Below are 54,264 nucleotides of genomic sequence, written 5' to 3' on the forward strand. Positions count from 1 at the left end.
CGGATCGTCGTGATGGCCGGCGACGGCGTCAACGACGCGCCGGCCCTGGCGACCGCCGACGTGGGCATCGCCATGGGCACCGGCACCGACGTGGCCATCGAGAGCGCCGGCGTGACCCTGCTGCGCGGCGACCTCACCGGCATCGTCGAGGCGCACCGCCTGTCCCGGGCCACCATGCGCAACATCCGCCAGAACCTCTTCTTCGCCTTCGTCTACAACGCCGCGGGGGTGCCGATCGCCGCCGGCATCCTCTATCCCGTCACCGGCCTGCTGCTGTCGCCGATCATCGCGGCGGCGGCCATGTCGCTCTCCTCGGTCAGCGTGATCGCCAATGCCCTGCGACTGCGCATGGTGGCCCTGAAGGCGGGCTGACGCTGCGCTATCGAGCCATCGACGGCCCCCGCCTGCTGCATGGCAACATCGAGACTTGATATACTCCCCCACCGAGGACGGCGGGACACCCCGCCGATCCTCCCTACCCTCGTTGGGGAGTAGCCGGTTCACGGTCAGCGTGAGCATGCCTGTCAACACAGTCGGCCAGATGCCGTGGCAGGTGTACCTCCGGGTTGGCGAGACCATCGATGGTGCGGTGCCCCAGGCCGGGCGCGCCGTGCCGTCGTGGTGTTCGCCCGGCCAGGATGTGATACAGGATGACGCTGCTCTCCACGACCTTGCTGGCCTTCTCCATGTCGACCGATGCCTTCGCCGCCGCCATCGGCAAGGGCGCCGTGCTGCGCCAGCCCCGCTTTCGCGAGGCGCTGCGCACGGGGCTGATCTTCGGCGTGATCGAGGGCGTGACGCCGCTGATCGGCTGGGTGCTGGGCTACGGGGCCTCGCGGCATATCGAGGCCTGGGACCACTGGGTGGTCTTCGCCCTGCTGCTGCTGCTGGGCGGGCGCATGATCCTCGCCGGCCTCTCCGCCCCCGAGCCGGAAGCGCAGGCGAATGAGCAGCCGCGCCGTCATGGCGGCTGGCTGCTGGTCGCCACCGCGGTGACCACCAGCATCGATGCGCTGACCGTGGGGATCGGCCTGGCCTTCATGGAGGTCAACATCCTGGTCACCGCCCTGGCCATCGGCCTGGCCACCACCCTGATGGCCACCCTGGGGGTGATGCTGGGGCGCCGCCTCGGGGCGCTGATCGGCAAGCGGGCGGAGCTGCTCGGCGGCGTCGTGCTGATCGGCATCGGCACCGCCATCCTGCAGGATCACATGGGCCTCTGGTAGGCCCGGCCAGTCGGCGCATCCCGCCGGTCCTCGCAAACGAAACGCCCCGGCTTGGTGCCGGGGCGTTGGCGTCTCTGGGCCGTCCTTCGCTCAGGGCGCGATGCGCGCGCTGGCGTCGGTGAAGCCCATCAGCGAGATGTCCAGGTCCATGCGGTTGCCGCGCGGGCCGACCAGGCTCAGCGTCGCGCTGCTGCCGCCGCGCAGGTCGCTGAGCAGCGACGGCGGCACCGGCAGGTCGGCGCGGCAGCCCTGCTGCAGGCAGACCTGATAGGGGAACTGGGCCGGCTCGCCGCCGCCCACGCTCAGCTGCAGGCCCGCGGCGAGGCGCACGCCCAGCGGCAGCAGGAAGGTCATCGCCGGGCGACCCTCGAGCTCCGGCGGGTAGCCCAGGATCACCCGCATCAGCGGATCGTTGCTGTTCGGGTTGGTGACCAGCTGGCTCATGGTGCAGGGGCCCTGGTTGCCCTCGGGCGGGCAGAGCACCTGCCAGTCGCGGAACTGCTCGGTCTGGACATTGGCCCCGGCGGCGCCCGGCGTCGCCTGTTGGGCGAAGGCGCTGGGCGCGACGGCCAGCAGCGACAGCAGCAGGGTCGTGCACAGGCGTCGGGTCAGACGGTTCGACATCGGTGTTTCCTCCTTGGCCTTCGGGGCCATCAATGCTCGGTGGGGCGCGGCGTTCGGGTCTTGCCCGCTGCGGAGAAGAACTCCATCGCGGCGAGAATCCCGAAGCGAGAGCACAACCATGCCTGTTCGGCCTGGCGAGGTCGAGCCCGGACGCCGCCCGGACTCGATGTGCGGGCGCGATGCGCGAGCCTGGCTCGCGCATCGCGCCCCGGTGAAGGAAGTGGCCCTTCCCCGGCACGGCCGGGGAAGGCCAGGGTCAGCCTCGCGGCTCGGAGAGCAGTCCCTTGATGATGGCGTAGCAGGCCGCGAGCAGGACCAGCGTGAACGGCAGGCCGGTGGTGATCACCGCCGTCTGCAGCGCGGCCAGGCCGCCACCCAGCAGCAGGGCGATGGCGATCACGCCCTCGATGATGGCCCAGAACATGCGCTGCGGCTTGGGCGCATCGACCTTGCCGCCGGCGGTGATGGAGTCGATCACCAGCGAGCCGGAATCCGAGGAGGTGATGAAGAACACCATCACCAGGATGATCCCCACGAACGACGTGATCGAGGTCAGCGGCAGCTGGCCCAGCATCGTGAACAGCTGCAGCTCGAGCGCCGCATCCTTGACGCCCTGGAAGTTGTCGGTGATCACCTGATCGATGGCGGTGCCGCCGAAGGCGGTCATCCACAGCACCGAGACCAGCGACGGCACCAGCAGCACGGCGATCAGGAATTCACGCACGCTGCGGCCGCGGCTGACGCGGGCGATGAACATGCCGACGAACGGGGACCAGGAGATCCACCAGGCCCAGTAGAAGGCGGTCCAGCCCTGGCTGAAGTTGGCATCCTCACGCCCGAAGGGCATCGACAGCGCCGGCAGGTGGACCAGGTAGGCGCTCAGGTTCTCGAAGAAGCCGGTGGCGATGGCCAGTGTCGGGCCGACGGCAATCACGAACGCCAGCAGCAGGAAGGCCAGCACCATGTTGAGCTGGGAGAGGCGCTGCACGCCCTTGTCGACACCGGCCATGACGGACAGCAGCGCCACTGCGCTGATGCCGATGATCAGCAGCACCATGGTGACGTTGTTGTTGGGAATGTCGAACAGGAAGCCCAGGCCGGCAGACGCCTGTGAGGCCCCCAGGCCGAGCGAGGTCGCCAGGCCGAACAGGGTCGCGAACACCGCCAGGATGTCGATCACATGGCCCGGCCAGCCCCAGATCCGCTCACCCAGGATCGGGTAGAAGATCGAGCGCATGGTCAGCGGCAGGCCCTTGTTGAAGGAGAACAGCGCCAGGGCCAGTGCCACCACCGCATAGATGCCCCAGGGGTGCAGGCCCCAGTGGAAGATGGTGGCCGCCATGGCCAGCGAGATCGCCCCGTCGGTGTCACCGGCGGCGGCGGCCAGCGGTGCCCAGTCGGTCCGCGCGCCGTTCTCCATGCTGGTGCCGCCCAGAGCGGTACCGAAGTGGGTCAAGGGCTCCGAGACGCCATAGAACATCAGGCCGATGCCCATGCCGGCGGCGAACAGCATCGCGAACCAGCCCGTGTAGCTGAAGTCCGGCGTGGCGTGCGCCCCGCCGATCCGGATCTTGCCCAGGGGCGTGAAGATCAGCCCCACGGCGAGGATCACGAAGACGTTGGCGGCGAGCAGGAAGAACCAGGACATGTTGCCGGTCAGGAAGGCGAAGACCGCATCGAAGATCGGCTCGACCTGGTCCTGCAGGGCCAGGGTGATGAAGACGAAGAACAGGATCGTCAGGGCGGATATCGAGAACACCTTGCCGTGCAGATCGACGTCGAGGCCGAATCGGCGAGTGGTCACGTTGTCCTGGCCGATCACGTAGTCGGTATCGATCATGTTCGCCGGGCCTTCCGGCTTGGGCACGCCGTCAGAGACGGGGGCAGCCTTGCCCTTGGGCGCATTGGGGGAGTCATTTTCCACGGGGAAATCTCCGATGGGTGAACGAAAGGGGCGCGCGCACGTATTCGCGGTCACGCCGACGTGGCGAGTGTCGGGCTGCTATCGCCCGGCGAGAGCGGCCGCGAGGCCGATGGAAGGCTGTACAAGTGCCGTGTGTGCCACGTCCACGGGGACCATGATTGTCTTGAACATGTTCGGGACTCCTTGCGGGCTGTCTCTAGAACTATGTTAGCTAAGGTTTCTCTACGTCACGATCTGTGAGTCCGAATAGCCGATTTAGTCTGAGGATTCGCCAGGAAAAATGCCACTTTGAGGCCTCAACGCTCGGCGCCGGCGGCCGGTGCCACGATGACGGCTAAGCGCGACACGGGATCGCGCGGGCCGCGATCCCCCTTCACGAAGCGGGGGCGGCCCGTTACGCTGCTCTACATGTTTCTCAGCCCTATACGTTTCAGTCCCATACCCGTCAGCCCCACACCCGTCATGTCATCTTGAGGAGGCCCCGTGGCCATTTCCTGCTATGCCGACCTGCTGGACGAGGCGCGCGCTCAGCCCGAGCCCCAGCGCCTGCTGTTCGTCTTCACCCGCGCCGAACTGCCCGACCACCCCAGCGAGGAGCAGCGGCGCCGCTTCGAGGAGGGCGAGGGCGGCGTGCTGCCCCCGGTGGTCTGCGTCGACAAGGCCCCCGAGGAGCTGACCGACATGGCGGCGCTGGTCGCGGAGTCCCGCGAGACCGGCGCCGAGTGGGACATCGTCTTCGTGGCGGCCCTGGCCGGCCAGAACGCCGAGGCAGAGGCCGAGCAGCACCTCAACCGCATGGTGGAGTCGCTGAAGATGGGCAATGTCGCGTCCTTCCTGGCCTTCGACCGCCAGGGCGAGGCGGTGAGCCTCGGCTGACCCCCCCCCCCTTACCATGGGTCATAGGGTTGAATTATCAGATCCATGGCACCATTCAATTTACGCTATCAAAAGATACGGGCTACCATGCGCCTCGTATCGCCGCCAATCACTCAACGAAAGTCGAAAGGAGCATCACCGAATGTCCCTGCTGAACACCGAAGTCAAGCCGTTCAACGCCACCGCCTACCACAACGGCGAATTCGTCGACGTGTCCGACGAGAGCCTCAAGGGTCAGTGGAGCGTCTTCTTCTTCTACCCGGCCGACTTCACCTTCGTCTGCCCGACCGAGCTGGGTGACCTGGCCGACAACTACGAAGAGTTCAAGAAGCTGGGCGTCGAGATCTACAGCGTCTCCACCGACACCCACTTCACCCACAAGGCGTGGCACGACAGCTCCGAGACCATCAACAAGCTGACCTACCCGATGATCGCCGACCCGACTCACGCCATCTCGCGCAACTTCGAGGTGCTGATCGAGGACGCGGGCATCGCCGAGCGCGGCACCTTCGTGGTCGACCCGGACGGCAAGATCCAGATCATCGAGCTGAACGCCGGCAACATCGGCCGTAACGCCGAAGAGCTGCTGCGCAAGGTCAAGGCCGCCCAGTACGTGCGCGCCAACCCGAACGAAGTCTGCCCGGCCAAGTGGGAAGAAGGCGAAGCGACCCTCTCTCCCTCTCTGGACCTGGTTGGCAAGATCTAAGCGATCTGCCCCTGCCGGCGAGGCCCCTCACGGCCTCGCCTGTCCCCACCCGGGCATCCCCTGCCCGGGTCCCGATTCAGAAGCTTGAGTAAACCGAGGCGCCCCGCGCGGGCAGCCACGGCACCCTCATGCCTCCGCCCCGACACCCGAACATGAAGGAATGCCGCTGTCATGTTGGACGACAATCTGAAAAGCCAGCTCAACGCCTATCTGCAGAAGGTCACTCAGCCGTTCGAGATCGTCGCGTCCCTCGATGATGGCGACAAGTCCCGAGAACTGCACGGCCTGCTGACCGACATCGTCGGGCTGACCGACAAGATCACCCTCAAGCTCGACGGCCAGGATGCCCGCACGCCGTCCTTCGCCCTGAACCGTCCCGGCGAGGAGAGCGGCGTGGTCTTCGCCGGCATTCCCATGGGTCACGAGTTCACCTCGCTGGTGCTGGCGCTGCTGCAGATCGGCGGCCATCCGCCCAAGGCCTCCGAGGAGGTGATCGAGCAGATCAAGGGTCTCGACGGCGAGATGCGCTTCGAGACCTACTTCTCGCTCTCCTGCCAGAACTGCCCGGATGTGGTCCAGGCGCTGAACCTGATGGCGATCCTCAACCCGAACGTCCATCACGTGGCCATCGACGGCGCGCTGTTCCAGGACGAGGTGAAGGCGCGCGAGATCATGTCGGTGCCGAGCGTCTACCTCAACGGCGAGCCCTTCGACCAGGGGCGCATGAGCCTGGAGCAGATTCTCGCCAAGGTGGACACCGGCGCCGCCAAGCGCGAGGCCGCCAAGCTCAACGACAAGGACACCTTCGACACCCTGATGATCGGCGGCGGTCCTGCCGGTGCCGCGGCGGCGGTCTATGCCGCGCGCAAGGGCATCCGTACCGGCGTGGCCGCGGAGCGCTTCGGCGGCCAGGTGCTCGATACGATGGGCATCGAGAACCTCATCTCCGTGCCCCGCACCGAGGGCCCCAAGCTGGCCGCGGCGCTGGAGGAGCACGTCAAGGAGTATGAGGTCGACATCATGAACCTGCAGCGGGCTGTCCAGCTGGTGCCTGGCCAGCCGGGCGAGGAGCACGAGGTGGCGTTCGAGTCCGGTGCCCGCCTCCGCGCCAAGACCCTGGTGCTCGCCACCGGCGCCCGCTGGCGCGAGATGGGCGTGCCCGGCGAGGCCGAGTACCGCAACAAGGGCGTGGCCTACTGCCCTCACTGCGACGGCCCGCTGTTCAAGGGCAAGCGCGTGGCGGTGATCGGCGGCGGTAATTCCGGCGTCGAGGCGGCCATCGACCTGGCCGGCATCGTCGGCCACGTCACCCTGATCGAGTTCATGGACGAGATGCGCGCCGACGCGGTGCTGCAGAAGAAGCTCCGGAGCCTGCCCAACGTCGAGATCATCCTCGGTGCCCGCACCACCGAGGTGAATGGCGACGGCAAGCGTGTCGACGGCCTGACCTATGAGGAGCGCGCCACCGGCGAGCTGCGCCGGGTCGAGCTGGAGGGCATCTTCGTGCAGATCGGCCTGGTGCCCAACACCGAGTGGCTCAAGGAGTCGCCCATCGAGCTCTCCGAGCGCGGCGAGATCGTCGTCGATGCCCGCGGCATGACCTCGATCCCCGGCATCTTCGCCGCCGGCGACGTGACCACCGTGCCCTACAAGCAGATCGTCATCGCCATGGGCGAGGGCTCCAAGGCCGCCCTCGGCGCCTTCGATCACCTGATCCGCAGCTGATCGCGGCCGGGTGCCAGTCGCCCGGGCACGTCACGCCGCCCCTGCCGGCCCTGCCGGCGGGGGCGTTGTCGTTGTTCAGTCCAGAAATCGACCCAGTGGCCGGCGCTCAGCCGTGCAGCCAGAGAAAGGGCAGCAGCGAGACGGCGAGCACGCCGGCGACCAGCAGGGCCAGCAGCAGCGTGCGGATCGGCCGGCGCTTGAGGCGCCGCCACAGGGTCGGCGCCTCGCCTTGGGCGGCGAGGCGGGCGTGCTCGTCGCGCATCCGCTCGCCGAGTGTCTGCTGGTAGGCGTCGATCAGCGACCGGGCCTGCTCGCGCTGGGCCTCGTCGCGCAGCCAGATGGCCGCCACGCCGAGCCCCCAGAAGCCGGCCCGCGTCTCGTAGGTCGCGATGGCGTGCTCGTCGAGCAGCCGACGCACCTCCTCGGCCTCCTCGTCGGGCACGTTGCCCAGGTGAAACAGCAGTTTGGCCATCGTGCCCTCCGTCAGTCGTTGCGTTCGTCGCCGCCCGGGGCGGGCGCCTGTGCGCAGAGGCGGCGCATGCGCGCGATCGCCTCGCCGGCACCCGTCAGGTCGAAGGCCATGTACCAGGGATCGTCCTCGCCGCGCATGATGCGCAGGCGCAGCAGCTCGCCGTCTGCCATCTCGTCGAGCAGCAGGTCCAGTTCGGGCAGCGCGATGCGCACGTAGAAGCCGCGGTCGCCGCGCTCGGTGACGAAGGCGGCACGGCCGCTGTGGATGGGCGCATGATCGACGCGCAGGTCGGCGGGCACACGGTTCACCGTGGCGCTCTCGGGCTGGTAGGCGTCGAGCTCCACGCGAAGCTCCAGCCAGGGCAGGTCGCAGGCCCCGGCGCTGGCGTTGACGCTGAAGATTGAATCGCCGTAGCTCTGCTGGTCGATGGCGCGGAAGTGGCGCGCCTCGCCGAGCGACAGGGCCAGGGAGTGCCAGCCGCCATGGGCCCGGGTGTCACTGGTGTTGTAGTTCGTGGCCGCGGCGGGGCCGGCCAGCAGCAGGCATAGCGTAAAGAATAGCGCCAGCAGCAGGGGCGGGGTGAGACGGGAACGGCGCGGCATGACGGGGCTTCCTCGGACCGGGAGGTGCCCGAGGCTAGCATGGCGCGGCGGGGCTGTCTTGCGCTCCGCCGGTGGTAGCAGGGCAAGTGCAGTTGGATATCACGAGGAGCGCCGGGGGCAGGTCAAAGAGGAGGTCTTTTGCCAAGGAGGGCAAAAGTAGCGCCCAGGGACGGGTCCACAGCGCCTCCTCGCAGACCTGTCGACGGATCAGCTTCGAGCGACAATGCTAACGGCGATAGCCCTACCGGTGACAGGGCCGCCTCGCTCAGTGGGCGCTGTGCGCGTCCCTGTTGGCCATGGTGCCGCCTAGCTCGCCGCGCCCCAGGCGCCCCAGCAGGTCGAGATCGATCTCATCGAAGGCCACCAGCCTGCCGCCATGCTCGTCGCGGAAGGCCTCGGCATCGCCGCGTTCGGCGAAGGAGGCCAGGGTGTGGCCCATGGCGCCGCGGCGGTCGTGGCCGACCACGTACCAGGCGTCGCTGGCCGACACGAAGGCCTCGTCGGCGGGCTGCTCCCAGGTCGTCTTGCCGATGTCGTGGACATAGGCGTGGGAGAGGCGGGTCTCGTTCTCGGGCTGCTTGAGGAAGGTGAAGAGCTCCAGGGTGGAGCAGAACTTGCTCGGCGCCTCCTGCCCCTTCAGGAAGGCCTCGCCCTTGGGGCCGGGAAAGGTCTGGATCAGCATGCCGCAGACGTGACAGCTGTCGCCGTCCTCGAGGGGCACCGGGGCGGCGAGGGTCTCGGGACCGGACTCGCTGCACCCGGTGAGCAGCACGAGGAGCAGCGTCAGCAGGATAGATAAACGGGGCATGGGAAGACTCCGGAGCGCAGGGGTGGCCTCAGGCCGAACGGTGGCGGAAACGCAGCAGGGCCAGGCCCAGCGGGACCAGTATCCAGGCCATCAGGATCGGCACCAGCACGGCGGGCTGGAAGGCGCCGCCCTCGGCGATGGCGGTCAGGCCGATGTAGCTGCGGGCCGCCTCGAAGCCGGCCAGATTGATCAGTCGGAAGCACTCGGTGGGATTGAGCAGCAGCAGCCAGGGCAGCCAGTCGCCGCCCTGCTCGACGCTGACCAGCAGGGCCAGCAGCCCCAGGTCGAAGACCAGCACGAAGAGAAACCACACCACCAGGGCGAGGCCGGCGGCCCGGGCCTTCTCGGTGACACAGACGCTGATCAGGTAGGCGAAGGCGATGAAGACCCAGCCCAGCAGCACGCTGCTGGCGATCAGCAGGCCCATGCCGGTGACCAGTTCGGGGAGCGGCACGCCATCGGCGGCCAGCGCGATCACCGCCCCGGCGATACCGAAGCCCAGCGTCGTCGCGGCCCCGAGGATCAGGCCGTGGCCGAGGAACTTGCCGAGCAGCAGCGAGGTGCGACTGATGGGGTAGGTGAGCAGCAGCAGCAGGGTGCCGGCCTCCTGCTCGCCCACCACGGCATCGTAGGCCAGCAGCAGGGCGATCAGCGGAATCAGAAACACCGCCAGGGTGGCCAGGCTGACCAGGGTCGTGGCCAGGGAGGTGAAGCCCAGCCCACCGCTGGCCGCGGCCCCGAACCAGGCAATGCCCACGGCCAGCAGGGCCAGCACCAGGGCGATGGCCAGCACCCAGCGGTTGCGCAGGCCGTCGCGGAACTCCTTGCCGGCGATGGTCAGGATGGCGGTCATCGGGCGTCTCCCGAGGCGGGCCCCCGCGGGGCAGGCGGCGCCGCGGAGAAGTGGGTGTAGAGGTGCTCCAGGGTCGGTGGCAGCAGCTCGATGTCCTGCACGCCGGGCAGGGCGGTCAGGCGGCGCAGCACGGCGAGCTTGGCGTCGGTGGGCACCGAGAGCGTCACTTCGTGCCCGTTGACGGGCCTGGCCTCGATACGTGGATCCTCCCAGCCCTGCCGCCAGTCGTCGTCGCGCATGGCCCCCCAGGCGCGGATGGTCAGCGGCAGCGACGCCTGCCGGCGCAGGGCCTCCATGTCGCCCAGCGCCAGGCGTCGTCCCCCGCCCAGGATCAGGGCGCGATCGATGTAGGGCTCCACCCCGGGGAGCATGTGGGAGGAGAGCAGCACCGTGCAGCCCCGCTCTCGCAGCTCGCGCACCGTGTCGTAGAAGTCGCGGGTGGCGGCGGGGTCGAGCCCGGTGGTGGGTTCGTCCAGCAGCAGCAGGCGCGGCTCGCCGAGCAGCGCCTGGGCCAGCCCCAGGCGCTGGCGCATGCCCTTGGAGTAGGTCTTCACGCGCCGGTGGGCGGCGGGGCCCAGGCCGACCCGCTCGAGCAGTGCCTCGACCTGGCGGCGATCGACGCGCTTGAGGCGGGCGAAGTAGTCGAGCACCTCGCGGCCGCTGAGCTGCTCGTAGAAGCTGACGTTCTCGGGCAGGTAGCCCAGCCGTCGGCGCAGGGTCTCGGCATGGGGGCCGTCGGGGGCGCCACCGAGCACCGAGACGCGCCCGGCACTGGGCGAGAGCAGCCCGAGGATCAGGTGCATGATGGTGGTCTTGCCGGCGCCGTTGTGGCCGAGCAGGGCCAGCACCTCGCCCTCGTTGACCGAGAGGTCGAGGGCGTCGAGGCGGACCAGGTCGCCGTGGCGCTTGGTCACGCCCTGAAAATCGATCACCGCGGTCATGCGTCGGCGTCTCCGAGGTTGTGGTGATTCGAGCCGGGGGCAGCCGTGTCGGGTTCCGTCATCAGGGGGGCGCTGTCCTTGACCCCCTGGGGGCGGAACACCGGGAACTGGCGCTGTATCCAGCGCAGCGCGAGCACCGCGGGGCTGTCCATCAGCAGGCGGGCGACCGGGTAGCGCCACAGCAGACGGTCCATGGCATCGTTGGGCTCGAAGGGGGTGTCGCCGATGCCGTCGCCGGCGAGATCCCAGCCCAGGTAGTTGCTCCAGTAGTTGCCCTGGCCCGCCTCGGACCACTCCTGGGTGCGGGTGGCCACGTACATTACCTGCTGATGGTTGTCGACGAAGGCGTTGCCCACCACCGTGTTGTCCTCGGAGCCGGCGGTGAGATGGATGCCGATGTCGCTGTCGGCGAAGCGGTTGCCCTCGAAGCGATTGTACTGGGCGTTGTAGACGAACAGCGCCTTGCCCTCGCCGCCACTGACCAGCCCCTGGCCCTGGGCATCCCGGCGCTGCTGGATGCCGGTGACGCGGTTGTCGCGCAGCGTGGAGTGGGTGATGTTGTTCATCAGGATGCCGTAGTGGCGGTCGTTATCCGAGCGGTTGCCGATCACCGTCAGCCGCTTGGACTGCATCAGGGCGAAGCCGGTGCGGGTGTCCCGGGTGACATTGTCCACCAGACGATTGTCGTGGGCGTACATGTAGTGCACGCCGTAGCGCAGGTCTTCCATGTGATTGCCGCGCAGCAGGCTGTCGCGGCTGGTATCGATGTAGATGCCGTCGCGGGTGCGGCGGATGTCGTTGCCCTCCACCCGGACATCCACGACGTTGAACAGGTGGATACCGTTGCCGCGATCCTGGGAGCGCAACGTGGCGTCGCCGCGAATGACGTTGTCGAGGACCTGCACGTCTCTCACGCCGTCCAGCCAGATGCCGAAGGCGGGGCCCGTGAGGCGCGAGTCGCGTATCACGCTGCCGGCGGCGCGCTCCTCGACGAAGATGCCGGCATCCATTTCGGTCAGGTTGGCACCCCAGTTCTCGATGGTCAGGCCCTCGAGCACGATGCTCGGGGCGGCGAGCACCATGGCGTGACCCTCGCCGCCGCCGTCGATCACCGCCCCCGGCTCGCCCGAGAGGGTCAGCGTACGGTCGATGGTCACGGGGCCGGGGTAGCGGCCTTCGGGCAGCATCAGGCGGTCGCCGCCGCTGGCCTGGTCGACCAGCGGCTGCAGCGGCTCGCCGGGGCGGGCCGTCCAGTCGGCGGCCAGCAGGTCGCCCGGCAGCCACGCGAGCAGCCAGGCGACAAGAAACAGTCGGGGGACGACGCGAGTCTGTCGTCGGGTCATGCGTCTCTCCGGGAAAGGGGGCCGGGCGTGCCCGGCCCCTTGTCACGAGGCCTGGCGATCAGGCCTTCTCGACCAGCATGCGGCCGGTCATCTCCATGTGCATGGCATGGCAGAACCAGGAGCAGTAGTACCAGTACACCCCGGGCTTGTCGGCGGTAAAGGTGACGCTGGAGGTCTGCTGCGGGCCAATCTCCATGGAGGCGCCGTGGTTGACCATCACGAAGCCGTGGGTCAGATCCTCCACCTGGTCGAGGTTGGTGACCACCACGGTCACCTCGTCGCCCTGCTTGACCTTGAACTCGGTCAGGCCGAACTGCGGGGCTACCGAGGTCATGTAGACCCGCACCTGGTTGCCGTCGCGGATCACCTTGTTGTCGCTCTCGAGGGTGACCCCGTCCGCCTCGGCCATGGCACGCGTCTCGGCGAAGAACGGATCGTCGCGCGTCCAGGTCCGGCTCGGGTTGAGCTGATCGGCGCGCAGCAGGATGCAGTCGTGGGGCTCGGCGAAGGTGGGGCCATCGTGGACCAGCTTCATCTCCTCGCCGGAGATGTCGATCAGCTGATCGTTCTCCGGGTGCAGCGGACCCACCGGCAGGAAGCGGTCCTTGGAGAACTTGGAGAGCACCACCAGCCACTTGCCGTCGGCGTCCTTGGACTCGGTGAGGCTGGCATGGTTGTGGCCCGGCTGATAGTGGACGTCGAGCTTCTGGCGCAGGTAGTTCACGTCCTCGCCGTTATAGGCGCGGATGGCGTCCTCGATGTTCCACTTGGCCACCTGGCTGTCGATGAACAGCGTGGTATAGGCGTTGCCGCGACCGTCGTAGGTGGTGTGCAACGGTCCCAGGCCCAGCTCCGGTTCGCCGACCACGGCGTCGCGGGGCTCGATGGTGTCGTCGAACAGCTCGGGCAGCTTGTCGATGGCGATGATCGAGCAGGTCGGCGAGAGCTTGCCGTTGGCGATGAAGTACTTGCCGTCCGGCGAGGTATTCAGGCCGTGGGGGTTCTTGGGCACCGGAATGTAGCGGGTCAGCTTCGAGCCCTTGCGGCCGTCGAGGACCGGCACCTCGCTGTCGCCGAGGGTCTCGAACTCGCCGGCGGCCACGGCGGCCTCGATGGCCTCGACGTCGAACACCACCACCCAGTCGCGCTCGGCGCGCATGGTATCGGCCAGCGTCATGCCCTTCTCGGAGTTGTAGCAGGTCGAGGCCACGAAGCGGCCGGTGTAGTCGGCATCGGTGTTATCGAGGTTGCCATCGACGATCACCTGCCACGCCACGTCCATGCTCTCGGCATCGATGGCGTTGAACATGGTGAAGTAATTCTCCGGGCTCTCCAGGTCGCGGCCGTCGTTGATCTGCGGGATCGGCAGCTCGGCATTGGCGAAGACGTACTTGGTGTGCGGCACCTTCTGCAGGCGCAGGCCGTGGATCGCCTGCACGTTGGGAATGCTGGTGATCTTGTCCGTCTTCATGATGTCGAGACGGATGCGCGCCACCCGGGTGTTGGCCTTGTCGTTGATGAACAGGTACTTGCCGTCGTAGCTGCCATCGGTCATGGAGATGTGCGGATGATGGCAGTCGCCGTTGAGGAAGCGTGACGAGTCGCCGAGGATGCGCTTCGACTCGTTGGTGATGCCCCAGCCGGTGGCGCTGTCGACGTTGAAGACCGGAATGCGCATCAGCTCGCGCATGGAGGGGATGCCCAGTACCCGCACCTCCCCCTGGTGGCCGCCGCTCCAGAAGCCGTAGTACTCGTCGAGTTCGCCGGGGGCGATCTCGATGCCGTTCTCGGCGGCGTGCGCCTCGCGGCTGCTCATCAGCGCGCTGGCACCGAAGCCGCCGGCGAGGCCGGCGCCGGCGACGCCGGTCACCGCGCTATTACGCAGGAAGTGGCGGCGGCCGAGGCTTTCGATCTCTTTTTTCTTGTCTACCATGGTTCACTCCTCCTGAAGAGTCGGGATTCGCTGCAGCTTGCGGTCTCCGGCGGTGCCGGGGTCATGGGTCTCCACGCCGCCCTTGCCCGCGGCCAGGCGCGCCGCCTTCTCATAGCGCTTGCGGCGCTTGATCACCGGCGGGCAGCGCTGGTCGTCGTGGTAGGTGATCTGGCAATCGAGACAGTAGTGACACTCGTTGGCATTGATGTGGCCGTCGGGGTGGATGGCGGCCACTTCGCATTCGTTGGCGCAGATCTGGCAGGGGCTGCCGCAGTCATTGCGGTGCCGCTTCAACCAGTCGAACAGTCGCAGGCGGGCGGGGATGGCCAGGCCGGCTCCCAGCGGGCAGACGTAGCGGCAGTAGAACTTGTGGTTGAAGGCCGAGATCGCCACCAGCGCCAGGGCGTAGAGCAGAAAGCCCCATTCGCGCTGGAAGCGCAGGGTGATGGCGGTCTTGAAGGGCTCCACTTCGGCGTAGCGCTCGGCGGTACCGAGCGAGTGCAACGAGACCGCGAACAGACCCAGCAGGAGGATGTACTTCACCGCCCAGAGGCGCTCGTGGAGCCCGAAGGGCACCTCGATCTGCTTCACGCCCAGCTTGCGGGCGGCCTTGTTGACCAGGTCCTGCAGTGCCCCGAAGGGGCACAGCCAGCCGCAGAAGACGCCGCGGCCCCACAGCAGCAGGCTGACCGCCACGAAGGACCAGAGGATGAACATCATCGGGTCGATCAGGAAGGAGCCCCAGCTGAAGCCGCTGATCAGCGAATTGGTGAACGTCAGGATGTTGACCACCGAGAGCTGGGCCAGGGAGTACCAGCCGATGAACACCAGGGTGTAGACCAGGAAGCCCAGGCGCAGCGGGCGCAGGATCCGCGGATGGCGCGCCAGCACGTCCTGGAACAGCATGACGATCGTCAGCACGATGAGGCCGGCTCCCAGCACGCCGATCTGGAACGCTTTGTCGCGCCACACCTGGACCCAGATCGGCTCCTCCACCGGGGGCTCGGGGCGGTCGATGTAGGCCTCGGGGACGCTATAGTCGGCGCTGAAGCGGCGGAACTCGGTGTCCAGGGGGCCGGAGGCACGGCGCACCAGCAGCTCCAGCTGCCAGGGCCGGCCGGGATCGAAGGCGACGTCCTCACGGACGATGAAGATGTCGCGCTCGTCGAGGCGCGGTGCCCCCGCGATGTCCAGCCTGCCCAGGCGGATATGGTCGCGGTCGTGAAAGCTGACCCTGGTGTTGCCCTGAGAGAGCTCGATGCGATCGAAGATGCCGCCGCGCACGTAGCCCGAGCCCTTGAAGGAGTAGTCGCCGCGGCCCATGACCGCGATGGCGTGCTCGCCCTCCTCCAGCTCGGCCATCAGCTGGTCGTACTCGGTGTCGCCCAACAGATTGCGGCCGGCCGTGGGCGGGTTCAGGTAGGTGGTGAAGAGTTCGATGAAGGTCCGATCGGCCGGCTGCGGGGTGTGCAGGTAGTCCTCGGCGGGGCTGCCGGCGAAGGCGGAGTCGACCTCGCCATGGGTCAGGTGCAGGCGGCGGATGGTGCCGTCGCCGGTGAGCGTCGCCCAGTCGGCGGGCTCGAAGACGTCTTCCCGGACCGTTGCCGCCGGGGCGGCGGAGGGGTCGGCGATCAACCCCTGTTCCGCGGCGACCTGCCGTGCAGCTCGGGTGATGGTGTCGCTGACGACGATGACGGTGACCGTGGCGCCGGAGATGGCGTCCAGTTCCTCACCGATCTTGAGACGGTCGTTGACGTGGGCGGGCACGTGGGCGTCGGCGAAGCCCTCGAGCTTCGACTCGGGGATGCCCACCAGCATGATGGGTTCCTCGTGGCCGAGGATGTCGGCCTGGACGATACGCCCCTCGAGGTCGATGCCCAACAGCAGGTTGACCGGCTTGCCCGAGTAGGCCGGGATCGGCGCCACGTCGACGCTCTCGAAGGCATAGCCGATGAGCTCGTCGCCGGCGTACACCTCGCTCACCGGCCACTGGGACTCGGCGGCTGCGAGCCGATCACTCTCCGGGAACCCCTCGCGAACCTGCGCCAGCTCGAGGGCGTGCAGCGATGAGGAGAGCAGCAACAGGCCAAGAGTAGCTAACAGCCCGAGCCAACGGGCTGCGATTCTGCGGCGTATCGACATGGCGGCTCCCCGAGGAAAGAGCTTGGGAAGGGCGGGCATGCCGCCCTTCGGGCAGTGGGCCGGCCCGAGGCCGGCCGGGGCTTCAGGGCGTGAGGCTGGCGTAGTAGGCGGCAATATCGGCGATATCCTCGTCGGACAGCGCCTGGGCCTGGGGGGTCATCATCGCGGACATGCCGCCGCCGCGCTCGCCGGCCCGATAGGCCTTGAGGGCGCTCACCAGGTAGTCGGCGTTCTGACCGGCGAGGTTCGGATAGATGGGGGCGGTGGCCTTGCCGTCGGTGCCGTGACAGGCGGCGCAGGCGGCGACCTTGCCCTCTCCGGCGGCGGCATCACCGGCCGCCTGAGCGTCCAGGGCGAGGAAGGCGCTGCCCAGCAGGGCCACAGCGATTAACGACTTCATAATGTACCTCCAAAATGCATCTTTAGCTGTTTGAAAAAGGCCTGTCCCGGGCAGACGCCGCGCCAGGCGAGTCATTTCATGATGCCAGCTGCCATCGAGATCCGGCTTGACGTGCATCATGTTCAGCCTAGACACCCGGCAGCGACTCGGCCCGTCAATTCAGATTCCCGCCCACCAACGGTAGCCGCGATCCTCCCAGTAGCCGCCCCGGCCTCGGCCGAGGTGCGCGAAGCTCGACACCAGCTCCAGGCGCATCACGTACTTGGCCATCTTGTAGCCCAGCTGGCGCTCGGCGCGCAGGCGCAGGGGCGCGCCGTTGGCGATGGGCAGGTCGCGGCCGTTGAGGTCATAGGCCAGCAGGGTCTGCGGATGGTAGGCCTCGCGCAGGTCGAGGCTCTCGTAGTAGGGCTCGCCCCCGCGGTAGCGATCCGCAGAGTGGAAGACCACGAAGCGCGCCTCGTCACGTACCCCTACTCGGGCCAGCACCTCGCCGAGCACCGCGCCGGTCCACTGGCCGATGCAGCTCCAGCCCTCAACGCAGTCATGGCGGGTGATCTGGGTGCGGGCGGGCATCGCCCGCAGGTCGTCGAGGGAGAAGGCCTGGGGCCGCTCGACCAGGCCGTCGACCTCGAGGCGCCAGTCGCGGAAGTCGTTGGCGGCCAGTCGCTGGTAGTCGGCTTCCCGGGGCATTGTCGTGCCGTTGGCGCGAAAGGTCGGGGCGATGTCGTCGGGGGCGTATTCCCGCGCCAGGGCCTCCCGGGAGGCCAACAGGCGATGGGCTTGCTGGGTCACGCCTTCGCTGGCGGCGAACAGGCGCTGCATGGCGTCGCTGCGGGAAAGTTGGTCACAGCCCGCCAGCATCAGCGTGCCGCCGGTCAGCAGGCCGCGGGTCAGGAAGCGGCGGCGGCCGGGATCAGTGGGATGCGTCATCGCGGGTCTCCTTTTTCGTCGGCAGAGCATGGTCCGGAGGCAGGGCATAGCGCCCGGTGATCATCGAGCGCAGGTTGTTGCCGAGGCCGGAGACCAGCACCAGCAGGATATGCACCACGAAGAAGGCCAGCAGCGCGGCGGCGGCCAGGAAGTGCAGGGTACGGGCACTCTGCCGGCCGCCGAAGAGATCCAGCAGCCAGGGCCAGGCGGCATCCATGGTCGGCGACATGGTCAGCCCGGTGAGCACCACCAGCGGCGCGACGACGAACAGCACCACCAGGTAGGCCAGCTTCTGCAGCAGGTTGTAGTGACGCGCCTCCTCGCCGCGCGGGAAGCGCAGCCTCAGGTGATCGGTCACGGTGGTACCGACCTGGCGCCACTCCCTGCGTCGCGGCAGCAGGCGACGCCGAAGCTGGCCGCTGGCCACCAGGTACAGCAGGTAGGCGGCGAGCAGGGGGGCGAAGACCCAGCCGGCGAGGAAGTGCCACTGGCGCCCCATGGCCAGCCAGCGGGGGCCGGGCAGCGTGGCCCAGGCGGGGAAGGCGCGACGCTCGCGATCGGTGCTTGGCCCCGAGACGCCCAGCACGCCGGTGGTGTCGACGCGCAGGTCGCCGATACGGGTGATGCCGCGCAGCGAGCCGTCCTCATCGCGCTCGGCGCCGATCGACAGCGCCGGGGCCTCGAAGGTGGAGTCCTTGCCCCAGTACAGGGCCGGATGGGCATTGAAGATCTGCAGGCCGCTCATCAGCAGGATCGCCAGGCAGACGACGTTGATCCAGTGCCAGAGGCGGGTGAAGGCCGAGTGACGCTTGATCACCGTCGGCCGGGGAGCTTTGCGGGTGTCGTCGAGGAGTCGCACGGGAATGGCCCTCCATCAGTGAGGCGGGAAGCATGACCGGCCGCCAGTCGATCCGGCCGGTCAGGGGGCGGTGAGCCTCACTTCTCGCCGTCGTCTTCCATCATCGAGTCTTCTTCCTCCATCATCGAGTCCTCTTCCTCCATCATCATGCCGTCGTCGCTTTCCGATGACATGGCGTCGCCGGCCATGGCGTCATCTTCGCCCATGGCATCCTGCTCCATGCCTCCACTCTCCGACATGGCCTCGCCATGGGAGTCCGCCAGGGCAGCGGTCGGCAGCAGCAGAGCGCCGAGCAGGATGGCGAACAGGGCAGTCCTGGAATGGGTTGGCTTGAACATTTCACACCTCCGGGGGTGGTCTGGCCGTCGGCGGGATGCCGTGACGGCACCTGTCACGCTAGTCAGTCCCCCTGGGCGATTCATCACGAAATCATCACGGGCCGAAGATTGGCGTGAGGGTTGCGTGATGCAGCCCCCGGCCGGTCGCTCTACAGTAGAGACCGAGCCTGACTTCGGAGTCCGTCTGCATGCCCTACCGGATCCTCTGCGTCGAGGACAATCCCGAGATCGGCAAGCTGCTCAGCGAGCGCCTCGCCGAAGCCGGCCATCGCTGTGACTGGGTCACCGACGGTGAGACGGCCCTGGCGGCCCTGGAGGATGCGACGTCGGGCAGCGCCTATGACCTGGTGATGCTGGACCTGATGCTGCCGGGCATCGACGGCCTGGAGGTGTGCCGCCGGCTGCGGCGTCGCGACAGTCATACGCCGGTGCTGATGGTGACCGCCAAGGCCGCCATTCGCGACGTGGTGCTGGGGCTCGAGCTCGGGGCCGACGACTATGTCACCAAGCCCTTCCACATGCCGATCCTGATGGCTCGGGTCCAGGCCCTGCTGCGGCGCGGGTCGCGCCAGGCAGAGGGGGACGACGGCATCGTCGATACTCCACCGCTGGTCTGCGGGGCCCTGGTCATCGATGCCGCCCAGCACCGGGTCACTCTCGACGGCCATCCGGTGCAGCTCACCGGCAAGGAGTTCGCTCTGCTCTCGCTGTTTGCGCGTCATCCCGGCCATGGCTTTACCCGCGCTGAGCTGCTCGACCGGGTCTGGGGTGAGGAATTCGATGGCTATGACCATACCGTGAACACCCATATCAACCGACTGCGCAAGAAGATCGAAGCGGATCCTGCCCGGCCGTGCTTCATCCAGACCGTCTGGGGCGTGGGCTATCGCTTCGTCGACCCGACGACGGAGGACGAGGAGGCATGAAGAACCTGCTGCGGCGCCTCGGGCACAGCCTTTATGCGCGTATCGCTGTGGTCTACCTGACCAGCCTGCTGCTGCTGTCGGTGGCTGCCGCCTGGATCGCCATCAGCCAGTTCGACCAACTAGGGCGCGAACTCCAGCAGCGCCAGGCGCTCGATCTGGCCGACAACCTCGCCCGCGTCATGCGTCCGGGGCTCGACGCCGGGGCCGACAGTGACGCCGCCCGGCAGATCGCCCGGCACATCGCCTCGATCAACCCCTCCCTGTCGCTGTACGTGCTCGATACCGAGGGAGAGGTGATCGCCGACTTCACCGAGTCGGCCTGTGGTTCCGGGTATCGGGTGGAGCGCGAATCGCTGGAGGCCCTGCTCGGCGAGGCCCCCATGCTGCCGGTGCTGGCCGCCACGCCCTGCGGCGAGCGGCCCGGTATCTTCTCCGTGGCCCGGATCACTCATGGCGAGGCCCGGCGACCCGGCTACCTGTATGTCGATCTCAACAGCGCCAGCCATGCCTCGATGATGGCCATGCTGCGCACCAGCTCGATCACCCGCACCCTGGTTGCGGCCGGCCTTCTGGCACTGCTGATCTCCGGCGTCTTCGGCCTGGTCTGGTTCGCCCTGCTGACCCGGCGCTTCTCTCAGCTGACCACGGCGGTGCAACGCTTCGCCGAGGGCGACTATGGCGAGCGGGTCGCGGTGCCCCGCGACGACGAGATCGGCCATCTGGCGGGGGCCTTCAACGACATGGCGGGCACCATCGAGGCCCAGCTCGAGGCCCTGCGCGAAACGGACCGGCAGCGCCGCGAGCTGGTTGCCAACCTGTCCCATGACTTTCGCACGCCGCTGACCTCGCTGCGCGGCTATGCCGAGCTGCTGCTGGCGCGTGACGAGGTATCCCCCGGGGAGCGGCGACGGGCGCTAGGTGCGATTCTCGACAATGCCGATCGACTGACGCGCCTGGCCCAGCAGCTGTCCACTCAGGCTCGGCTCGATGCCTATGACAGGCCGCTGCAGTGCGAGCCGTTCTCGCTGGCGGAGCTCGCCCATGACATCGTCGGCGAGTTCCAGCAACAGGCCCGCCAGCTTGGGGTTTCGCTCGAGGTGATCGGGGACCCGCTGCAGCCCTGGGTCGAGGCGGATCTCGGCCTGATCGATCGTGCCCTCTCGAACCTCGTCGAGAACGCCCTGCATGCGACCCCCGAGGGGGGCAGTGTCAGGCTGGAGCTCGGCGAGGAAAGAGAGGGGATCAGGCTGTCGGTCGTCGACAGCGGGATCGGCATCGCCCCCGAGGAGCTGTCGCTGGTGACGCAGCGGTTCTATCGCACCCGGGGCAGCCAGGCGCGGGGGGAAGGCTCGGGGCTCGGCCTGTCCATCGTGCGCGAGATCTGCGAGCGCCACGGCACCACCTTGTCCATCGACAGCCACGAGGGGGTGGGCACCCGGGTCAGCCTGCTGCTGCCCTATGTCGTGGAGCCAGGGGCCTGAGCGGACGGCGGGGTCGGGTCCTCGATCTGCAGTAGCTGGATCAGCCCGCTGCGCTGGGGACCGAGCAGGTCGGCCAGGGTGTAGCGATCGAGCACGGCGAGAAAGGCGGCGAGGGCCTCGGCCAGGATCGGCTTGAGCCGGCAGGCGGGGGTGATCACGCACTCATTGCTGTCACCGAAGCACTCGACGAGCTCGAGGTCGCGCTCGGTGGCGCGTACCAGTTCGCCCAGCGGAATGCTCTCGGGGCTGCGCTTGAGCACCAGGCCGCCGTTCTTGCCGCGAATGGCGGTGAGGTAGCCCTGGCGGTTGAGGTCCTGCACCACCTTCATCAGGTGGTTGCGGGAGATCTCGAAGCGTTCGGCGATCTCGTTGATGGTCGAACGCTCCTCGCCCTTCACGGCCAGGAAGAGCAGTACTCGCAGCGAATAGTCGGTGAAACGGGTCAGGTGCATGGAAATCCCGGCGCGTCGGGCGCCTTGCTGGGCTGGATGGGCGGAAAAGCGCGCCATTCTATCACTATGCCAATCTGAGCTGCTGCGCGGCGGCATTCGGTCACGGGGGCTTCCGCTCGGGCAGGATTGGCAAGGCCACTTTTAAGATGTACTTTACATGCATGTTCAAGCTCCCTGTCAATGCGCCAGGTCAATTTTCGGGCGTGCGCCGGCCCGAGCGGCGTACCGCCTGGTCGCTGTTCTTTCCGCTCGCCGCCCTGCAGGCGGCGCTGTCGCTGCCGCTGTCGCTGGCGGCGATGGTCACCGGGTCGGAATGGCTGTCCGGGCTGGCGACGCCGGCCGCCCATGGACGGGAGCTGCTGTTTGGCTTCGCCCTGGCGGTGATCGCCGGCTACCTGCTGGGACCGCTGCCCTCACGGCGACTGACCCTCCTGGCGGGGCTGTGGCTGCTTGGACGCCTCGGGTGGCTGGCCCTGCCCATGGCCTGGCCGGCGCTGCTGGCCGATGCGGCCTTCGCCCTGCTGCTGGCCGTGGGGGTGGTGCCGCGCTTCATGGCCGCGAAGAAGTGGCGAAACCGCCTGCTCTCCCCGCTGCTGGGGCTGCTCTGCCTGCTGGCCGTGGCCAGTCTCGCGGTGCGCGGGCTCGCCCCGGGGCTGCTCTCGCCGCTGCTCCATCAGGGCGTGCTATGGCTGCTGTTGCTGATGGTCTTCATGGGGGGACGGGTGATCGCACCGGTGGTCAATGGCCACCTGATGGTTCGCGACCGGGCGGCGGGGAGCGGCGTGCAGCCGCGGTTGGAAGCCGCCCTCCTGGGCCTGCTGGTGGCCGTCGGCGTCACGTTCACTCAGCGCGCGCTGTGGCCGCTGGCCGGCGTATTGCTCGCCCTGGCGGGCCTGATGATCCTGGTGCGCCTGTGGCGCTGGGCGCCCTGGCGGCTGCGGGACCGCCCCGACCTGCTCGCCTTGCTGCTGGGCTACGCCTGGCTGGGAGTGGGGGCATGGCTCATGGCGGCCGATCTGCTGGCCGGAACCGCGCCGGCGGCTCGACTGCATGCCGTGACGGTCGGGGCGCTCGGCACCCTGGCCAGCGCGATCATGCTGCGCCAGGCCATCCTGAGGGCCAAGGGGCATCCGGCTGGTGAGCCTTGGCTGGCGGTCCTGGCGGGTCTGTTTGCCCTGGCGGCCGGGCTGCGGCTCGCCATGCCCCTGGCGGGGAGCGGCTGGCACCTGCTGCTATGGGGCTCGGCCGGCTGCTGGAGCCTGGCCTGGCTGCTGGTGGCCTGGCGACTGCGGTACTGGTCACGCCGGGCGGCGATGCGCACCGCGGCGCGAGCCGCGACGCCGACGGCGGCAACTTGATCTGGGTCAGCTACCCCTTCGAGGGTACCGACGCGCGCGGTCGCGGCTGGCATAATTCGCCCAACGGTGACGGCTGCGGCCGCCGCCCTTCGGTTCAAGAGGCTCGATTCGCTCATGCAAGATACCCTGCCGTTCATCCGTCCGCTGGTCGAGAAGTACGATCGCCCCGGCCCGCGCTACACCTCCTATCCCACGGCGCCGCAGTTCCAGGCGGCCTTCGCCGAGGATGACTACCGGGCCGCCGCCGAGCGCAGCAACGCGGCACAGTCGCCCAAGCCGCTGTCGGCCTACGTGCACATCCCCTTCTGCGAGAGCCTCTGCTACTACTGCGCCTGCAACAAGATCATCACCCACAATCGCGAGCGGGCGGCGGAGTACCTGGCCTGGCTCAAGCGGGAGATCGAGCTGCAGGGGGCGCTGTTCGACGAGACGCGGCGCATGACCCAGCTGCACCTGGGCGGCGGCACCCCGACCTACCTCGACAACGACCAGCTCGGCGAGCTGATGGCAGCGCTGGACGCGGCCTTCCACTTCGCCGCCCCCGAGGAACGGGAGTTTTCCCTCGAGGTCGACCCGCGCACCGTGACCCCCGCGCAGATCCATGAGCTTCACGCCCTGGGCTTCAATCGCCTGAGCTTTGGCGTGCAGGACTTCGATACCCGGGTGCAGGAGGCGGTCAACCGTATCCAGAGCGAGGAGCAGGTGCTGGAGCTGGTGGCGGCGGCCCGGGAGGCGGGCTTCAAGTCGGTGAGCGTCGATCTGATCTACGGCCTGCCGCTGCAGACCGTGGCGAGCTTCGACGCCACCCTGGACAAGATCATCGCCCTGCGCCCGGATCGCATCGCCACTTACAGCTATGCCCACCTGCCGGAGCTGTTCAAGGCGCAGCGGCTGATTCGCCCCGAGGACATGCCGCCCCCGGAGCGCAAGATCGAGCTGCTGGAGCTGATCATCCGCCGCCTCACCGCGGCGGGCTATGTCTACATCGGCATGGATCACTTCGCCCTGCCCGAGGACGAGCTCTCCCTGGCCCGCGAGAACGGCACCCTTCAGCGCAACTTCCAGGGCTACTCGACCCACGCCGACTGCGACCTGATCGGCCTGGGCAACACCGCCATCGGCAAGGTCGGCGACAGCTACAGCCAGAACGTCAAGGAGACCGCCCAGTACCAGGCGCGCCTCGAGGCGGGTCGGCTGCCGGTGATGCGCGGCTACCGCCTCAACGCCGACGACGTGCTGCGCCGGGACGTGATCAACGCCCTGATGTGCCATGGCCGCATCGACTTCGCCGAGATCGAGGCGGCCCACGACATCGTCTTCCGCGACACCTTCGCCGAGGCCCTCGAGGAACTCGAGGAGATGGTCGATGACGGCCTGCTGGCCATCTCCGACGCCGCCATCGAGGTGCTGCCCGCCGGGCGGCTGATGATGCGCAACGCCGCCATGGCTTTCGACGCCTACCTGAGCCACAGCACTGGGCGCTACTCGCGCACCGTTTGATTCCGGCGGTCCATCACGCTTTCAGTGATTTAGCTCGCCCAACGCAGCGCGGCGCCCCTCGGGGCGCCGCGCTGCGTTTCGGCCTTTCGATCTCGCGCCCAGGGCTCAGCAGACGCCCTGCTCGATCATGGCATCGGCGACCTTGCGGAAGCCGGCGATGTTGGCGCCCAGCACCAGGTTGGTGGGGTCGTCGAACTCGGCGGCGGTCTCGGCGCACTGGCGATGGATGTTGGCCATGATCTCCTTGAGCTTGGCGTCGACCTTCTCCAGCGGCCACTGCTCCATGCTGCTGTTCTGCGCCATCTCGAGCTGGCTCGTCGCCACGCCGCCAGCGTTGGCCGCCTTGCCAGGGCCGTAGGCGATCTTCGCCGCCAGGAAGCGATCCACGGCCGCGGCGGTGGAGGGCATGTTGGCGCCCTCGCTGATGCAGGTCACGCCGTTGCCCAGCAGCGTCTCGGCGTCGGCCTCGGTCAGCTCGTTCTGGGTGGCGCAGGGGAAGGCCACGTCGCCCTGGAGCCGCCACACCGCATGGCCATCGGCCGGGTAGTCGTCCACGGAGATGTAGCGGGCCTGGGGGTGCTGTGCCAGGTAGGCCTCCAGCGAGGTGCGCTGGACCTCCTTGAGCTCGCACAGCAGCGCCAGGTCGATGCCGCGCGGGTCATGGAGGGTGCCACGGGAGTCGGAGCAGCTGACGGGAATCGCGCCGAGCTCAAGGAGCTTCTCGATGGTGTAGATGGCCACGTTGCCGGCGCCGGAGACCAGGCAGGTCTTGCCGGCGAGGGTCTCGCCGCGCGCCTCGAGCATGTTCTCGGCGAAGTAGACGGCGCCGTAGCCGGTGGCCTCCTTGCGCCCGATGGAGCCGCCCCAGTTAAGGCTCTTGCCGGTCAGCACGCCCTCGTAGCGGCCGGTCAGGCGCTTGTACTGGCCGTAGAGGAAGCCGATCTCGCGCGCCCCCACGCCGATGTCGCCGGCCGGCACGTCGGTGGTCGGGCCGATGTGGCGGTAGAGCTCGCTCATGAAGGCCTGGCAGAAGCGCATGATCTCGCCGTCCGAGCGCCCCTTGGGATCGAAGTCCGAGCCGCCCTTGCCGCCGCCGATGGGCAGGCCGGTGAGGGCGTTCTTGAAGATCTGCTCGAAGCCCAGGAACTTGATGGTCCCCGAGGTCACGCTGGGGTGGAAGCGCAGCCCGCCCTTGTAGGGGCCGAGGGCCGAATTGAACTGGATGCGGTAGCCCTTGTTGACCTGCACCCGGCCGGCGTCGTCGGTCCAGCAGATGCGGAACATGATCTGCCGCTCGGGCTCGACGATGCGCTCGATGATGTTGTGATCGAGGTAGTGGGGGCTGCGCTCGAAGAGCGGGCGCAGGCACTCGAGCACCTCCTCGGCGGCCTGGTAGAACTCGGTCTGTGCCGGGCTGCTCTTGCGCAGGGCCTCGAGGGTGTCGTGAACGTAGGGCATGGGGCGATTCCTGTGCGCTGGAAAAAGGTTCCACGCACTATAAGGCAATGCACCATTATGCAGCAAGCGCATGGGTCATGCGGGGATTGGGCATGGTATTGACGCGAAATACCTTCAAAATCGCAAAAAACTGTGCACCAAGATAAAGCATTAGGGTTTTTTAATTAATGATGAGTCAACGCAGGTGCCCGATTTGGGGCGCGTGAGTCATCGAGGAGCCGGGTAGACGCCGGGGGTGGCGAGAGAGAGGCGAGGGAGGCGCCGGCGCCGGGCGAGGCAAGCGTCGGGAGGGACTCGGAGGGCGAGGGCAGGTGACGCAGCGCGCGGGGGTGACCCCCTTCTTGGAACCGGCCCGCCGCCCCGTCGCGGCCCATTCGAGGCGCGCCGTGAAGGGGCTGGGGCGCCCGAAACGGCCGCGAGGCGTCATCGCCTGCGTTGAGGCAATTCCTGCACATCTTGTGCTTGAGTCTTTGCGGTGGTCTATATATGGTACGCAGCCCTCGGGGAGCGCGGTGCTGGCGACGGCTTGACGCACGTCAGTGCAGGCGGTTTAGATGCCCCCTAGGATGAGCGCTCCGGCGGCCCAGTCGCCTCGACGTCATCAGGAGAATTCTCATGTCTCTGCCCCATCCGCCGTTGTCGCTTTTGCGCCCGCCCGCCCCGAGCCGCCTGATCCGCGCCCTGGACCCCCGGGTGCCGCTGGGCGTCAAGCGCCGGCTGGTGGAGCCGCTGCTCAACCGCACCTTCGCCGAGCCGCTCGCGGAGGGCGAGTTCGATGCCCTGGAGGGGCGTCGGATCAGCCTGACCCTCGAGGATCTCGGCGTGACGTTGACCCTGAGCCTCGCGGACCAGCGCCTGCTGCTCTGCCGTGAGCCCGGCGAGGCGACCATCCGCGGTGGCTGGCGCGAGTTTTTATGCCTGGCCACCCGGCGCGAGGATCCCGATAGCCTGTTCTTCCAGCGTCGCCTGCTGATCGAGGGCGACACCGAGCTTGGCCTGACGGTCAAGAACCTGCTCGACGGGCGCGAGGAGGGCCTCGCCCAGGGTCGCCTCGGCGAGTGGCTGCTGCGCCTGGAGCGTCTCACGGCACGCGATCGCTGATCTCGCCGCCCGCGTCCGCCGCGCAGGCCCGACTTTTCTATTGATATCGACTCACCAAGACACCGCTCTGGAGACCCCGACATGAGCACATCCGCCAAGGCCGTCAAGACCTCCAACGAGGTGCCCCTGCAGGTGCCTTCCCGCGATATCTGGGACGCCAAGTATCGCCTCAAGGACCGTCACGGCCACCCCGTGGACAAGGACGTCCACGCCACCTGGGACCGAGTTGCCAAGGCCCTGGCGGCGGTGGAGGGCGACCAGGCCGAGGCGTGGCTGCCGAAGTTTCGCTGGGCGCTGGAGAACGGCGCCATCCCGGCCGGGCGGATCATGTCCAACGCCGGCGCCGAGGCCTACAAGCCGGCGGTGAGCCTGATCAACTGCACCGTCTCGCGCACCATCCGCGACTCCATGCACGACATCCTCGACTCGGTGGTGGATGCCGGCATGACCCTCAAGGCAGGCTGCGGCATCGGCTACGAGTTCTCGACCCTGCGCCACAAGAACGCCTTCGTGTTCGGCGCCGGCGCCGGCACCAACGGCCCGCTGGCGTTCATGGATATCTACGACAAGATGTGCTTCACGGTGGCCTCGGCGGGCGGGCGCCGCGGCGCCCAGATGGGCACCTTCGACGTCGGCCATCCCGACGTGAAGAGCTTCATCGAGGCCAAGCGCGAGGCGGGCCGGCTGCGCCAGTTCAACCTCTCCTTGCTGATCACCGACGAGTTCATGGAGGCGGTGAAGCAGGACGCCGACTGGCCGCTGGCCTTCCCGCTCCACCCCGGGGAGAAGGACGACGTCGAGGAGAGCGAGCTGATCTACCGCGACTGGCCGGTGATCGAGGAGGGCTACACCGTCGATGACGAGGGGCGCGTGGCCTGTCGCATCGTCGAGGTGATCCAGGCCCGCGAGCTGTGGGACACCATCATGGCCTCGACCTACGACTTCGCCGAGCCGGGCTTCATCCTGATCGACCAGGTTAATCGCATGAACAACAACTGGTTCTGCGAGGAGGTGCGGGCGACCAACCCCTGCGGCGAGCAGCCGCTGCCCCCCGAGGGCGCCTGCCTGCTCGGCTCGGTGAACCTGACCCGCTTCGTCATCGAGCCCTTCGGCAAGAAGCCGCGCTTCGACTGGGAGCGTTACCGCCAGGTGGTGGCGATCTTCACCCGCATGCTCGACAACGTGGTCGAGATCAGCGGCCTGCCGCTGCCGGGCCAGCGCCGTGAGATCGAGGCCAAGCGTCGCCACGGCATGGGCTTCCTGGGGCTGGGCTCGACCCTGACCATGCTCAAGATCCCCTACGGCTCGCCGGAGTCGCTGGCCTTCACCGAGGAGGTCAGCCGCAACCTGGCCCTCGAGGGCTGGAAGCAGGCGTTGGAGCTCGCCCGCGAGAAGGGCGCGGCGCCGGCACTCGCTGAGGACTACGAGATCACCCCGCGGATGATGCGCGAGCGCCCCGAGCTCAAGAAGGACGGCTACGAGGTCGGCGACAAGGTGCCGGGCCGCATCCTCCACGCCCGCTACAGCCGCTACATGCAGAAGGTCGCCGAGGTGGAGCCGGAACTGGTGGCGCAGCTCGCCGAGCACGGCGCGCGCTTCACCCACCACAGCTCGATCGCCCCCACGGGCACCATCTCGCTGTCGCTAGGCAACAATGCCTCCAACGGCATCGAGCCGTCGTTCTCGCACCGCTACTTCCGCAACGTCATCCAGTCGGGCAAGAAGACCAAGGAGCAGGTCGAGGTGGTCTCCTTCGAGCTGGCCGCCTATCGCCACTTCATCGCCGCCGAGGCGGTGGAGAGCGACCTGCCCGACTACTTCATCACCGCCGACGCGGTGAGCCCCAAGCAGCACGTGGCGGTGCAGGCGGCGGCCCAGGTGTGGGTCGACTCGGCGATCTCCAAGACGGTCAACGTGCCCACCGAGTTCCCCTTCGAGGAGTTCAAGGACCTCTACCTGGACGCCTACGCCAGCAAGCTCAAGGGTTGCACCACCTTCCGCTTCAACCCCGAGGCCTTCCAGGGCGTGCTGGTGCGTGAGGACGATCTCAAGAACACCACCTACGTCTTCGAGCTGGAGAACGGCGAGACCGTCGAGCTCGCCGGCGACGAGAAGGTCATCTACGACGGCGAGGAGCACAACGCGGCGAACCTCTATGACGCGTTGAAGGAAGGCACCTATGGCAAGTGGTAAGCCGCGACCTACTTCGCTAGCCGAGGCGGCCGTGAGTGGCCGTCACTCGAGCGTCAACGCACACTGTTCCGGAGGAGCCTCCTGATGGCCGTCGAGATCAATTCCAAGATCGTGTCCTACAGCGTCAAGAAGGCGGTGGAAGAGCCGCCGCTGGCCGAAGAGAACCCGCTCACGGTGCGCATCCCCTCGCGCCCCGAGGGCACCCTGGAGGCCGTGTCGGAGAAGATCTCCTACGTCGGCGCCGAGGGGCGCAAGAAGGTCTACCTGCTGGTGTCATTCATGCCGGTGGAGGGCGTGGTCAACGGCAAGCGCGTGGTGATCGAGCGCCCGGTGGAGTTCTTCTTCCCCTCGGGTCAGCTCTCCAGCGAGCACCAGTGGATCACCGCGACCATGCGCAGCCTGTCGCTAGCCGCCCGGGGCGGCTACGTCACCCAGGCGGTGGCCGACCTGCGCAAGGTGGCCTGGGACAAGGGCCTGGTGCGCTGCGGCATGAACCGCTGGGGCAAGCCGGTGTTCCACGACTCCGAGGTGGCGGCCATCGCCTGGTCGATCCAGCAGATCCTCTACCGCCGCGGTTTCCTCGACCAGGACGGCAATCAGGTGCCGGTGGAGGAGCTGGTCGCCCGCTACGCCCAGCGCCTGGCGAGCGGCCATCCCTGGCACCCGCCCACCCCGGAGGAGCTCGAGCAGGCCGAGCGCCAGGCGCAGGAGCACAGCGGCGGCGGCCCTGCCGTGGTCGGCCACTGCCCCGAGTGCAACGGCGAGCTGATCATGATGGACGGCTGTCCCACCTGCTACTCCGGCTGCGGCTGGTCCAAGTGCGGCTGACAGCAGTGCAGTCAAGATGGGCGCGGCTTTGCCCTGAATGCTGATGGCGCATCGCTGACCGTCAGCCGTTGGAACGCAACGCCCCGGGTCACGAGAGTGGCCCGGGGCGTTGTGGTTCGATGAGTTGTGGTTCGATGAGTTGTGGTTCGATGCGTGGTGGCTCAATGCTCAGTGGGCACTGGCATCACCTGCGACCACGCTGTGCACCTCCTCGAGGTAGTGCACGTAGTTCACGTAATGGTCGACGAACTCCCGGCCGAGCTCGGGGCTGTCGTCGGCTCGCTGCTTGGCTGCGAGGGTAGCCTCGAAGTCCGAGCGGGCCTGCTGTTCGAACGTCTCGACCACCCGCGCCAGGAAGGCATCGATCTCACCCTCTTCCAGCGCGCGGTCGGCCGCCTGGATGGCAGGATCGATGTCGCCTGCCGGTTTGATGCCGGTGAAGGGGGCGCCTTCCGAGGCACGGTGAATCTCGACCAGGGTGGCAAAGAACTGCCGGTCGGCCAGCTCCCGGGCGTCGTCGCCGAGCTCCCGGACTTCCAGTGTCTTGTCGAAGCTCTCCGATAGTGCGGTTTCCTCCTTGGCCGGTACCCACTTCAGCAGAGGGCTGATATCGCCCGAGTCGAGCGCCTGTTGCGCTTCCGTGAGCAACGGGCCGTCCATGGCGTCGCAGTGGGCGAGCGCCGGGGTCGCCAGCGGCAGGGCAAGGGCGGAGGCGGTGATGATGGCCAGCAGATGCTGGCGAAGGGGAAGGGTCATGGTGTGGTGCTCCGAAGTCATGGATGGGCCAGTCGAGTGGCTGATCGACCGTGCCTTCATGCTAGGGAGTCGAGGGGCCCGGGTCGTTCGGCAGCACGCGGTCGAACTTTCAGAAATTTCCCGTTTATCAGCGGGTTGAAGGTTCTGTTATCGGTTTCGCAAGGTCGAACGCCGAAGGGGGATGGCCATGACCCCCAGGCGGCTGTCACCGGGCTCGGTAGGCGCTTGGGGTCATGCCGGTGGCCTTCTTGAAGGCCGTGTTGAAGACCGACTTGGAATTGAAGCCGGAGTCGTACATCACCTGCAGGATGGTGGTGCTGGCCTCGGCTGCCTGCAGTCGCCGGCGAGCCTCGGCGACGCGGTAATCGCTGACGAACTCGAAGAAGTTCTTCTCGAGCCCCCGGTTGATCGTTTCTGACAGCTCACGTGTGGGCACGCCCAGCTGGCGGGCCAGCTGTTCCACGGAAAGGTTGGCGTCCAGGTAGGGCCGCGCCTCGCTCATGTGGGTCGCGAGGCGGCTCAGCAGTGCATCATCCACGTCTTCCTGTGGCGCGCCTCGGTCGTCGTCGCTCCGGGTGAGGCGTGCTTCCTCGGCGCTCAGCCCCGAGAAGACGACGGGCTGGCGCAGGGCGTGGATGAGCAGGTAGTTGATGAACAGGAAGCCGGTCACGGCACCAGTGGCGGAGACCCACTGGGCGCTGGCGCTGCTCTTGAAGACATGCGCGGAGAGGCAGTAGAGCAGGCTGAGGGTCCAGACAAAGGCATAGCCGATCAGTAGCGTGCGCAGCCAGGCCAGCTGCTTGTTCTCCAGGTTGGAGAAGAGCTGGCGCAGCGTGGTGCCGAAGCGGCCGAGGGCACGAATGGTGGCCCACAGGTAGCCCAGGAAGACCAGGTGGATGGCCGCGGCCAGCAGGGGAGAGGTCAGCACGCCCGGATGGTCACGACTCATCAGTATCTGGAGCTTCACCTCGCCTGGCTGCAGGTAGTACTCCACCAGGAAGATGGCCGAGACCACCCAGAACGGCAGGGTATGGATAGCGTGCTCGGGAACGAGCCGGAAGTCCCGGTACATCAATGATTGCGCATATAGATAGAGCAGGCCCGCCTGGAGCAGGCCGACCAGGGTGCCCAGATAGGCCAGGTTGGGGTGCCGCAGGGCGACCCCGGTGGAATAGAGGAAGATCTCGCCGAGGCCGGCCGCGAAGGTGAGCACGCTGGCCGCCAGCAGGCGGTTGCTGATCAGCCGAAACGTCCCCGGCAGCAGCAGGAAGGCGGCCAGCCCCAGCGACTGGATGATGCTGGTGGCCAGCAGGATATCGGCTAATGTCAGGTACATGTCGACCGCCCGCCTCCCGCGTTCTCTGGTTGGGCAGCTCGAGGCTGTCGATCGAGCGGCATGGTTCGCTTGAAGCGCCGGGAAGTCAGATCAGGCTAGTTGACTATTCGCCGGTGTCTTTTGACGAGCGTCACATGACCAGATGATTCCCGTGTCTTGATGCCTAGTGGCGCAGTTCCAGGGTCTCGAAGCGTGGCGCAAGCCGGGCGACCAGCGCCTCGAGATCGACCCGGGAGAGGCCGTCGGGCACCGGCGCGGCGTAGCGCGGGTCCAGGCACTGGTTGTGGCGGGCGAGCTGCAGCGCATAGTGGCGCACGCCCCGCTCGGCCAGCGTCAGGGCCAGGCGTTCCACGTCGGCGAGGCTAAAGTCGCGCCCGTGCAGGGTGGTGCGACACTCGAAGGCGACGCCGCTCTCGAGCATTACGTCGAGGCTCTGGGCCAGCCGCGGGGCGATACCGGGGCGCCCGACGATCGCCTCGACCCTGGATGCCTCACCCTTCACGTCCAGCCCCACCCAGTCCAGTGTCGGCAGCAGCGTGGCCAGTCGGTGCGGATAGGCGCCGGCGGTATGCAGCCCCACGGCGAAGCCCAGCGCCTTGACCTCGCGCACCGCCGCGGGCAGGTCTCGGTGCATGACGGGCTCGCCGCCGCTGAACACCACCCCCTCCAGCAGCCCCCGTCGCGCCATGAGGAAGTCGCGCACCGAGGCCCACTCCGCCGCCTCGCCACGTCGCGGGGCGAGCATCTGGGGGTTGTGGCAGTAGCCGCAGGCGAGCGGGCAGCCTTGCAGGAAGATCACGCCGGCCAGGTGCTCGGGAAAGTCCAGGGTGGTCAGCCGGGTCAGTCCGGCGACCGGCAGGTGAATCTCGCGGGGGGCATCCATGGCGTGGCTCTGGTGTGGCGAGGGGGATGTGAACGCCGCCGGGGGCGACCCCCGGCGGCGCGGGATCAGCGAGCGGCGGCGCGCTCGGTGAAGGGGGTGCGCTCGCGGTGCTCGCTGCGCTTGCCGAGGTTGAACTGGCTGACCGGGCGGTGATAGCCCATCACCCGGGTCCACACCTCGCAGGGCTGGCGGCGGTCGGTGGGCAGGGCATCGCGCTGGGTCTGGATCGTTTTCATAAGAATCTCCTAACTTTTTCTGGGCTCCTTCCACACTCCTGCAGGGAGCTGGGCTTTGCCGGCGTTAAGCCTCGGCGAGGGCGCTGTGGCCCCATCCCTGGGCGCTACCTTTGCCATCCATGGCAAAGGATCCTCGCTTCGCCTTGCCCCCGGCGCCCGGCATCACTGGAAGTCTGGCAATAAGAGCTCTCAGTGGGTCTCGGCGCCGGCCACGGCGGCCTGCGCCTGTTGCTCTGCCAGCAGGGCGTCATCGCACGTCGGGCAGAATTCATGCTCGCCGGCCAGGTAGCCATGGACCGGGCAGATCGAGAAGGTCGGGGTGATGGTCAGGTAGGGCAGCCGGAAGCGCGACAGGGCGGTGTGCACCAGCTGCCGGCAGGCGCGCGCCGAGGAGAGCCGCTCGCGCATATAGAGATGCAGCACGGTGCCGCCGGTATAGCGGGTCTGCAGCGGGTCCTGGTGGAGCAGCGCCTCGAAGGGGTCGTCGGTGTGGCCCACCGGCAACTGACTGGAGTTGGTGTAGTAGGGCGCTTCCGGAGTGCCGGCCTGGAGGATCGCCGGGTAGCGCTTCAGGTCCTCCCGGGCGAAGCGATGGGTGGTGCCCTCGGCCGGCGTGGCCTCGAGGTTGTAGAGGTGCCCGGTCTGCTCCTGGAAGTCGCGCATCCGGTCGCGCACCCGGTCGAGCAGCTCGAGCGCCAGCGCCTGGCCCTCGCGGTCGGCGATGTCGTGGGTGTCTTCGCTGAAGTTGCGCACCATCTCGTTGAGGCCGTTCACCCCCAGGGTGGAGAAGTGGTTGCGCAGGGTGCCCAGGTAGCGCTGGCTATAGGGGTAGAGGCCGGCGTCCATCCACCGCTGGATGCACGTGCGCTTGATCTCCAGGCTGTCGCGGCCCAGCGCCAGCAGGCGGTCGAGCTCCTCGAAGAGCCCGTTGCGGTCGCCGGCAAAGCGGTGGCCGAGCCGCGCGCAGTTGATCGTCACCACCCCCAGCGAGCCGGTCTGCTCGGCGCTGCCGAACAGGCCGTTGCCGCGCTTGAGCAGCTCGCCGAGGTCGAGCTGCAGCCGGCAGCACATGGAGCGCACCATGTGTGGCTCGAGGTCGGAGTTGAGGAAGTTCTGGAAGTAGGGCAGCCCGTACCTGGCGGTGAGCGCGAAGAGGCGCTCGGCGTTGTCGCTCTCCCAGTCGAAGTCCTGGGTGATGTTGTAAGTGGGGATGGGGAAGGTGAAGACCCGTCCCTGCCGGTCGCCCTGTGCCATCACCTCCAGGTAGGCGCGGTTGAGCAGGTCCATCTCGGCCTGCAGCTCGCCGTAGGTGAAGGGCTGCTCCTCGCCGCCGATGATCGGCACCTGGTCGCGCAGGTCCGCCGGGCAGGTCCAGTCGAAGGTCAGGTTGGTGAAGGGCGTCTGGCTGCCCCAGCGGGAGGGCACGTTGAGGTTGTAGATGAACTCCTGGAGCGCCTGGCGCACCGCGGGGTAGTCCAGGCCGTCCCGTCGCACGTAGGGCGCCAGGTAGGTATCGAAGGAGCTGAAGGCCTGGGCGCCGGCCCACTCGTTCTGCAGGGTGCCGAGGAAGTTGACCATCTGCCCAAGCGCGCTTGTGAGGTGGCGCGGCGGGGCGCTCTCGGCCCGGCCGGGCACGCCGTTGAAGCCCTCGATGAGCAGGGTGCGCAGCGACCAGCCGGCGCAGTAGCCGGTGAGCATGTCCAGGTCGTGGATGTGCAGGTCGCCCTCGCGATGGGCCCGGCCGACCGCCTCGGGATAGATCTCGTCGAGCCAGTAGTTGGCGATCAGCTTGCCGGAGACGTTGAGGATCAGCCCGCCCAGGGAGTAGCCCTGATTGGCGTTGGCATGGACGCGCCAGTCGGCGCGCTGCAGGTATTCATCGACGGTGCTGGCGACATCGACTCGCGCCTTGTCGCGACGGGGAGAAGTCGCGGATTTGTCTATATGTGCCATTAACCTCTGCCCTAAACACTATATATGGTGTGTGAAGGCTAATCGCTCGCGCCGGTGAGGGACATGATCCAGGTCAGCAAAGCGTCGCTCGGGGCGCGTGGCGGAAAGATAACGACGGGCAGGGGGAGGCGCTGCCGGTCACGGGGCCGTCGGCAAGCCGTTCAGGCGGGGGAGGGCGTCAGGGGCGCAGCTCGAGCCGCGCGAAGTGGGGGGCGAGCCGGCGCACCAGCGCCGCCAGGGCCTCACGTGGCGGTGCGCCGGCCACCGGCAGGCAGTAGTCGGGGTCGCGGCAGCGTTCGAGGCGGGCCAGCTGCAGGGCGTAGTGGCGCACGCCGCAGTCGGCCAGGGTCATCGCCAGGCGCTCCAGGTCGTCCAGGGCGAAGTCCCGCCAGTGCACCGTGGTGCGACACTCGAAGGGCGTCGCGCCCTCCAGCAGCATCGAGAGGCTGCGGGCCAGCGGCTGCCAGATGCCGCGGCGCCCGCAGATCCGGTCGAGGTCGCGCCCGCGCCCCTTGACGTCCAGGGCCACCCAGTCGAGTTGCGGCAACAGCGCGGCCAGGCGCTCCGGGTAGGGGCCGGCGGTGTGCAGCCCAACGGCCAGTCCCAGCGCGCGGGCCTGCTCGACGGCGCGCGGCAGGTCGGCATGCAGGGTGGGCTCGCCGCCGCTGAACACCACGGCGTCGAGCCCCTCGGCCCGGGCCTCGAGGAAGGCGTGCATCGCCGGCCATTCGCCGGGATCGCCGCGGCGGGGCGTGGCCATCTCGCTGACCTCGCAGTAGCCGCACTGCAGCGGGCAGCCCTGGAGATGGATCACCGCGGCGCGCCGGCCGGGGAAGTCCGTCGTGCTCAGCGCGGTCAGGCTCGCCACCGGCAGGCGGATGTCGCCGGGGCCCGGCTCGCTCACGGCGCGGTCACGGCGCGGGTGTTGTCCATGCCGGGGCGGCCGTACCAGTAGCCGTCGCAGACCTCGGCCTCCACCAGCGCCAGCGGGCCGGGGGCGGGAAGCGCGCCGCGCCGCGCCGCATCGAAGGCCGCGACCACCTCGGCCATGCTCTCGGCGCGGGGGCTCAGTCGGGCGCTCGCCACGCCCATCTCGGCCATGGTCGGCAGCTCATGGCGCAGGTCCTGGCAGGCGCCGGAGAGGGTCTGGATGCCGTTCAGCGTGAACACCTCGCGCGACTCCTGGGAGCGCAGGGCGAGGCCCTCGGGATACTTCTGGCAGACGAACTTGCAGCGGTCCTTGGGCTTCTGGTGGCGCCGCGCGGTGAAGCAGCGCGACGACCAGGCCAGCGGCAGGTGACCGTAGGCGAAGACCTCGCAGGGCGCCTCGAGCCCCTGTTCGTGGCAGTCGGCCAGCAGCCGGGTCAGGTCGTCTCGGGACATCTCCACCGGCGCCTGCCAGCCCTGCATGCCGGCCCGCGCCAGCACGGCGAGCGAGGCCGGGTTGTAGAGGTTGAGCGCGGCCCCGGCGACGAAGGGTAGCCCGGCGGCGGCGAGGCGCTGCACCGCGCTCTGGTCGTTGGCCTCGACCGTGAACTCGCCGTTGTCGCAGAGCTTGCGCAGGTCGCGCAGGTCGGCCTCGGACTCGATCAGGGTCTGGCTCGCCAGCACCACCCGCTTGCCGCTCTGGGCGAGCTCGCGACCGATTCCCAGCCAGTCGTCGAGCTTCATGTCGCGGCGCCGGGAGCAGACCGACTCGCCCAGGGTGACGGTCTCGACGGGCCAGTCGGCGGCCGCGCGGTAGAAGTCGGCGTAGTCCTCGCGGGTCCAGTAGAAGAGCACCGGGCCCAGGCTCAGTTCCAGGGTCGTGGCGGTCATGAAGCCTCCTATTTCCAGCGCCGCTCGTAGGCGCCCAGGGTGGTGGTGGCGCCCTCGGAGAGCTCGCCGAGGCCGGCCATCCAGGCGGGATCCGCGCGGAAGTGCCCGGGCGCTCGCTCGACACGGTCCAGGGCCTGGCGCCAGATGCCGGCGACCTTCGAGACGTAGGCGGGGCTGCGCTGGCGGCCCTCGATCTTCACCGCGCTGATGCCCAGCTCCTTGAGCTCCGGGAGCAGCTCCAGGGTGTTGAGGCTGGTGGGCTCCTCGATGGCGTGATAGGTCTCGCCCCCCACCGCGAAGCGCCCCTTGCAGAGGGTCGGGTAGCCGGCCCGCTCGCCCTCGGCGTAGCGGTCGATCAGCACGCCGTTCAGGCGCGACTCCAGGCCCTGGGGCGTCTCCTCCCAGCGCACGTGGGCCGCCGGCGAGCAGACGCCGCGGGTGTTGGGCGACTCGCCGGTGAGGTACGAGGAGAGATAGCAGCGCCCCTCGGCCATGATGCACAGGCTGCCGAAGGCGAATACCTCGAGCTCCACCGGGCTCTGCTTCGCCAGGTCGCGGACCTGGGTGATCGAGAGCACCCGGGGCAGCACGGCGCGCTTGATGCCGAACTGCTCGTGATAGAAGCGCAGCGCCTCATGGCTGGTCGCCGAGCCCTGCACCGAGAGATGGCGGTCGAGGCTCGGGTGGCGCCGGGCGGCGTAGTCGAGCAGCCCCATGTCGGCCATGATCAGGGCGTCGACGCCGAGCTCGGCGGCCTGGTCCACGGCGCGGGTCCACATCGCCCAGCCGTCCGGCTGCGGGTAGGTGTTGATGGCGCAGAACACCCGCTTGCCGCGGGCGTGGGCGTAGTCGATACCCTCCCCGGCGCGCTTGTCGGTGAAGTTGAGCCCGGCGAACTGGCGCGCGTTGGTGGTGTTCTGGAAGCCGAAGTAGACGGCATCGGCGCCCTCGTTCACGGCGCGCTTCAGGGCGGGCAGGTTGCCGGCGGGGCAGACGAGCTCCATGGCGCGACTCCTCTCGATGAAAACCCGATCATGCTAGTCGACCCACCCGGCCCCGCCCTTGACGGGCGTCATGCCGGGCGGGCATTCGCGGCCGGCATGACCCAGGTCATGTCCTGCCCACCGTTCGGCCCCCGGCCATGGCGGGCGCGCGCACCTGGCCTAGGCTGTGATCAGGCCTGTTCACCATGCGGGGTGGCCATGGATATCGAACGCCTCTTCGATGAGAGCTACGTGCGGGTGCTCGACCGCGAGGTCGAGGGGCGGGCGTTCTTCGCGGCCTTCTACGACCGCTTCCTCGCCGCCTCGCCCCAGGTCGCCGAGAAGTTCCGTCACACCGACATGGCGCGCCAGCAGGCGATGCTCAAGAAGGCCTTCTATCACCTGCTGGCGTTCTATGCCTCGAGCCACGCCGACTACTACCTGCAGCAGGTGGCGATCAGCCACGATCGGGCCCACCGGGATATCCCCCCGGCGCTCTACGACCTCTGGCTCGAGAGCCTGATCGACACGGTTCGCGCCTTCGACGAGCAGTTCGACGACGACGTCGAGCTGGCCTGGCGGCTGGTGATGACGCCGGGCATCGTCTTCATGACGTTCCATTACGACCGCGGCACCGATCTCCACGGCGGATCCCCGAGGCCTTGAGGGTCCGTCCGCCCGGAAGGCCCTGGTGGGCGTCCTGCCAGTGCATCCCTTCGATCGCCGAATCACGAAGAGGGGGCCGGCCTGGCCTCGCAGAGGGGACAGAAGTCGGCCTGCTCGCCGTGGCCCAGGCGTAGCCCGGTGTGGTGGTCGGCAATCTGTCGGTAAAGCGTCAGGAAGCCGGGGCTGCCTTCGGCAGGGCGCGAGAGCGGGATGTGGGGCGACATCTCGTCCAGCTCCGCGGCAGGGATACAGCGCTCGATGAGCGGATAGATGTGGCGGTTCTCGCTATGCAGGTGATGGTGGTAGAGCTCGCTGAAGGCTCGAGCCAGGTTGAGCCGGCCGAAATCGAGCTCATCCTCCGGCATGTCATCCGCCTGACGGCGGAAGGTCGCCTCGAGCGCGTTTCCATCGCGGGTGATCCGCCGATGCTCCTCGGTGAGCACCGCGAGCAGTTCGGCGCTCTGTGCATGGCAGCCGGCCAGGCGGGCGAAGAGGACCTCCTCCACGGGGTGGTGCCACTCCTCGGGCTGGCGGGTCAGGTAGTGGCATAGCCTGGCCAGCAGCCGGTAGTCCGGGAGTTCGTCGCAGGCCGCGATATGCAGCTGGCGGTCGAGGATGCAGAGCAGCGCCGCATAGCGATGGTGGTCGGCGTGCAGGCGTTCCAGAATGATGGCTTTCATGGTGGCCTCCTATACGCACCGCCGGGTGGCGGTGCGTCGCGGCTGGGCGCCGGCCGGGGTCAGCCGGCGCGTTCGAAGAGCAGGTTGTTCTCCAGGTGGATGTGCTGCATCAGGTCGTCGCGGAACTCACGCAGCCCGGTATAGAGGGCTCGCCAGGTGGTGCAGGCGCCCTTGGGCGGGGTGATGTCGTCGGTGAACACCTCGATGGGCCCCTGGGCCTGGGCGCCCAAGCCCCGGCGAAGCATCGGGAAGAGGATCTGCTCTTCCTTCTGCATGTGGCTCTCCATCTCCTGGTGGATCGTGGTGAGCAGGTCGGCCAGGCCGTTGGGGCAGGTGTCGCGCTCGCCGTGGACCTGCTCGACGCGACGGGCCATGCGCACCAGTTCGGGCAGCTGCTGGCGATGGACGTCGTGGTAGCGGGTCAGGATATGCTCGATCAGTTCGTCGTTGCTGGCCGACGGCCAGTCGCGCTCGTCGCTGGTCCCGGCCGGCAACGCCTCGAGCTGTTCCACCAGCGCCTGGGCTGACAGGCCGATGCGCTCGGCGGCCTCGCGCAGGCTGATGCGGCCCCCGCAGCAGAAATCGATGTTGTGGTCTCGGAACACCCGGGTGGCGCCGGGCAGGGTCAGGGCGGTACGGCCGACGGTCTGTTCGATCAGGCTCATGGCTGGAGTTCCTTGGTCAGATAGGTGACGGTCTATATGGAGCAAGCGGCGTGCCAGTTTCCAATGGCTTGTTTTATAAGGCGTTGATGCCAAGATGGTGAAAAGTACCAGCATCGATTAGGGTAGATAGGACCCTTAAAGGTGAATATCACCATGCTCGACGAGACCCTGCTGGCGGACCTGGTCGCTGACTTGCCCCGCGCAGTGCGCCTGCAGCGCCTGGTGCGGACCCTGCGCGAGGGCTTCCGCTGCGGCGCCGTCTGCCTGCTGCGCCTCGAAGAGGGCGCCCTGGTGCCGCTGGCCGTGGACGGCCTGGTGCGCGAGGCGCTGGGACGGCGCTTCGAGGTGGCCCAGCATCCACGCCTCGCCACCATCCTCGCCAGTCGGCGCACCACCCTCTTTCCGCCGGATGCCAGCCTGCCGGACCCCTACGACGGCCTGGTGGAGCAGCGGCCGGGCCAGCCGCTGCATGTCCACGACTGTATGGGCATCAGCCTGCACGTGGAGGGGGAACCCTGGGGCGTGCTGACCCTGGATGCGCTGGAGGCGGGGACCTTCGATGCCGCCGACCGGACCGCCCTGGAACGCTATGCGCTGCTGATCGAGGCGGCGGTGCGGGTCAGCCGCCTGGAGCGTGACCTGCGCGCCCTGCGCATGGCCCACCAGGACAGCGGCCTGCCGCTGGCGGCGCCCGAGGCGCGGGATATCCTCGGCCACAGTGCGGTGCTGTTGAGACTGCTGCGCGAGCTCGACGTGGTGGCGAGGGCCGACCTGCCGGTGCTGCTCAGCGGAGAGACCGGAGTGGGCAAGGAGCTCTTCGCCCGCCGCCTCCACCGTTGCTCCGCTCGCCACGCCGCGCCGCTGGTGCAGGTCAACTGTGCCGCCCTGCCCGAGTCGCTGGCCGAGAGCGAGCTGTTCGGCCATGTGAAGGGGGCCTTCTCCGGCGCCACCGCCGAGCGCGCCGGGCGCTTCGAGGCGGCCGACGGCGGCACCTTGCTGCTCGATGAGGTGGGCGAGCTGTCGCTGCCGGTCCAGGCCAAGCTGCTGCGCGCCCTGCAGGAAGGCGAGGTGCAGCGGCTGGGCGAGGATGTCCCGCGGCGTGTCGACGTGCGCATCATCGCCGCCACCAACCGTCGCCTGGCCGAGGCGGTGCGCGACGGCAGCTTCCGCGCCGACCTCTATCACCGCCTCTCGGTCTATCCGGTGGTCATCCCGCCGCTGCGCGAGCGGGGCAGCGACGTGCTGGTGCTGGCCGGACACTTCCTGGAGATCAACCGCACCCGGCTCGGGGTGCGCAGCCTGCGCCTCTCGTCCGAAGCCGAGGAGACGCTGCTGGCCTACGCCTGGCCGGGCAATGTGCGCGAGCTGGAGCACGTGATCAGCCGCGCGGCGATCAAGGCCCTGAGTCGGGGCGCGCGGCGCGACGATATCATCACCCTGGTGCCCGAGTGGCTCGATCTGTCCGGTCCGGTGGGGGAAGGGGCCAGCGCGTCGGAGGTGCCAGGTGGCGTGGGTGAGGCCGCGTCATCGAGCCTGCGCGAGCGCGTGGAGAAGGCTCAGCGGCGGGCGATTCGCGAGGCCCTGGACGCCTGCGACGGCCGCTGGGCGGCGGCGGCTCGGCGCCTGGAGCTGGACCCCAGCAACCTGCACAAGCTGGCCAGGCGGCTGGGGCTGAAGCCGGGGCGCTGAGCCTTTCCACTGTCTTTTGATCGACGTCATCCTGGGGTGGCTTTCTGCTGGCGGAGACGTCGTGTTCGTCCTAGAGAGTAACTGATTACTATCTTTTGAGACTCGAGCATGTTGCAGCGCCAGCATCTCCCCGCCGCGAGGTGCAAAAGGCGCAGCGCCCCCAAATGCGGAGGATGCCGACGGCCTTATCGCGGCGTCTCACGTCATCACGACCCACTATCAGACCGTCGCGGCGGCCAATAAGGACTGGCGAGAGTGAGTCGGATGAGGCGGCCCTGTCGTACCTTGCCGGCAGGGTGGCGGGATCCGCGAAGGGGCAATCGGGAGCGGAGGTCGGTCATGATCAAGGTAAGGCTCTATCGCTACCATCCCGAGGAGGATGACCGGCCGCGGCTCGAGACGCTGGAGGTGGACGAGCTTTTTCGCAAGAGGATGGTGCTGGATGTGCTCGAGCACCTGAAGCAGCGCGATGCCACTCTGGCCTATCGGCGCTCCTGTCGGGAAGGGGTCTGCGGCTCCGATGGCATGAACATCAATGGCAAGAATGGCCTGGCCTGCATCACGCCGGTAGAGGAGGTGCTGGGACGCGGCGATACCCTGACCCTGCGGCCGCTGCCGGGCATGCCGGTGATTCGGGATCTGGTGGTCGATCAGACGCTGTTCTTTCGCCAGTTCGAGAAGATCCGCCCCTGGCTGATCAACGACGCCCCGCCCACCGCCCGCGAGCGCCTGCAGAGCCCCGGCGAGCGCGAGAAGCTCGACGGCCTCTACGAGTGCATCCTCTGTGCCTGCTGCAGCTCGGCCTGCCCCTCCTGGTGGTGGAACCCGGACAAGTACATCGGTCCGGCGGGCCTGATCCAGGCCTATCGCTTCCTGATCGATGGCCGCGATACCGCGACGGACGAGCGGCTGGCCGAGCTCGACGACCCCTTCAGCGTCTTTCGCTGTCGGCAGATCGCCAATTGCACCTGGGTGTGCCCCAAGGGCCTCAATCCGATGCGCGCCATCGGCCATATCAAGGCCATGCTGTTGAAGCGGGGCACGTGAACCCCCGACGAGCGATCTTGCGGTTCAAGGAGATCGGCTGACAGAAGAGGACATTGTGACCCTCGACGATCCTGGAGGAATCCAGGCAAAGAGGCGTCCTCGAAGAGGGCGCGACACCGATAGAGTGAGGCGTATCGCGATGAACACGCGCACCGCAGTGAGTAGAGCGATCGGAGTGGCCACCTCGTGGGGCCACCCACGGCGATGCCTGCGTGCTATCGCAGTTGCCGTGATGCTGGGCACCGTGACGGCGGGCAGCGTCGCGGGGGCCGCGGAGCCGGTGGGCCCTGACCTGACCGAGAAGCTGCGCGGGCTGTTGGTCAAGGAGATGGTCGAGATCGAGGCGGCGATGCAGGAGACCTATAGCGCCATTATCCAGGGCAGGCATGACGAGGTGGCACGCCATGGCCAGGCTATCCATGACAGTTTCATCCTTGAACAGTCCCTTACCCAGCAGGACCGCCGGGACCTGAAGGAGGCGGTGCCGGCGGAGTTCCTGCAGTTGGACGCGAGGTTACATCAGCTGTCGGCGTCCCTGGCGGAGGCGGGTAGACAGCAGAACACGCCGCAGCAGGTGGAGGTCTTCAATCACATGATCCAGGCCTGCGTGGCCTGTCACAGCCGCTATGTGACGGATCGTTTCGAGGGGCTGAAGGCGCAGTCCGTGCCCGAGAGTTGGGGTGTCGAGACGCCATAACGCGAGGGCGTGCGCCGATCCGCGGCGACGGTGAGGCCGATCAGATCCTGCTGGCTCACATACGACGACGCCCCGGCCATGCCGGGGCGTCGCGGTGTCAGAGCGTGTTCCTGGGCCGTGCTCTGGTGCCAACCTCAGGCGGCGTCGAGGGGGCGCGAGGGGCCGAAGTGCTCGTAGTGGCGGCGCTCGTCGGGCACGCCGAGCGCGGCCAGCGCCCGGTCCACGGCGGTCATGAAGCCCTGGGGGCCGACGAAGTAGCAGCGGGCGCCCTCGGGCAGCAGGCGCGCCAGCAGCTCGCGGTCGATGCGCCCGATATGGTCGGCGTCGGCGCCGCGCTCGTGGACGCTCACGGCGCGCAGCCGCTGCGGATGCTCGGCGGCCAGGGCCGCCACCTCGTCGCGGAAGGCGTGGTGCTCGGCGTCCAGAGCGGCGTGCAGATAGATCACCCGGCGCCCCGCGGCCAGGGCGTGGCGCGCCATGGGCAGCAGCGGGGTCTGGCCGACGCCGCCGGAGGCCAGCAGCAGCGGCTCGTCGCCGCCCTGCAGGGTCAGCTCGCCGGCGGGCGGCAGCAGCTCCAGGGTATCGCCGATGCTCATCGCGTCATGGAAGTGTCGGCTCGCCCGGCCCTCGGGCTCGCGCTTGATCGAGATCCGATAGGCGCGGCCGTTGGGCACGTCCGAGAGGCTGTAGTGGCGATAGACCGGCTCGCCGTCGATAATCAACCGCACGCCGATGAACTGGCCCGGCGCGTGATCGGCCACCGGGCCCCCGTCCTCGGGCTCCAGCACGAAGGAGCGGATCACCGCGCTCTCGTGTCGAATGTCGGCGATGCGAAAGTGCCGCGTGCCGCGCCAGCCGCCGGGGCGCTTTGCAAACTCGTGGTAGCGATGGTCCTCCAGCTCGATGAGCAGGCCGGCGAGCTCCTCGTAGAGGGCGCTCCAGGCCGCGGCGATCTCCGGCGTCACCGCCTCGCCGAGCACCTCGCCGATGGCGGCCATCAGGCACTCGCCGACGATGGGGTACTGGTCGGGTTGGATGCCCAGGGCGACGTGCTTGCCGACGATGGTGCCCATCGCGCCCCGCGCCTGCTGGGGATCCTGGCGCAGCTGCACGTAGGCGAGCACCGCGCCGGCCAGCGCCCGGGGCTGGCCGCCGTCGCGCTGGTGAGTCTCGTTGAACAGCGGCTTCACCTCGGGATAGCGCGAGAACATCAGCGGGTAGAAGCATTGGGTGATGGCGTCGAGATGTTCGGCCACCACGGGGGCGGTGGCGGCGATCAGGCGTTCCTGGTCTGGCGTCAGCATGGCAGGGTTCCGGTCAGGGGGTGTCTTTTAAGATGTAAGTAAAATACATCTTTATGATCGCCGCCGACACCCCGCGGGGCTGACGCAAAATGTCGCAGGGGGTTAGTAGGCCCAGACCATGGCCATCAGCATGCCCCAGGCCAGCACGCCGGCGGCCATGATGGTGTAGGTGGCCGACATGGTGGTGACGTCGTTGTCGCTGCGCTTACACAGCGCCTGCAGGCCGTGGTAGAGCAGATTGCAGGAGATGCCCAGGGCGACCAGCACCGCCAGGGCGTTGAGCAGCAGGCTGGGGATCAGCAGCACGATGGACGCGGACCACAGCGGCAGCGGCGCCAGGGCGGCCAGCAGGTAGGCGTCGTGGTAGCTGAGCGACAGCTCGCGGGTGGCATTGACCACGGCGTGGATGAGCCAGCCCATCAGGAAGAAGGTGAGCAGCTCGGCGAGGAACAGGATGGTCGTGATAAAGCGCCACTCCCTGCCGGCGAAGCCGGCCACGAAGTCATCGCCATAGTGGGTGCCGGCGTAGTAGAGCAGCAGCGGCGGCAGCAGCGACATGGGCAGCACCAGGCACCAGGCCAGCACGGGAATCGGGATCTGGCGCTGCTGCAGCGACTTCCAGCCTGCCTGGCGGGTGAAGGGCAGCGTGAATATCGTCACGGGGTTCATGGAGAGCCTCCTCGTGTCCTCGGGGTGATAAAATATCACGGCGTGATATGATTGCTTAATCTGTAGGTCCCGTCTCATTCTCTGTCAAGCCGAGGCGGACCCTGAGATGCCGCCGGGTTCCGCCCACACCGGATCGAGAACTGCCCATGAGTGACGATGCCTTGACCAAGCAGGACTTCCAGCGCCTCTCCCATTTCCGCTATCAGCTGCGCTGTTTCCTGCGTCAGAGCGAAGACATCTGCCGCGAGCACGGCCTGACGCCGCTGCAGTACCAGCTGCTGCTGCACCTGCTGGGATTCGAAGGGGGGGAATGGGCCTCGGTGGGCCAGCTGGCCGAGCGCCTGCAGGCCAAGCATCACGGCACGGTGGCGCTGGTCGATCGCTGTCAGCAGCTGGGGCTGGTGGAGCGACGCCCGAGTCGCACTGATCGTCGGCGCATCGAAGTGCATCTGCTGCCTCGCGGCAGCGAGCTGGCACGGCGTATCGCCGAGCTGCACCAGCCCGAGCTGCGCCACCTGCAGGAGGAGTTTCATCTCCCTGGCTGGCCTGAACTGTTCTGAGCCGCGCTCGTCAATGCCGTCCCTGGCGCCGGCGCGTGGCGCTTCACAGCCCGATACGGTGGGCCCGGTCGGTGAAGAAGATGCCGCTGGGCGATTCGCTGTCAAGCGTCGCCAGCACCTCGAAGGTGCGGGTGTCGTAGACGGTGATCCGGTCGCTGTCGCGGGCCGAGACCCAGGCGTGCTCGCCCTTGGGGGTGAACTCCATGTGCAGCACCGCCTCGCCCGGGGAGAGGGTGCGGATGACCTCGCGCGTCTCGGTATCGATCACCTGCACCACGTCGTTGTCGGGGTGGGCGAAGTTGACCCACACCTGGCGTTCGTCGGGGCGGCTCATCACGAAGATCGGCTGGCCGTGGACGGGGATGCGCTCCACCAGCGACCAGTCGTCGGCGTCGGCGACCAACACCTCATGGCGCCCCACCGCCGGCAGCCAGGCCTCGTCGCCGGCCACCGACCAGCCCTCCAGGTGCGGCATCTTGTAGACCGGCAGGCGCGCCTCGCCGCGGCCGTAGTCGGGCAGGATGCGCGTGACGCCCTCCTCGAGATGCCACAGGTCCAGCAGCGCCAGGCCGTCCTCGCCGAAGAGCCCGGCGATGTAGTAGCGCCCGTTGGGGCCGATCAGGGCGTCGTAGGGCGCCTCGCCGATATCGGGGAAGCGCGTTACCTCGGGCGCCTCGCCGTTCATGTCGATCATGGCGATCTCGCCCGCCTCGAACAGGCTGTAGACGAAGCGGTTGCCCGGCGCGTCCACCAGCCCCACCACCTTGGAGCGCTGTGCCTCGCCGTTCTCGTCCCGGTAGGTCGCCGGGATCTCCGCCACTTCCACCAGGGTCTGGCTGTCGAAGAGCTTCACGCCACCCGGTTCGTAGTTGGCCACCGCCACCAACGAGCCGTCCTGGGAGATGGCGCCGCCGATGCTGTTGCCGGACTGCATCACCCGGTGGGTGATCTCGCCGCTGAGCAGGTCGACCCGGCTCAGCCCTCCGTCGCGGCCGAAGACGAAGGCGAAGCGGGCGTCGCGGGAGAACTTCACCGAGGCATGGGACAGGTCGCCAAGCCCCTCGACGCGGGTGAGGATCCGCCGCTCGCTGGTGTCCACCACCGCCAGGCTGCCGGTGGCGCGCTCGACCACCACGCCGAGATCACCGGTGCCGCGTGGCTCGACCGGCGGCGTGGCCTGGCAGCCGGCCAGCAGGGCGGCGAGGCCGATAGCGGTCAGGTGCGTGCGCAGTCCGGAGAGCATCATGGCGATTCCTTGTCGAGTCGAGAGCCGAGTTGAGTACTGAGTCGAGTGCCGAGTCGATGACCGATCACTCATCCAGGGGGTTGTCGTTCTGCAGGTGATCGGCGAGCCAGCGGGCCTCCTGCTCGCTGAGCAGTCCCGCCCAGCCGGGCATGGCGGTGCCGGGCACGCCGTTGAGGATCAGCGCGGCCAGGCCGTCACGATCGTAGGCGTTCATGCGCGATCGCGGCAGGGGCGGCCCCAGCCCGCCGCGCAGGGTCATGCCGTGACAGGAGCCGCAGTCCTGGTAGAGCAGCGTCTCGAGCTCGGCCTGTCGCGCTGTTGAGAGCGCGCTATCGGCGAGTGCCGCGACCGGCAGCCAGCAGCAGGCCAGCAGCAGAAGGCGGGGGGCGGGCAGGGGCATGGCATCTCCTCGATCAGGGCTCCTCGGGCAGGGCTCCGCGGGCAGGGCTGTCTCCAGTCTCGTGACGCACGGGGCGCGGCGCCATGACGGCCGTCAAGGCGGCGTCCCGCTGGTCCCATCAAACACGATGCACGGCGACTGGCAACGCCTCTTTGGAGGTAGGTGCCGATGGTCGTTGACGCAGGTCAATGCCGGGCGGGAAAGCGCTGCGCGAATCGCTAAAGATGCATGAATTATGCGCGTTCATGGGCCACGCTCAGGGCCAGGAGGGTCATCGACCATGCGTTCGCGTCGGCTGGCCGTCCGTCGAACAACAACCGCGGCATGGCCTGGCGGCAGCGCATCCGAGGATCATGACAGAGGTGGAACGATGATGAAGAAAGACTGGTATCTCAAGCCCCTGGCGGTGGCGGTGACGACCGTCGCCATGGGTATCACGCCGGCCCAGGCCCAGGATGGCCACAAGGATGTCGACGGGTCCAAGAGCGCCTATCAGGGCACGGCGTCGACCGTGGATCCGGGCTCCGCCAAGGTCGTGCGCACGCCCGGCGCGCCGGACCTGACCGAGGCGGAATTCGAGAAGGCCAAGGAGATCTACTTCCAGCGCTGCGCGGGCTGTCACGGCGTGCTGCGCAAGGGGGCCACCGGCAAGCCGCTGACCACCGACATCACCCAGGAACGCGGCCTGGACTACCTGAAGGCGTTCATCACCTACGGCTCGCCGGCCGGCATGCCCAACTGGGGCACCTCGGGGGATCTCACCGAGGAGGAAGTCGAGCTGATGGCCAAGTACGTCATGCACGAGCCGCCGGTGCCGCCGGAGTTCGGCATGCCCCAGATGCAGGAGACCTGGGAAGTGAAGGTGGCCCCGGAGGATCGCCCCACCGAGCAGATGAACGACCTGGCGCTCGACAACCTCTTCTCGGTCACCCTGCGTGACGCCGGCCAGGTCGCACTGATCGACGGGGGCAGCAAGGAGATCGTCAAGATCCTCGAGACCGGTTACGCGGTGCACATCTCGCGCCTCTCCGCCTCCGGTCGCTACCTGTTCGTGATCGGCCGCGATGCCAAGGTGGACATGATCGACCTGTGGATGGAGGAGCCGTCGATCGTCGCTACCATCAAGGTCGGCATGGAGGCCCGTTCGGTCGAGACCTCCAAGTACGAGGGCTACGAGGACAAGTTCGCCATCGCCGGCGCCTACTGGCCGCCCCAGTACGTGATCATGGACGGCGAGACCCTGGAGCCGAAGAAGATCGTCAGCACCCGCGGGATGACCGTGGATACCCAGGAGTACCACCCCGAGCCACGGGTCGCAGCCATTGTGGCCTCCCACCAGCACCCCGAGTTCATCGTCAACGTCAAGGAGACCGGCAAGGTCCAGCTGGTCAACTACGAGAACCTCGAGGCGCTCTCCACCGTGGAGATCGAGACCTCGCGTTTCCTGCATGACGGCGGCTGGGACGCCTCGGGTCGCTACTTCCTCACCGCGGCCAACGAGTCCAACCAGATCGTGGTGATCGACGCCCAGGAGCGTGAACTCGAGGCCATCGTCGACGTGGGCAAGATCCCCCACCCGGGGCGCGGCGCCAACTTCGTCGATCCCGAGTTCGGGCCGGTGTGGGCCACCAGCCACCTCGGCGATGCCACCATCCAGCTGATCGGCACCGACCCCGAGGGCCATCCCGACAACGCCTGGCAGGTGGTGCGCACCCTCGACGGCCAGGGCGGCGGCTCGCTGTTCATCAAGACCCACCCGGAGTCCGACAACCTCTACGTCGACACCGCCCTCAATCCGGGCGAGGCGATCAGCCAGAGCGTGGCGGTCTTCGATGTCAACGACCTGGAGGCCGGCTACGAGGTGCTGCCCATCGCCGAGTGGGCCGACGTGGGCGAGGGGCCCAAGCGCGTCGTCCAGCCCGAGTACAACCAGGCCGGCGACGAGGTGTGGTTCTCGGTGTGGAACACCTCGGACAAGACCTCCGCGCTGGTGGTCGTGGATGACGAGACCCGCGAGCTGAAGAAGGTGATCAAGGACGAGCGCCTGGTCACCCCGACCGGCAAGTTCAACGTCATCAACACCCAGCACGACATCTACTGAGCCGAGCGGTACACGGCGGCGGGCCCTTCAGGGTCCGCCCGCCTTCCCCGCCTTCCCCGCCTTGAGTGAGCTGTGCCGATGCATTGCCGACCCCAACCTTGTCAGGTTCAAGCGCTCGATGCGCTGGACCGTCGCCTGATCGACAGCTACCAGCGCGGCCTGCCGGTCTGCCCCCGGCCTTTCGCGCGGATCGCCGAGCGCCTGGGCGCCGCCGAGGACGAGGTGATCGCGCGCCTTGAGCGCCTGCAGGCGCTGGGCGTGCTGAGCCGCGTGGGGCCGGTCTTTGACCATGCCCGAGCCGGCGCCAGCCTGCTCGCCGCTGTGGCCGTGCCCGAGGCCGAACGCGATGCCTTCGCAGAGCTCATCAACGCCGCCCCCGGCGTCAACCACAACTATGCCCGTGAACACGACTACAACCTGTGGTTCGTGATGACCGCCCCCGATGCGCCCGAGCTCGATGCACGCCTCGACGCCCTCGAGGCGCGCCTGGGCGTGCCGATCCTGCGCCTGCCGATGCTCGAGAGCTTCCATATCGACCTGGCGTTTCCCATTCCCTGGGCCGAACTGGAGCGCACATGACGACCGCGACCCCGCTCTCCCTCGAGGCCGCCCGCTCGCCCGACGAGCCGGCGGCCCACCGTCGCCTGCGCGCGCTGCTCGAGCAGGGCCTGCCGCTCACGCCACGGCCCTGGCAGACCCTGGCCGAGCGGGCCGGGCTTGCCGAGCAGGAGGCGATGGCCTGCGCGCGTCGCTGGCAGGCCGAGGGGCTGATCAAGCGCCTCGGCCTGGTGGTGCGCCATCGACGGCTGGGCCTCGAGGCCAACGCCATGGTGGTGTGGGACCTGCCGGACGAGCGGGTCGCCTCGGTGGGCCGGCGCCTGGCCCGCGAGACCGCCGTGACGCTCTGCTATCGGCGCCCGCGACAGCTACCCGACTGGCCCTACAACCTCTTCTGCATGATCCATGGCGCCCGCCGCGAGCGGGTGCTCGAGGAGCTCGCGGCGATCGTCGCACGGCTCGACCTCGAGGAGATCCCCCATCGGGCGCTGTTCAGCACCCACGCCTACCGCCAGTGCGGCGCCCGCTATGCCCGGGAGGAGGACGCATGAGCCTGGACGAGCTGGACGGCGTGGATCGCCGCCTGATCAATCGCCTGCAGGAGGGCCTGCCGCTGGTGGCGCGCCCCTATGCGGCCGTCGCCGAGGCGCTGGGCATCGCCGAAGGCGACCTGCTCTACCGCCTCGAGCGTCTGCGCGAGAGCGGCATGCTCAGCCGCTTCGGCCCCATGTACCACGCCGAGCGCCTGGGCGGCGGCCTGACCCTGGCGGCGCTTGCGGTGCCGGAGCCCGACTTCGAGCGGGTCGTCGAGGCGGTCAACGCCTTCCCGGAGGTGGCCCACAACTACCGTCGCGAGCACGCGCTCAACATGTGGTTCGTGCTGGCCACCGAGACCCCGGCGCGCATCGGCGAAGTGATCGCGGCCATCGAGGCGGCCACCGGCCTGCCGGTCTTCAACATGCCCAAGGAGGAGGAGTTCCATGTCCGTCTCCATCTGCCGGTCTAGCCAGGGCTCCGTCCGCGATGAGCAGGGCCTCGACGAACGTGACCGCGCCATCGTGCTGGCCACCCAGGCCGGGCTGCCGCTGGTCCCCGATCCCTGGGGCGCGGTGGGCCGAGAGCTGGGCCTCGAGGGCGAGGAGGTGCTCGCGCGCATGCGGGCGATGCACGAGCGCGGGGTGATCCGGCGCGTCGCCGCGGTACCCAACCACTATCGCCTGGGCTACGTGGCCAACGGCATGACCGTCTGGGACGTCGATGACGCCGAGGTCGAGCGGCTGGGCCGCGAGGTGGCCGCCATCGAGGGAGTCAGCCACTGCTACCGTCGACCGCGCCACCGGCCCCACTGGCCCTACAACCTCTTCGCCATGCTCCACGGGCACAGCCGGGAGGAGGTCGAGCGCCAAGCCGAGGCGCTGCGGGCCCGCCTCGGCGAGGCCTGTCGGGATCACCGCATCCTCTACAGCTCGCGCATCCTCAAGAAGACCGGGCTGCGCCTGGCGCGCCGCGCCCCGCAAGCCTAACGAAGGCAGGAGAACGCCATGTTTCGCGTCACCCGCTATATTCAGAGCCTGATGGAGTCGGCGCCTCCGGGGCATGCGCCACGAGGAGGGGCCCGCAAGCCGCCCGGGCCGGTGGTGATCTGGAACCTGATCCGCCGCTGCAACCTGACCTGCAAGCACTGCTACACCACCTCGGCGGACATCGACTTCGCCGGCGAGCTCACGACCGCCGAGGCGCACGCCGTGCTCGACGACCTGAAGGCCTTCAAGGTGCCGGCGCTGATCCTCTCCGGGGGCGAGCCGCTGATGCGCCCTGACATCTTCGAGCTCTCCCGCCGGGCGCGCGAGCTCGGCCTCTATACCGGACTCTCCACCAATGGCACCCTGATCACCGAGGCCAACATCGACGCCATCGCCGACGTCGGCTACGACTACGTGGGCATCAGCATCGATGGCCTGGAGGCCACCCACGACGCCATCCGCCAGCGCAAGGGGGCCTTTCGTGAGTCGATGCACGCGGTGAAGCTGTGCAAGGCGCGCGGCATCAAGGTGGGGCTGCGCTTCACCCTGACCCGCGAGAACGTCGAGCAGCTCGACGACATCCTGGCGCTGATCGACGAGCACGACGTCGACAAGTTCTACCTCTCGCACCTCAACTACGGCGGGCGCGGCCGGCGCCACAGCAAACAGGACGCCTGGTACCGCATGACCCGCGACGCCATGACCCGGCTGTTCGACCACTGCCGCAACGAGCTCGAACGCGGCATCCGGCGCGAGTACGTCACCGGCAACAACGACGCCGATGGCCCCTTCCTGCTGATGTGGGCCCGCGAGCACTTCCCCGAGCGGGTCGAGGCCCTGGAGCGGCAGCTGATCGACTGGGGCGGCAACGCCTCGGGCGAGCACATCGCCAACATCGACAACCTGGGCAACGTGCACCCCGACACCTTCTGGTGGGACCACCACCTGGGCAACGTCCGCGAGACGCCCTTCTCGGCGATATGGCGCGATACCCAGGATCCGCTGATGCAGGGCTTTCGCCAGCGGCCGCGGCCACTCAAGGGGCGCTGCGGCGAGTGCCGGTTCCTGCCGATCTGCAACGGCAACACCCGGGTGCGGGCCTGGAAGGTCACCGGCGACCCCTGGGAGGAGGATCCCGGCTGCTACCTGACCAACCGCGAGATCGGGGTCGCCGAGGCGGACGAGCGTCGCATCGGCGCGCCCTTTGCTCCCATCCAGGCCATCGAAATCCAGTAAGGCGAGGACACCTCCATGCCGTCACGTCGCGTTTCCTATGATCTCGCCGAGGCGCCCATGGCGCCCGGCGAGGTGGCCATCGTCGGCGCCGGCCCGGGTGACCCCGGGCTTCTGACCCTGCGCGCCCTGTCGCTGCTTGAGCAGGCCGACTGCCTGGTCTTCGATCGCCTGGTCTCCAGGGAGGTGCTGGCCCTGGCGAACCCCAGGGCCCGGCGCTTCTACGTCGGCAAGGCGTCGCGCTGCCACGCCCTGACCCAGGACGAGACCAACGCCCTGCTGGTGCGTCTGGCCGAGGAGGGCCGGCGGGTGGTGCGGCTCAAGGGCGGCGACCCCTACATCTTCGGGCGCGGCGGCGAGGAGGCCGAGGTGCTGATCGAGCACGGCATCGACTTCCGGGTGGTGCCGGGCATCACCTCCGCCCAGGGCTGCGCGGCCTATGGCGGCTTCCCGCTGACCCACCGCGACCACGCCCAGAGCGTCACCTTCGTCACCGGCCACTGCAAGGCCGACGGCGAGCTGGCCCTGGACTGGAGCGCCCTGGCGGTGCCCCACCACACGGCGGTGTTCTACATGGGCCTGGCCAATGCCGGGCTGATCAGCCGGCAGCTGCAGGACCACGGCCTGCCGGCGAGCCACCCCGTGGCCCTGGTGGAGCGCGGCACCACCCCCGAGCAGCGCCGGGTGATCACCTGCCTGGGCGAGCTGGTCGAGACCATCGCCCGCGAGGAGCTCAAGCCGCCGACGCTGATCGTGGTGGGCGAGGTGGTGCGCCTGGCCACGACCCTCGCCCAGCCCACCCCGACCGAGGCCACCTTTATCGAGGGCGAGACGCTGGAGCTGGTGCCCCAGCGGGTGGCGCTCTGATGCGCTCGCTCTCGTTCCCCCGCGGCCTCGCGACCCTGGCCGGCGCCGCACTGCTGACGATCATCGCGCCGGCGCTGGCCGAGGACCCCGAGGCGCTCTACCGGGCCCAGTGCGCGTCCTGCCACGGCGAGGATCGCCTGGGCGGCATCGGGCCGGCGCTGCTGCCGGGCAACCTCTCGCGGCTCACGCCCGAGGCCGCCCAGGCGGTGATCCGCGATGGTCGGGCGGCCAGCCAGATGCCCGGCTTCGGCGAGCGGCTGGACGACGCGGCGATCGCCTCGCTGGCCGAGTGGCTCTACCGCGAGCCCGAGGTGGCGCCCACCTGGGGGCGCGACGAGATCCTCGCCAGCCAGGCGGTCCCGCACCCGGACGGCTCGCTGCCCGACGCGCCGCGT

Annotated in this window: 56 protein-coding genes (2 of these 56 running past the window's edge); 26 read left to right on the forward strand and 30 right to left on the reverse strand. The window is 68.3% G+C overall.

Going from position 1 to position 54,264, the window contains the following annotated elements:
• Positions 1–372: the final stretch of a heavy metal translocating P-type ATPase gene (locus tag ABE957_RS01045; RefSeq protein ID WP_349756787.1), read on the forward strand. The gene continues 1,944 nt to the left of window position 1, outside the view; 372 of the gene's 2,316 nt are visible here — the last part of the coding sequence; its start codon lies off the left edge, out of view; the stop codon is at positions 370–372.
• A gap of 278 nt (positions 373–650) precedes the next feature.
• Positions 651–1,226 (forward strand): manganese efflux pump MntP, encoded by a 576-nt coding sequence (gene mntP / locus ABE957_RS01050; RefSeq protein WP_349756788.1) that lies wholly within the window; start codon positions 651–653, stop codon positions 1,224–1,226.
• A 90-nt stretch (positions 1,227–1,316) separates the two neighbouring features.
• On the opposite strand, the gene ABE957_RS01055 is transcribed toward mntP, so the two are convergent.
• Positions 1,317–1,850, reverse strand: a complete 534-nt coding sequence (locus ABE957_RS01055) for an invasion associated locus B family protein (RefSeq protein WP_349756789.1) — start codon at positions 1,848–1,850, stop codon at positions 1,317–1,319.
• 256 nt (positions 1,851–2,106) lie between these two features.
• Complete coding sequence (locus ABE957_RS01060; RefSeq protein ID WP_349756942.1) at positions 2,107–3,690, reverse strand: BCCT family transporter; 1,584 nt, start codon at positions 3,688–3,690, stop codon at positions 2,107–2,109.
• Positions 3,691–4,257: 567 nt separating this feature from the next.
• Here ABE957_RS01060 and ABE957_RS01065 point away from each other — a divergent pair.
• From ABE957_RS01065 to ahpF, 3 genes are all read left to right on the forward strand, one after another.
• A complete protein-coding gene (locus tag ABE957_RS01065; protein ID WP_349756790.1) occupies positions 4,258–4,650 on the forward strand; it encodes a ribonucleotide reductase subunit alpha in 393 nt (130 codons plus the stop codon).
• 142 nt (positions 4,651–4,792) lie between these two features.
• A complete protein-coding gene (ahpC, locus tag ABE957_RS01070) occupies positions 4,793–5,356 on the forward strand; it encodes an alkyl hydroperoxide reductase subunit C (protein WP_349756791.1) in 564 nt (187 codons plus the stop codon).
• Between the two features lie 171 nt (positions 5,357–5,527).
• A complete protein-coding gene (ahpF, locus tag ABE957_RS01075) occupies positions 5,528–7,081 on the forward strand; it encodes an alkyl hydroperoxide reductase subunit F (RefSeq protein WP_349756792.1) in 1,554 nt (517 codons plus the stop codon).
• A gap of 106 nt (positions 7,082–7,187) precedes the next feature.
• Here ahpF and ABE957_RS01080 read toward each other — a convergent pair whose 3' ends face one another.
• From ABE957_RS01080 to ABE957_RS01135, 12 genes are all read right to left on the reverse strand, one after another.
• Complete coding sequence (locus ABE957_RS01080) at positions 7,188–7,553, reverse strand: DUF6164 family protein (protein WP_349756793.1); 366 nt, start codon at positions 7,551–7,553, stop codon at positions 7,188–7,190.
• Positions 7,554–7,564: 11 nt separating this feature from the next.
• The gene (locus ABE957_RS01085) at positions 7,565–8,155 is read right to left on the reverse strand and encodes a hypothetical protein (RefSeq protein ID WP_349756794.1); all 591 of its coding nucleotides are present in this window, start codon (positions 8,153–8,155) and stop codon (positions 7,565–7,567) included.
• 265 nt (positions 8,156–8,420) lie between these two features.
• Positions 8,421–8,963 (reverse strand): nitrous oxide reductase accessory protein NosL, encoded by a 543-nt coding sequence (locus ABE957_RS01090; protein WP_349756795.1) that lies wholly within the window; start codon positions 8,961–8,963, stop codon positions 8,421–8,423.
• 28 nt (positions 8,964–8,991) lie between these two features.
• A complete protein-coding gene (locus ABE957_RS01095; protein ID WP_349756797.1) occupies positions 8,992–9,816 on the reverse strand; it encodes an ABC transporter permease in 825 nt (274 codons plus the stop codon).
• On the reverse strand, positions 9,813–10,757 hold the full coding sequence (locus ABE957_RS01100) for an ABC transporter ATP-binding protein (RefSeq protein WP_349756799.1): 945 nt from the start codon (positions 10,755–10,757) through the stop codon (positions 9,813–9,815). Before ABE957_RS01100 ends, ABE957_RS01095 begins: the two co-directional genes overlap by 4 nt.
• Positions 10,754–12,100 (reverse strand): nitrous oxide reductase family maturation protein NosD, encoded by a 1,347-nt coding sequence (locus ABE957_RS01105; protein ID WP_349756801.1) that lies wholly within the window; start codon positions 12,098–12,100, stop codon positions 10,754–10,756. Before ABE957_RS01105 ends, ABE957_RS01100 begins: the two co-directional genes overlap by 4 nt.
• Positions 12,101–12,158: 58 nt before the next feature.
• Entirely contained in the window at positions 12,159–14,033 is a 1,875-nt protein-coding gene (gene nosZ / locus ABE957_RS01110) for a TAT-dependent nitrous-oxide reductase (protein ID WP_349756802.1), read from the reverse strand.
• 3 nt (positions 14,034–14,036) lie between these two features.
• Positions 14,037–16,175, reverse strand: a complete 2,139-nt coding sequence (gene nosR, locus ABE957_RS01115; RefSeq protein WP_349756803.1) for a transcriptional regulator NosR — start codon at positions 16,173–16,175, stop codon at positions 14,037–14,039.
• Between the two features lie 82 nt (positions 16,176–16,257).
• The gene (locus ABE957_RS01120; RefSeq protein ID WP_349756804.1) at positions 16,258–16,575 is read right to left on the reverse strand and encodes a c-type cytochrome; all 318 of its coding nucleotides are present in this window, start codon (positions 16,573–16,575) and stop codon (positions 16,258–16,260) included.
• Positions 16,576–16,734: 159 nt separating this feature from the next.
• The gene (locus ABE957_RS01125) at positions 16,735–17,505 is read right to left on the reverse strand and encodes a molybdopterin-binding protein (protein ID WP_349756805.1); all 771 of its coding nucleotides are present in this window, start codon (positions 17,503–17,505) and stop codon (positions 16,735–16,737) included.
• On the reverse strand, positions 17,489–18,364 hold the full coding sequence (locus ABE957_RS01130; protein WP_349756806.1) for a cytochrome b/b6 domain-containing protein: 876 nt from the start codon (positions 18,362–18,364) through the stop codon (positions 17,489–17,491). The genes ABE957_RS01125 and ABE957_RS01130 overlap by 17 nt, the downstream gene beginning before the upstream one ends.
• Positions 18,365–18,441: 77 nt before the next feature.
• Entirely contained in the window at positions 18,442–18,702 is a 261-nt protein-coding gene (locus ABE957_RS01135) for a hypothetical protein (protein ID WP_349756807.1), read from the reverse strand.
• Between the two features lie 188 nt (positions 18,703–18,890).
• On the opposite strand from ABE957_RS01135, the gene ABE957_RS01140 reads away from it, so the two are divergent.
• Together ABE957_RS01140 and ABE957_RS01145 are read left to right on the forward strand one after the other, a co-directional pair.
• Positions 18,891–19,628 (forward strand): response regulator transcription factor, encoded by a 738-nt coding sequence (locus tag ABE957_RS01140; RefSeq protein ID WP_349756808.1) that lies wholly within the window; start codon positions 18,891–18,893, stop codon positions 19,626–19,628.
• Complete coding sequence (locus tag ABE957_RS01145) at positions 19,625–21,109, forward strand: sensor histidine kinase (RefSeq protein ID WP_349756809.1); 1,485 nt, start codon at positions 19,625–19,627, stop codon at positions 21,107–21,109. Before ABE957_RS01140 ends, ABE957_RS01145 begins: the two co-directional genes overlap by 4 nt.
• On the opposite strand, the gene ABE957_RS01150 is transcribed toward ABE957_RS01145, so the two are convergent.
• Positions 21,085–21,561, reverse strand: coding sequence for an RrF2 family transcriptional regulator (locus ABE957_RS01150; RefSeq protein ID WP_349756810.1), 477 nt, complete (start codon positions 21,559–21,561; stop codon positions 21,085–21,087). The two genes, ABE957_RS01145 and ABE957_RS01150, sit on opposite strands and share 25 nt — an antisense overlap.
• Before the next feature lie 161 nt (positions 21,562–21,722).
• Between ABE957_RS01150 and ABE957_RS01155 the strand changes: the two genes are divergently transcribed.
• Positions 21,723–22,919 (forward strand): NnrS family protein, encoded by a 1,197-nt coding sequence (locus ABE957_RS01155; RefSeq protein WP_349756811.1) that lies wholly within the window; start codon positions 21,723–21,725, stop codon positions 22,917–22,919.
• A 114-nt stretch (positions 22,920–23,033) separates the two neighbouring features.
• Positions 23,034–24,419 (forward strand): oxygen-independent coproporphyrinogen III oxidase, encoded by a 1,386-nt coding sequence (gene hemN / locus ABE957_RS01160; protein ID WP_349756812.1) that lies wholly within the window; start codon positions 23,034–23,036, stop codon positions 24,417–24,419.
• Positions 24,420–24,524: 105 nt separating this feature from the next.
• On the opposite strand, the gene gdhA is transcribed toward hemN, so the two are convergent.
• The gene (gene gdhA, locus ABE957_RS01165; protein WP_349756813.1) at positions 24,525–25,877 is read right to left on the reverse strand and encodes an NADP-specific glutamate dehydrogenase; all 1,353 of its coding nucleotides are present in this window, start codon (positions 25,875–25,877) and stop codon (positions 24,525–24,527) included.
• 615 nt (positions 25,878–26,492) lie between these two features.
• Here gdhA and ubiT point away from each other — a divergent pair.
• The 3 genes from ubiT to ABE957_RS01180 all read left to right on the forward strand — a co-directional run bounded on the left by ubiT (position 26,493) and on the right by ABE957_RS01180 (position 29,999).
• Positions 26,493–26,978: a ubiquinone anaerobic biosynthesis accessory factor UbiT gene (gene ubiT / locus ABE957_RS01170; RefSeq protein WP_349756814.1), complete on the forward strand. Its 486-nt coding sequence runs from the start codon at positions 26,493–26,495 to the stop codon at positions 26,976–26,978.
• 81 nt (positions 26,979–27,059) lie between these two features.
• Positions 27,060–29,171 (forward strand): adenosylcobalamin-dependent ribonucleoside-diphosphate reductase, encoded by a 2,112-nt coding sequence (locus ABE957_RS01175; RefSeq protein WP_349756815.1) that lies wholly within the window; start codon positions 27,060–27,062, stop codon positions 29,169–29,171.
• Between the two features lie 84 nt (positions 29,172–29,255).
• Positions 29,256–29,999, forward strand: coding sequence for a ribonucleoside-diphosphate reductase (locus ABE957_RS01180; RefSeq protein WP_349756816.1), 744 nt, complete (start codon positions 29,256–29,258; stop codon positions 29,997–29,999).
• Positions 30,000–30,167: 168 nt separating this feature from the next.
• Here the strand turns inward: ABE957_RS01180 and ABE957_RS01185 are convergent, their stop codons facing one another.
• The 8 genes from ABE957_RS01185 to ubiU all read right to left on the reverse strand — a co-directional run bounded on the left by ABE957_RS01185 (position 30,168) and on the right by ubiU (position 37,985).
• Positions 30,168–30,755, reverse strand: a complete 588-nt coding sequence (locus ABE957_RS01185; RefSeq protein WP_349756818.1) for a DUF6448 family protein — start codon at positions 30,753–30,755, stop codon at positions 30,168–30,170.
• Positions 30,756–30,960: 205 nt separating this feature from the next.
• Complete coding sequence (locus ABE957_RS01190; protein ID WP_349756819.1) at positions 30,961–32,091, reverse strand: AraC family transcriptional regulator; 1,131 nt, start codon at positions 32,089–32,091, stop codon at positions 30,961–30,963.
• Between the two features lie 163 nt (positions 32,092–32,254).
• On the reverse strand, positions 32,255–32,974 hold the full coding sequence (locus tag ABE957_RS01195; RefSeq protein WP_349756820.1) for an anaerobic ribonucleoside-triphosphate reductase activating protein: 720 nt from the start codon (positions 32,972–32,974) through the stop codon (positions 32,255–32,257).
• A 65-nt stretch (positions 32,975–33,039) separates the two neighbouring features.
• Positions 33,040–33,210: an anaerobic ribonucleoside-triphosphate reductase gene (gene nrdD, locus ABE957_RS01200; protein WP_349756821.1), complete on the reverse strand. Its 171-nt coding sequence runs from the start codon at positions 33,208–33,210 to the stop codon at positions 33,040–33,042.
• A 189-nt stretch (positions 33,211–33,399) separates the two neighbouring features.
• A complete protein-coding gene (locus tag ABE957_RS01205; protein WP_349756823.1) occupies positions 33,400–35,163 on the reverse strand; it encodes a ribonucleoside triphosphate reductase in 1,764 nt (587 codons plus the stop codon).
• Between the two features lie 178 nt (positions 35,164–35,341).
• Positions 35,342–36,067: an anaerobic ribonucleoside-triphosphate reductase activating protein gene (locus ABE957_RS01210; protein ID WP_349756824.1), complete on the reverse strand. Its 726-nt coding sequence runs from the start codon at positions 36,065–36,067 to the stop codon at positions 35,342–35,344.
• A complete protein-coding gene (locus ABE957_RS01215; protein ID WP_349756825.1) occupies positions 36,064–36,981 on the reverse strand; it encodes a U32 family peptidase in 918 nt (305 codons plus the stop codon). Before ABE957_RS01215 ends, ABE957_RS01210 begins: the two co-directional genes overlap by 4 nt.
• Positions 36,982–36,989: 8 nt before the next feature.
• Positions 36,990–37,985 carry a ubiquinone anaerobic biosynthesis protein UbiU gene (gene ubiU / locus ABE957_RS01220; protein WP_349756826.1) on the reverse strand — a complete coding sequence of 332 codons (996 nt, stop codon included), beginning with the start codon at positions 37,983–37,985 and terminating at the stop codon, positions 36,990–36,992.
• Between the two features lie 198 nt (positions 37,986–38,183).
• Here ubiU and ABE957_RS01225 point away from each other — a divergent pair, with 198 nt between their 5' ends.
• Positions 38,184–38,630, forward strand: a complete 447-nt coding sequence (locus ABE957_RS01225; RefSeq protein ID WP_349756828.1) for a globin — start codon at positions 38,184–38,186, stop codon at positions 38,628–38,630.
• A 62-nt stretch (positions 38,631–38,692) separates the two neighbouring features.
• On the opposite strand, the gene ABE957_RS01230 is transcribed toward ABE957_RS01225, so the two are convergent.
• Positions 38,693–39,310 carry a hemerythrin domain-containing protein gene (locus ABE957_RS01230; protein WP_349756829.1) on the reverse strand — a complete coding sequence of 206 codons (618 nt, stop codon included), beginning with the start codon at positions 39,308–39,310 and terminating at the stop codon, positions 38,693–38,695.
• 59 nt (positions 39,311–39,369) lie between these two features.
• On the reverse strand, positions 39,370–39,975 hold the full coding sequence (locus ABE957_RS01235; RefSeq protein ID WP_349756830.1) for a DUF542 domain-containing protein: 606 nt from the start codon (positions 39,973–39,975) through the stop codon (positions 39,370–39,372).
• A 153-nt stretch (positions 39,976–40,128) separates the two neighbouring features.
• Between ABE957_RS01235 and norR the strand changes: the two genes are divergently transcribed.
• The 4 genes from norR to ABE957_RS01250 all read left to right on the forward strand — a co-directional run bounded on the left by norR (position 40,129) and on the right by ABE957_RS01250 (position 43,408).
• Positions 40,129–41,664, forward strand: coding sequence for a nitric oxide reductase transcriptional regulator NorR (gene norR / locus ABE957_RS01240; protein WP_432765380.1), 1,536 nt, complete (start codon positions 40,129–40,131; stop codon positions 41,662–41,664).
• A 124-nt stretch (positions 41,665–41,788) separates the two neighbouring features.
• Positions 41,789–41,923, forward strand: coding sequence for a hexameric tyrosine-coordinated heme protein (locus ABE957_RS18140; RefSeq protein WP_432765381.1), 135 nt, complete (start codon positions 41,789–41,791; stop codon positions 41,921–41,923).
• Between the two features lie 83 nt (positions 41,924–42,006).
• Positions 42,007–42,711, forward strand: coding sequence for a succinate dehydrogenase iron-sulfur subunit (locus tag ABE957_RS01245; protein ID WP_349756943.1), 705 nt, complete (start codon positions 42,007–42,009; stop codon positions 42,709–42,711).
• Positions 42,712–42,850: 139 nt separating this feature from the next.
• Positions 42,851–43,408 (forward strand): hypothetical protein, encoded by a 558-nt coding sequence (locus ABE957_RS01250; RefSeq protein ID WP_349756833.1) that lies wholly within the window; start codon positions 42,851–42,853, stop codon positions 43,406–43,408.
• A 134-nt stretch (positions 43,409–43,542) separates the two neighbouring features.
• On the opposite strand, the gene ABE957_RS01255 is transcribed toward ABE957_RS01250, so the two are convergent.
• Complete coding sequence (locus ABE957_RS01255) at positions 43,543–44,712, reverse strand: globin domain-containing protein (RefSeq protein ID WP_349756834.1); 1,170 nt, start codon at positions 44,710–44,712, stop codon at positions 43,543–43,545.
• Between the two features lie 102 nt (positions 44,713–44,814).
• On the reverse strand, positions 44,815–45,381 hold the full coding sequence (locus ABE957_RS01260) for a YIP1 family protein (RefSeq protein ID WP_349756835.1): 567 nt from the start codon (positions 45,379–45,381) through the stop codon (positions 44,815–44,817).
• 146 nt (positions 45,382–45,527) lie between these two features.
• Between ABE957_RS01260 and ABE957_RS01265 the strand changes: the two genes are divergently transcribed.
• Positions 45,528–45,941 carry a MarR family transcriptional regulator gene (locus ABE957_RS01265; RefSeq protein WP_349756836.1) on the forward strand — a complete coding sequence of 138 codons (414 nt, stop codon included), beginning with the start codon at positions 45,528–45,530 and terminating at the stop codon, positions 45,939–45,941.
• Positions 45,942–45,984: 43 nt separating this feature from the next.
• Here the strand turns inward: ABE957_RS01265 and ABE957_RS01270 are convergent, their stop codons facing one another.
• Both ABE957_RS01270 and ABE957_RS01275 read right to left on the reverse strand, forming a co-directional pair.
• Positions 45,985–47,187, reverse strand: coding sequence for a cytochrome D1 domain-containing protein (locus tag ABE957_RS01270; protein ID WP_349756837.1), 1,203 nt, complete (start codon positions 47,185–47,187; stop codon positions 45,985–45,987).
• Positions 47,188–47,251: 64 nt separating this feature from the next.
• A complete protein-coding gene (locus ABE957_RS01275; protein WP_349756838.1) occupies positions 47,252–47,587 on the reverse strand; it encodes a c-type cytochrome in 336 nt (111 codons plus the stop codon).
• A gap of 427 nt (positions 47,588–48,014) precedes the next feature.
• Between ABE957_RS01275 and ABE957_RS01280 the strand changes: the two genes are divergently transcribed.
• The 8 genes from ABE957_RS01280 to ABE957_RS01315 all read left to right on the forward strand — a co-directional run.
• On the forward strand, positions 48,015–49,688 hold the full coding sequence (locus ABE957_RS01280; RefSeq protein WP_432765382.1) for a cytochrome D1 domain-containing protein: 1,674 nt from the start codon (positions 48,015–48,017) through the stop codon (positions 49,686–49,688).
• A 78-nt stretch (positions 49,689–49,766) separates the two neighbouring features.
• Positions 49,767–50,267 (forward strand): AsnC family transcriptional regulator, encoded by a 501-nt coding sequence (locus tag ABE957_RS01285; RefSeq protein ID WP_349756841.1) that lies wholly within the window; start codon positions 49,767–49,769, stop codon positions 50,265–50,267.
• Complete coding sequence (gene ahbB, locus ABE957_RS01290) at positions 50,264–50,797, forward strand: siroheme decarboxylase subunit beta (RefSeq protein WP_349756842.1); 534 nt, start codon at positions 50,264–50,266, stop codon at positions 50,795–50,797. Before ABE957_RS01285 ends, ahbB (ABE957_RS01290) begins: the two co-directional genes overlap by 4 nt.
• Positions 50,794–51,252 (forward strand): Lrp/AsnC family transcriptional regulator, encoded by a 459-nt coding sequence (locus ABE957_RS01295; protein ID WP_349756844.1) that lies wholly within the window; start codon positions 50,794–50,796, stop codon positions 51,250–51,252. Before ahbB (ABE957_RS01290) ends, ABE957_RS01295 begins: the two co-directional genes overlap by 4 nt.
• The gene (ahbB, locus tag ABE957_RS01300; protein WP_349756845.1) at positions 51,227–51,769 is read left to right on the forward strand and encodes a siroheme decarboxylase subunit beta; all 543 of its coding nucleotides are present in this window, start codon (positions 51,227–51,229) and stop codon (positions 51,767–51,769) included. The genes ABE957_RS01295 and ahbB (ABE957_RS01300) overlap by 26 nt, the downstream gene beginning before the upstream one ends.
• Positions 51,770–51,787: 18 nt before the next feature.
• Entirely contained in the window at positions 51,788–53,005 is a 1,218-nt protein-coding gene (nirJ, locus tag ABE957_RS01305) for a heme d1 biosynthesis radical SAM protein NirJ (RefSeq protein ID WP_349756846.1), read from the forward strand.
• Positions 53,006–53,020: 15 nt separating this feature from the next.
• Positions 53,021–53,869, forward strand: a complete 849-nt coding sequence (gene cobA, locus ABE957_RS01310) for a uroporphyrinogen-III C-methyltransferase (RefSeq protein ID WP_349756847.1) — start codon at positions 53,021–53,023, stop codon at positions 53,867–53,869.
• A protein-coding gene (locus ABE957_RS01315) for a cytochrome D1 domain-containing protein (protein WP_349756848.1) crosses the window boundary here: on the forward strand, positions 53,869–54,264 show its beginning. Its footprint extends 1,173 nt past the window's final position; only the first 396 of its 1,569 coding nucleotides appear in the window; its start codon is at positions 53,869–53,871; its stop codon lies off the right edge, out of view. The genes cobA and ABE957_RS01315 overlap by 1 nt, the downstream gene beginning before the upstream one ends.

This window comes from Halomonas pelophila, from assembly GCF_040196315.1.
Lineage (GTDB): Bacteria > Pseudomonadota > Gammaproteobacteria > Pseudomonadales > Halomonadaceae > Halomonas > Halomonas pelophila.

What these genes read in the sequence shown, in the direction of transcription:
- mntP (WP_349756788.1), top strand. Translation starts at nt 651, where the DNA reads ATGACGCTGCTCTCCACGACCTTGCTGGCCTTCTCCATGTCGACCGAT.
- ABE957_RS01055 (WP_349756789.1), bottom strand. Translation starts at nt 1,850, where the DNA reads ATGTCGAACCGTCTGACCCGACGCCTGTGCACGACCCTGCTGCTGTCG.
- ABE957_RS01060 (WP_349756942.1), bottom strand. Translation starts at nt 3,690, where the DNA reads ATGATCGATACCGACTACGTGATCGGCCAGGACAACGTGACCACTCGC.
- ahpC (WP_349756791.1), top strand. Translation starts at nt 4,793, where the DNA reads ATGTCCCTGCTGAACACCGAAGTCAAGCCGTTCAACGCCACCGCCTAC.
- ahpF (WP_349756792.1), top strand. Translation starts at nt 5,528, where the DNA reads ATGTTGGACGACAATCTGAAAAGCCAGCTCAACGCCTATCTGCAGAAG.
- ABE957_RS01080 (WP_349756793.1), bottom strand. Translation starts at nt 7,553, where the DNA reads ATGGCCAAACTGCTGTTTCACCTGGGCAACGTGCCCGACGAGGAGGCC.
- ABE957_RS01085 (WP_349756794.1), bottom strand. Translation starts at nt 8,155, where the DNA reads ATGCCGCGCCGTTCCCGTCTCACCCCGCCCCTGCTGCTGGCGCTATTC.
- ABE957_RS01090 (WP_349756795.1), bottom strand. Translation starts at nt 8,963, where the DNA reads ATGCCCCGTTTATCTATCCTGCTGACGCTGCTCCTCGTGCTGCTCACC.
- ABE957_RS01095 (WP_349756797.1), bottom strand. Translation starts at nt 9,816, where the DNA reads ATGACCGCCATCCTGACCATCGCCGGCAAGGAGTTCCGCGACGGCCTG.
- ABE957_RS01100 (WP_349756799.1), bottom strand. Translation starts at nt 10,757, where the DNA reads ATGACCGCGGTGATCGATTTTCAGGGCGTGACCAAGCGCCACGGCGAC.
- ABE957_RS01105 (WP_349756801.1), bottom strand. Translation starts at nt 12,100, where the DNA reads ATGACCCGACGACAGACTCGCGTCGTCCCCCGACTGTTTCTTGTCGCC.
- nosZ (WP_349756802.1), bottom strand. Translation starts at nt 14,033, where the DNA reads ATGGTAGACAAGAAAAAAGAGATCGAAAGCCTCGGCCGCCGCCACTTC.
- nosR (WP_349756803.1), bottom strand. Translation starts at nt 16,175, where the DNA reads ATGTCGATACGCCGCAGAATCGCAGCCCGTTGGCTCGGGCTGTTAGCT.
- ABE957_RS01120 (WP_349756804.1), bottom strand. Translation starts at nt 16,575, where the DNA reads ATGAAGTCGTTAATCGCTGTGGCCCTGCTGGGCAGCGCCTTCCTCGCC.
- ABE957_RS01125 (WP_349756805.1), bottom strand. Translation starts at nt 17,505, where the DNA reads ATGACGCATCCCACTGATCCCGGCCGCCGCCGCTTCCTGACCCGCGGC.
- ABE957_RS01135 (WP_349756807.1), bottom strand. Translation starts at nt 18,702, where the DNA reads ATGTTCAAGCCAACCCATTCCAGGACTGCCCTGTTCGCCATCCTGCTC.
- ABE957_RS01140 (WP_349756808.1), top strand. Translation starts at nt 18,891, where the DNA reads ATGCCCTACCGGATCCTCTGCGTCGAGGACAATCCCGAGATCGGCAAG.
- ABE957_RS01145 (WP_349756809.1), top strand. Translation starts at nt 19,625, where the DNA reads ATGAAGAACCTGCTGCGGCGCCTCGGGCACAGCCTTTATGCGCGTATC.
- ABE957_RS01150 (WP_349756810.1), bottom strand. Translation starts at nt 21,561, where the DNA reads ATGCACCTGACCCGTTTCACCGACTATTCGCTGCGAGTACTGCTCTTC.
- ABE957_RS01155 (WP_349756811.1), top strand. Translation starts at nt 21,723, where the DNA reads ATGTTCAAGCTCCCTGTCAATGCGCCAGGTCAATTTTCGGGCGTGCGC.
- hemN (WP_349756812.1), top strand. Translation starts at nt 23,034, where the DNA reads ATGCAAGATACCCTGCCGTTCATCCGTCCGCTGGTCGAGAAGTACGAT.
- gdhA (WP_349756813.1), bottom strand. Translation starts at nt 25,877, where the DNA reads ATGCCCTACGTTCACGACACCCTCGAGGCCCTGCGCAAGAGCAGCCCG.
- ubiT (WP_349756814.1), top strand. Translation starts at nt 26,493, where the DNA reads ATGTCTCTGCCCCATCCGCCGTTGTCGCTTTTGCGCCCGCCCGCCCCG.
- ABE957_RS01175 (WP_349756815.1), top strand. Translation starts at nt 27,060, where the DNA reads ATGAGCACATCCGCCAAGGCCGTCAAGACCTCCAACGAGGTGCCCCTG.
- ABE957_RS01180 (WP_349756816.1), top strand. Translation starts at nt 29,256, where the DNA reads ATGGCCGTCGAGATCAATTCCAAGATCGTGTCCTACAGCGTCAAGAAG.
- ABE957_RS01185 (WP_349756818.1), bottom strand. Translation starts at nt 30,755, where the DNA reads ATGACCCTTCCCCTTCGCCAGCATCTGCTGGCCATCATCACCGCCTCC.
- ABE957_RS01190 (WP_349756819.1), bottom strand. Translation starts at nt 32,091, where the DNA reads ATGTACCTGACATTAGCCGATATCCTGCTGGCCACCAGCATCATCCAG.
- ABE957_RS01195 (WP_349756820.1), bottom strand. Translation starts at nt 32,974, where the DNA reads ATGGATGCCCCCCGCGAGATTCACCTGCCGGTCGCCGGACTGACCCGG.
- nrdD (WP_349756821.1), bottom strand. Translation starts at nt 33,210, where the DNA reads ATGAAAACGATCCAGACCCAGCGCGATGCCCTGCCCACCGACCGCCGC.
- ABE957_RS01205 (WP_349756823.1), bottom strand. Translation starts at nt 35,163, where the DNA reads ATGGCACATATAGACAAATCCGCGACTTCTCCCCGTCGCGACAAGGCG.
- ABE957_RS01215 (WP_349756825.1), bottom strand. Translation starts at nt 36,981, where the DNA reads ATGACCGCCACGACCCTGGAACTGAGCCTGGGCCCGGTGCTCTTCTAC.
- ubiU (WP_349756826.1), bottom strand. Translation starts at nt 37,985, where the DNA reads ATGGAGCTCGTCTGCCCCGCCGGCAACCTGCCCGCCCTGAAGCGCGCC.
- ABE957_RS01225 (WP_349756828.1), top strand. Translation starts at nt 38,184, where the DNA reads ATGGATATCGAACGCCTCTTCGATGAGAGCTACGTGCGGGTGCTCGAC.
- ABE957_RS01230 (WP_349756829.1), bottom strand. Translation starts at nt 39,310, where the DNA reads ATGAAAGCCATCATTCTGGAACGCCTGCACGCCGACCACCATCGCTAT.
- ABE957_RS01235 (WP_349756830.1), bottom strand. Translation starts at nt 39,975, where the DNA reads ATGAGCCTGATCGAACAGACCGTCGGCCGTACCGCCCTGACCCTGCCC.
- norR (WP_432765380.1), top strand. Translation starts at nt 40,129, where the DNA reads ATGCTCGACGAGACCCTGCTGGCGGACCTGGTCGCTGACTTGCCCCGC.
- ABE957_RS01250 (WP_349756833.1), top strand. Translation starts at nt 42,851, where the DNA reads ATGAACACGCGCACCGCAGTGAGTAGAGCGATCGGAGTGGCCACCTCG.
- ABE957_RS01255 (WP_349756834.1), bottom strand. Translation starts at nt 44,712, where the DNA reads ATGCTGACGCCAGACCAGGAACGCCTGATCGCCGCCACCGCCCCCGTG.
- ABE957_RS01260 (WP_349756835.1), bottom strand. Translation starts at nt 45,381, where the DNA reads ATGAACCCCGTGACGATATTCACGCTGCCCTTCACCCGCCAGGCAGGC.
- ABE957_RS01265 (WP_349756836.1), top strand. Translation starts at nt 45,528, where the DNA reads ATGAGTGACGATGCCTTGACCAAGCAGGACTTCCAGCGCCTCTCCCAT.
- ABE957_RS01270 (WP_349756837.1), bottom strand. Translation starts at nt 47,187, where the DNA reads ATGATGCTCTCCGGACTGCGCACGCACCTGACCGCTATCGGCCTCGCC.
- ABE957_RS01275 (WP_349756838.1), bottom strand. Translation starts at nt 47,587, where the DNA reads ATGCCCCTGCCCGCCCCCCGCCTTCTGCTGCTGGCCTGCTGCTGGCTG.
- ABE957_RS01280 (WP_432765382.1), top strand. Translation starts at nt 48,015, where the DNA reads ATGGGTATCACGCCGGCCCAGGCCCAGGATGGCCACAAGGATGTCGAC.
- ABE957_RS01285 (WP_349756841.1), top strand. Translation starts at nt 49,767, where the DNA reads ATGCATTGCCGACCCCAACCTTGTCAGGTTCAAGCGCTCGATGCGCTG.
- ahbB (WP_349756842.1), top strand. Translation starts at nt 50,264, where the DNA reads ATGACGACCGCGACCCCGCTCTCCCTCGAGGCCGCCCGCTCGCCCGAC.
- ABE957_RS01295 (WP_349756844.1), top strand. Translation starts at nt 50,794, where the DNA reads ATGAGCCTGGACGAGCTGGACGGCGTGGATCGCCGCCTGATCAATCGC.
- ahbB (WP_349756845.1), top strand. Translation starts at nt 51,227, where the DNA reads ATGTCCGTCTCCATCTGCCGGTCTAGCCAGGGCTCCGTCCGCGATGAG.
- nirJ (WP_349756846.1), top strand. Translation starts at nt 51,788, where the DNA reads ATGTTTCGCGTCACCCGCTATATTCAGAGCCTGATGGAGTCGGCGCCT.
- cobA (WP_349756847.1), top strand. Translation starts at nt 53,021, where the DNA reads ATGCCGTCACGTCGCGTTTCCTATGATCTCGCCGAGGCGCCCATGGCG.